The organism is Streptomyces sp. NPDC047061, assembly GCF_040643955.1.
Lineage (GTDB): Bacteria > Actinomycetota > Actinomycetes > Streptomycetales > Streptomycetaceae > Streptomyces.
In genome coordinates, this window is sequence record NZ_JBEYVI010000004.1 from 355358 (window position 1) to 413028 (window position 57671).

At 71.6% G+C, this 57671-nt stretch carries 47 protein-coding genes and 1 pseudogene (1 of these 48 cut by a window edge); 31 read left to right on the forward strand and 17 right to left on the reverse strand.

Annotated elements, in window-relative coordinates:
* The 4 genes from pepN to ABZ887_RS10140 all read left to right on the forward strand — a co-directional run.
* Positions 1-2055 carry the 3' portion of an aminopeptidase N gene (gene pepN / locus ABZ887_RS10125; protein WP_361285479.1) on the forward strand. 381 nt of this gene lie to the left of the window's left edge, so the window shows 2055 of its 2436 coding nt (coding positions 382-2436); the start codon falls outside the window, past its left edge; the stop codon is at positions 2053-2055.
* Between the two features lie 472 nt (positions 2056-2527).
* Positions 2528-3370: a DUF5819 family protein gene (locus ABZ887_RS10130; RefSeq protein WP_361285482.1), complete on the forward strand. Its 843-nt coding sequence runs from the start codon at positions 2528-2530 to the stop codon at positions 3368-3370.
* On the forward strand, positions 3367-4578 hold the full coding sequence (locus tag ABZ887_RS10135) for an HTTM domain-containing protein (RefSeq protein WP_361285485.1): 1212 nt from the start codon (positions 3367-3369) through the stop codon (positions 4576-4578). The genes ABZ887_RS10130 and ABZ887_RS10135 overlap by 4 nt, the downstream gene beginning before the upstream one ends.
* Positions 4575-5309: a TrmH family RNA methyltransferase gene (locus ABZ887_RS10140; protein ID WP_361285488.1), complete on the forward strand. Its 735-nt coding sequence runs from the start codon at positions 4575-4577 to the stop codon at positions 5307-5309. Before ABZ887_RS10135 ends, ABZ887_RS10140 begins: the two co-directional genes overlap by 4 nt.
* A gap of 245 nt (positions 5310-5554) precedes the next feature.
* Here ABZ887_RS10140 and paaN read toward each other — a convergent pair whose 3' ends face one another.
* On the reverse strand, positions 5555-7246 hold the full coding sequence (gene paaN, locus ABZ887_RS10145) for a phenylacetic acid degradation protein PaaN (protein ID WP_361285491.1): 1692 nt from the start codon (positions 7244-7246) through the stop codon (positions 5555-5557).
* A gap of 148 nt (positions 7247-7394) precedes the next feature.
* On the opposite strand from paaN, the gene ABZ887_RS10150 reads away from it, so the two are divergent.
* The gene (locus ABZ887_RS10150; RefSeq protein ID WP_361285494.1) at positions 7395-8909 is read left to right on the forward strand and encodes a 3-hydroxyacyl-CoA dehydrogenase; all 1515 of its coding nucleotides are present in this window, start codon (positions 7395-7397) and stop codon (positions 8907-8909) included.
* Positions 8906-9493 (forward strand): TetR/AcrR family transcriptional regulator, encoded by a 588-nt coding sequence (locus ABZ887_RS10155; protein WP_361285497.1) that lies wholly within the window; start codon positions 8906-8908, stop codon positions 9491-9493. Before ABZ887_RS10150 ends, ABZ887_RS10155 begins: the two co-directional genes overlap by 4 nt.
* Before the next feature lie 35 nt (positions 9494-9528).
* Here the strand turns inward: ABZ887_RS10155 and ABZ887_RS10160 are convergent, their stop codons facing one another.
* Positions 9529-10014 (reverse strand): Lrp/AsnC family transcriptional regulator, encoded by a 486-nt coding sequence (locus ABZ887_RS10160; protein ID WP_361285795.1) that lies wholly within the window; start codon positions 10012-10014, stop codon positions 9529-9531.
* 190 nt (positions 10015-10204) lie between these two features.
* Between ABZ887_RS10160 and pdhA (ABZ887_RS10165) the strand changes: the two genes are divergently transcribed.
* From pdhA (ABZ887_RS10165) to ABZ887_RS10195, 7 genes are all read left to right on the forward strand, one after another.
* Positions 10205-11365 (forward strand): pyruvate dehydrogenase (acetyl-transferring) E1 component subunit alpha, encoded by a 1161-nt coding sequence (gene pdhA / locus ABZ887_RS10165; protein WP_361285500.1) that lies wholly within the window; start codon positions 10205-10207, stop codon positions 11363-11365.
* Positions 11362-12366, forward strand: a complete 1005-nt coding sequence (locus ABZ887_RS10170) for an alpha-ketoacid dehydrogenase subunit beta (protein WP_361285503.1) — start codon at positions 11362-11364, stop codon at positions 12364-12366. Before pdhA (ABZ887_RS10165) ends, ABZ887_RS10170 begins: the two co-directional genes overlap by 4 nt.
* A complete protein-coding gene (locus ABZ887_RS10175) occupies positions 12366-13712 on the forward strand; it encodes a dihydrolipoamide acetyltransferase family protein (protein WP_361285506.1) in 1347 nt (448 codons plus the stop codon). Before ABZ887_RS10170 ends, ABZ887_RS10175 begins: the two co-directional genes overlap by 1 nt.
* A 188-nt stretch (positions 13713-13900) precedes the next feature.
* Positions 13901-14908: an NTP transferase domain-containing protein gene (locus tag ABZ887_RS10180; protein WP_361285509.1), complete on the forward strand. Its 1008-nt coding sequence runs from the start codon at positions 13901-13903 to the stop codon at positions 14906-14908.
* A gap of 56 nt (positions 14909-14964) precedes the next feature.
* Positions 14965-16356, forward strand: coding sequence for a molybdopterin molybdotransferase MoeA (locus tag ABZ887_RS10185; protein WP_361285798.1), 1392 nt, complete (start codon positions 14965-14967; stop codon positions 16354-16356).
* A complete protein-coding gene (locus ABZ887_RS10190; protein WP_361285512.1) occupies positions 16353-17450 on the forward strand; it encodes a potassium channel family protein in 1098 nt (365 codons plus the stop codon). Before ABZ887_RS10185 ends, ABZ887_RS10190 begins: the two co-directional genes overlap by 4 nt.
* 63 nt (positions 17451-17513) lie before the next feature.
* Positions 17514-18494 (forward strand): NAD(P)H-quinone oxidoreductase, encoded by a 981-nt coding sequence (locus ABZ887_RS10195; protein WP_361285515.1) that lies wholly within the window; start codon positions 17514-17516, stop codon positions 18492-18494.
* A gap of 63 nt (positions 18495-18557) precedes the next feature.
* On the opposite strand, the gene ABZ887_RS10200 is transcribed toward ABZ887_RS10195, so the two are convergent.
* Positions 18558-19139, reverse strand: a complete 582-nt coding sequence (locus ABZ887_RS10200; protein WP_361285518.1) for a hypothetical protein — start codon at positions 19137-19139, stop codon at positions 18558-18560.
* Between the two features lie 187 nt (positions 19140-19326).
* Between ABZ887_RS10200 and ABZ887_RS10205 the strand changes: the two genes are divergently transcribed.
* The gene (locus tag ABZ887_RS10205; RefSeq protein ID WP_181808180.1) at positions 19327-19866 is read left to right on the forward strand and encodes a bacterial proteasome activator family protein; all 540 of its coding nucleotides are present in this window, start codon (positions 19327-19329) and stop codon (positions 19864-19866) included.
* 110 nt (positions 19867-19976) lie between these two features.
* Here the strand turns inward: ABZ887_RS10205 and ABZ887_RS10210 are convergent, their stop codons facing one another.
* A complete protein-coding gene (locus ABZ887_RS10210) occupies positions 19977-21635 on the reverse strand; it encodes a protein kinase (RefSeq protein WP_361285522.1) in 1659 nt (552 codons plus the stop codon).
* A 318-nt stretch (positions 21636-21953) separates the two neighbouring features.
* On the opposite strand from ABZ887_RS10210, the gene ABZ887_RS10215 reads away from it, so the two are divergent.
* Positions 21954-23540, forward strand: coding sequence for a protein kinase (locus tag ABZ887_RS10215; protein WP_361285525.1), 1587 nt, complete (start codon positions 21954-21956; stop codon positions 23538-23540).
* Between the two features lie 87 nt (positions 23541-23627).
* Here ABZ887_RS10215 and ABZ887_RS10220 read toward each other — a convergent pair whose 3' ends face one another.
* On the reverse strand, positions 23628-24644 hold the full coding sequence (locus ABZ887_RS10220) for a phosphotransferase (protein ID WP_361285528.1): 1017 nt from the start codon (positions 24642-24644) through the stop codon (positions 23628-23630).
* 545 nt (positions 24645-25189) lie between these two features.
* On the opposite strand from ABZ887_RS10220, the gene pdhA (ABZ887_RS10225) reads away from it, so the two are divergent.
* The 3 genes from pdhA (ABZ887_RS10225) to ABZ887_RS10235 are packed head-to-tail and all read left to right on the forward strand — an operon-like array spanning position 25190 to position 28813.
* Positions 25190-26392: a pyruvate dehydrogenase (acetyl-transferring) E1 component subunit alpha gene (gene pdhA / locus ABZ887_RS10225; RefSeq protein ID WP_361285531.1), complete on the forward strand. Its 1203-nt coding sequence runs from the start codon at positions 25190-25192 to the stop codon at positions 26390-26392.
* A gap of 2 nt (positions 26393-26394) precedes the next feature.
* Positions 26395-27375: an alpha-ketoacid dehydrogenase subunit beta gene (locus tag ABZ887_RS10230; RefSeq protein WP_361285534.1), complete on the forward strand. Its 981-nt coding sequence runs from the start codon at positions 26395-26397 to the stop codon at positions 27373-27375.
* Between the two features lie 10 nt (positions 27376-27385).
* Positions 27386-28813: a dihydrolipoamide acetyltransferase family protein gene (locus ABZ887_RS10235; protein WP_361285537.1), complete on the forward strand. Its 1428-nt coding sequence runs from the start codon at positions 27386-27388 to the stop codon at positions 28811-28813.
* Positions 28814-28932: 119 nt separating this feature from the next.
* Here the strand turns inward: ABZ887_RS10235 and ABZ887_RS10240 are convergent, their stop codons facing one another.
* On the reverse strand, positions 28933-29832 hold the full coding sequence (locus ABZ887_RS10240) for a D-alanyl-D-alanine carboxypeptidase (RefSeq protein ID WP_361285540.1): 900 nt from the start codon (positions 29830-29832) through the stop codon (positions 28933-28935).
* 197 nt (positions 29833-30029) lie between these two features.
* Between ABZ887_RS10240 and ABZ887_RS10245 the strand changes: the two genes are divergently transcribed.
* Together ABZ887_RS10245 and ABZ887_RS10250 are read left to right on the forward strand one after the other, a co-directional pair.
* A complete protein-coding gene (locus ABZ887_RS10245; protein WP_361285543.1) occupies positions 30030-30680 on the forward strand; it encodes a GntR family transcriptional regulator in 651 nt (216 codons plus the stop codon).
* Positions 30677-31978, forward strand: coding sequence for an MFS transporter (locus tag ABZ887_RS10250; protein ID WP_361285546.1), 1302 nt, complete (start codon positions 30677-30679; stop codon positions 31976-31978). The genes ABZ887_RS10245 and ABZ887_RS10250 overlap by 4 nt, the downstream gene beginning before the upstream one ends.
* 338 nt (positions 31979-32316) lie before the next feature.
* Here the strand turns inward: ABZ887_RS10250 and ABZ887_RS10255 are convergent, their stop codons facing one another.
* Both ABZ887_RS10255 and ABZ887_RS10260 read right to left on the reverse strand, forming a co-directional pair.
* Entirely contained in the window at positions 32317-33081 is a 765-nt protein-coding gene (locus tag ABZ887_RS10255; RefSeq protein WP_361285549.1) for a class I SAM-dependent methyltransferase, read from the reverse strand.
* A 71-nt stretch (positions 33082-33152) separates the two neighbouring features.
* Positions 33153-33977: a maleylpyruvate isomerase family mycothiol-dependent enzyme gene (locus tag ABZ887_RS10260; protein WP_361285552.1), complete on the reverse strand. Its 825-nt coding sequence runs from the start codon at positions 33975-33977 to the stop codon at positions 33153-33155.
* Positions 33978-34159: 182 nt separating this feature from the next.
* On the opposite strand from ABZ887_RS10260, the gene ABZ887_RS10265 reads away from it, so the two are divergent.
* On the forward strand, positions 34160-34975 hold the full coding sequence (locus tag ABZ887_RS10265; protein ID WP_361285555.1) for a carbon-nitrogen family hydrolase: 816 nt from the start codon (positions 34160-34162) through the stop codon (positions 34973-34975).
* 28 nt (positions 34976-35003) lie between these two features.
* Here ABZ887_RS10265 and ABZ887_RS10270 read toward each other — a convergent pair.
* Positions 35004-35495 (reverse strand): annotated as a pseudogene (locus ABZ887_RS10270) (LURP-one-related family protein); the annotation flags it as partial.
* Entirely contained in the window at positions 35492-36490 is a 999-nt protein-coding gene (locus tag ABZ887_RS10275) for a helix-turn-helix domain-containing protein (protein WP_361285558.1), read from the reverse strand. The gene ABZ887_RS10275 and the pseudogene ABZ887_RS10270, both read right to left, overlap by 4 nt.
* A gap of 53 nt (positions 36491-36543) precedes the next feature.
* Here ABZ887_RS10275 and ABZ887_RS10280 point away from each other — a divergent pair, with 53 nt between their 5' ends.
* The 4 genes from ABZ887_RS10280 to ABZ887_RS10295 all read left to right on the forward strand — a co-directional run bounded on the left by ABZ887_RS10280 (position 36544) and on the right by ABZ887_RS10295 (position 40253).
* On the forward strand, positions 36544-36936 hold the full coding sequence (locus tag ABZ887_RS10280; RefSeq protein ID WP_361285561.1) for a cupin domain-containing protein: 393 nt from the start codon (positions 36544-36546) through the stop codon (positions 36934-36936).
* Positions 36937-37091: 155 nt separating this feature from the next.
* Positions 37092-37952 carry a calcium-binding protein gene (locus ABZ887_RS10285; RefSeq protein ID WP_361285563.1) on the forward strand — a complete coding sequence of 287 codons (861 nt, stop codon included), beginning with the start codon at positions 37092-37094 and terminating at the stop codon, positions 37950-37952.
* An 85-nt stretch (positions 37953-38037) separates the two neighbouring features.
* On the forward strand, positions 38038-38340 hold the full coding sequence (locus ABZ887_RS10290; RefSeq protein ID WP_361285801.1) for a recombinase family protein: 303 nt from the start codon (positions 38038-38040) through the stop codon (positions 38338-38340).
* 74 nt (positions 38341-38414) lie between these two features.
* Positions 38415-40253 (forward strand): NHL domain-containing thioredoxin family protein, encoded by a 1839-nt coding sequence (locus ABZ887_RS10295; RefSeq protein WP_361285566.1) that lies wholly within the window; start codon positions 38415-38417, stop codon positions 40251-40253.
* 85 nt (positions 40254-40338) lie between these two features.
* Here ABZ887_RS10295 and ABZ887_RS10300 read toward each other — a convergent pair whose 3' ends face one another.
* From ABZ887_RS10300 to ABZ887_RS10315, 4 genes are all read right to left on the reverse strand, one after another.
* The gene (locus ABZ887_RS10300) at positions 40339-40497 is read right to left on the reverse strand and encodes a hypothetical protein (RefSeq protein ID WP_294008171.1); all 159 of its coding nucleotides are present in this window, start codon (positions 40495-40497) and stop codon (positions 40339-40341) included.
* A gap of 64 nt (positions 40498-40561) precedes the next feature.
* A complete protein-coding gene (locus ABZ887_RS10305; protein ID WP_361285569.1) occupies positions 40562-41668 on the reverse strand; it encodes a glycosyltransferase family 2 protein in 1107 nt (368 codons plus the stop codon).
* Positions 41669-41886: 218 nt separating this feature from the next.
* Positions 41887-43209 carry a M18 family aminopeptidase gene (locus ABZ887_RS10310; protein ID WP_361285573.1) on the reverse strand — a complete coding sequence of 441 codons (1323 nt, stop codon included), beginning with the start codon at positions 43207-43209 and terminating at the stop codon, positions 41887-41889.
* A 75-nt stretch (positions 43210-43284) separates the two neighbouring features.
* Entirely contained in the window at positions 43285-45111 is a 1827-nt protein-coding gene (locus tag ABZ887_RS10315; protein WP_361285576.1) for an acyl-CoA dehydrogenase, read from the reverse strand.
* A 175-nt stretch (positions 45112-45286) separates the two neighbouring features.
* On the opposite strand from ABZ887_RS10315, the gene ABZ887_RS10320 reads away from it, so the two are divergent.
* The 4 genes from ABZ887_RS10320 to ABZ887_RS10335 all read left to right on the forward strand — a co-directional run bounded on the left by ABZ887_RS10320 (position 45287) and on the right by ABZ887_RS10335 (position 50540).
* Positions 45287-45769 (forward strand): SseB family protein, encoded by a 483-nt coding sequence (locus tag ABZ887_RS10320; RefSeq protein ID WP_217545867.1) that lies wholly within the window; start codon positions 45287-45289, stop codon positions 45767-45769.
* Positions 45770-45983: 214 nt separating this feature from the next.
* Positions 45984-47930 carry an Ig-like domain repeat protein gene (locus tag ABZ887_RS10325; protein WP_361285579.1) on the forward strand — a complete coding sequence of 649 codons (1947 nt, stop codon included), beginning with the start codon at positions 45984-45986 and terminating at the stop codon, positions 47928-47930.
* Between the two features lie 134 nt (positions 47931-48064).
* Positions 48065-49042: a pirin family protein gene (locus ABZ887_RS10330; RefSeq protein ID WP_361285582.1), complete on the forward strand. Its 978-nt coding sequence runs from the start codon at positions 48065-48067 to the stop codon at positions 49040-49042.
* 439 nt (positions 49043-49481) lie between these two features.
* Complete coding sequence (locus ABZ887_RS10335; protein WP_361285585.1) at positions 49482-50540, forward strand: AI-2E family transporter; 1059 nt, start codon at positions 49482-49484, stop codon at positions 50538-50540.
* Here the strand turns inward: ABZ887_RS10335 and ABZ887_RS10340 are convergent.
* Positions 50537-52645, reverse strand: coding sequence for a SpoIIE family protein phosphatase (locus ABZ887_RS10340; RefSeq protein ID WP_361285588.1), 2109 nt, complete (start codon positions 52643-52645; stop codon positions 50537-50539). The genes ABZ887_RS10335 and ABZ887_RS10340 overlap by 4 nt on opposite strands.
* A 169-nt stretch (positions 52646-52814) precedes the next feature.
* Here ABZ887_RS10340 and aspS point away from each other — a divergent pair, with 169 nt between their 5' ends.
* Both aspS and ABZ887_RS10350 read left to right on the forward strand, forming a co-directional pair.
* Entirely contained in the window at positions 52815-54578 is a 1764-nt protein-coding gene (gene aspS, locus ABZ887_RS10345) for an aspartate--tRNA ligase (RefSeq protein WP_361285591.1), read from the forward strand.
* A 161-nt stretch (positions 54579-54739) separates the two neighbouring features.
* Positions 54740-55663 (forward strand): intradiol ring-cleavage dioxygenase, encoded by a 924-nt coding sequence (locus ABZ887_RS10350; protein ID WP_361285594.1) that lies wholly within the window; start codon positions 54740-54742, stop codon positions 55661-55663.
* Between the two features lie 74 nt (positions 55664-55737).
* Here the strand turns inward: ABZ887_RS10350 and ABZ887_RS10355 are convergent, their stop codons facing one another.
* A complete protein-coding gene (locus ABZ887_RS10355; protein ID WP_361285597.1) occupies positions 55738-57144 on the reverse strand; it encodes a VCBS repeat-containing protein in 1407 nt (468 codons plus the stop codon).
* A 27-nt stretch (positions 57145-57171) separates the two neighbouring features.
* Positions 57172-57645 (reverse strand): hypothetical protein, encoded by a 474-nt coding sequence (locus tag ABZ887_RS10360; RefSeq protein WP_361285600.1) that lies wholly within the window; start codon positions 57643-57645, stop codon positions 57172-57174.
* Positions 57646-57671: the final 26 nt, after the last annotated feature.

The window sequence follows — 57671 nt, forward strand, 5'->3', positions numbered from 1 at the left end:
GAGGCCCGCTTCGTCTGGGCCTGCTTCGACCAGCCCGACCTCAAGGCCCCGCACGCCTTCACCGTGACGGCCCCGGCCGCCTGGACCGTCCTCAGCAACTCCGGTGACCCGCGGATCGAGGAGCAGGGCGCGGCCCGCCGCTGGAGCTTCCCGGACACCCCGCCGCTGTCCGTGTACAACACCGTCGTCAACGCCGGACCCTTCCACGAGATCCGCCGCCAGGCCGACGGCCACGACCTGGGCATCTACGCGCGTCGCTCGCTCGCCGAGGTCCTGGAGCGCGACGCCGACGACATCTTCACCCTCACCGCCCAGGGCCTCGCCTTCTTCGCCGAGGCCTTCGCGATGCCGTTCCCGCAGCGCAAGTACGACCAGGTCTTCATGCCCGAGTTCGGCGGCGCGATGGAGAACTACGGCTGCGTGACCTGGTCGGACGCCTTTCTGCGGCGGGCCACGCCGACGCCGGCCGAGAGCGAGCTGCTCGCGGTGGTGCTGCTGCACGAGATGGCGCACATGTGGTTCGGCAACATCGTCACCATGCGCTGGTGGGACGACCTCTGGCTGAACGAGGCCTTCGCCGAGTTCGCCTGCCACTGGGCCGCCGAGGGCGCCACCCGCTACACCGACGCCTGGGCGGGCCACCTCCTCGGCGGCAAGGTCAGGGCGTACCTCTCCGACCAGGGCCCGGTCTCGCACCCGATCCACCAGCCCATCCACGACGTCGCCCAGGCCGCGTCGATCTTCGACAACATCACCTACCCCAAGGGCGCCTCCGTCCTCCTCCAGCTGATGACCTACGTCGGCGAGGACCGCTTCCGTACCGGCATGGCCGCCTACTTCGCCCGGCACGCCTGGGGCACCACCACCCTCCAGGACCTGATCGACGCCCTCGCCGAGGCCAGCGGCCGCGACCTGGCCGCCTGGCGCAAGGCCTGGCTGGAGACCGCCGGCACCGACCGCTTCACCCTGGAGCACGACGGCGACACCGTCACCCTGGTCGCCGACGGCAACCCGCGCCCGCAGGTCCTGGCGGTCGGCGCGTACGACCGCATCGGCGATGCCCTGGAACGCACCGCGCTGGTCCGCGTCGAGGTGACCGAGGCCCGTACCCCCGTCACCGGCCTTCCTGCCACGTCCGACCTCCTCCTGATCAACGACGACGACCTCACCTTCGCCACCACCCGCCCGGATCCCACGACCCGGGACACCCTCTTCGGCGCGGCCGCCCAGCTGCCCACGGCCATCTCGCGGGGCGCGGCCGCCGCCACCGTCTGGGACATGCTCACGGCCGGGGAGGCCACGGCGGCCGAGGCCGGCCGCTGCCTCACCGCGCTGCTCGCCGCCGAGACGTCCGACGCCGTGATCGAGCCCTACCTCACGCTCGTCACGAACATCGCCGAACTCTGGGCCCCGCCCGCCGAGCGCCCCGCGCTGGCGGAGGCCGTGGCCGCGACCTGCCGGCGGCTCGCCGCCGACCCGGGCCGCCGCCAGGTCGCGCTGCGCGGTCTCGCCCGCACCGCGACCGGCGCCGAGGACCTGGCCTGGCTCCGTGAGCAGGCCGGCGACGACGTCGACCTGCGCTGGCGCGCCCTCGTCCGCGAGGCCGAACTCGGCGGCGACGTCACCGCCGAGTCCGCCGCCCTGCTGGAGCGCGACCCCGACCCCGACGCCTGGGTCCGCGCCCTCACCGTCCGGGCCGCGCTCCCCGACCCGGCCGCGAAGGCCGAGGTCTGGCGGCGGCTGGCCGTGGACCGCGAGGTGCCCGTCGCGGCGGTCTCCGCGGTGGCGGCCGCCTTCTGGCGCCCCGGCCAGGACGACCTGCTCGCCCCCTACGCCGAGCACTACCTGGCCGCGATCCCCGAGCTGCACCAGGGCGGCATGATCCCGGCGATGACCTACGCCTCCCACCTCTTCCCGCCGTACGTCGTCGATCCCGCCTACATCGAGAAGGCCCGCCAGGCCGCCCGGGAAGCGGCCCCCGTGGTCCGCAACACCCTCCTGGAGCGCGCGGACTCGGTCCGCCGCATGCTCCACGCCCGGGCCGCCAAAGCCTGACTCCCGGACACCGCCCTTCGGACTCTCGGACTCCGCCTGTGGGACACCACAGGCGGACACCGCGGGCGGACATCGCATGCGGACATCGCATGCCGACGTCGCAGATGGGCGCCGTCCCGGCCGATCGTTCGGTTTCGGCCATTCCCATGGTCGTCGGGCCCGTGCGAGCGATCAACCCCTGTGGAAAACCTCGGCCACGATCTGTGGAAAACTCGCGCGAGGGTGACCGGCGGGCGGGCCCGGACGCCGTATGACCTGGGGTGACATCAAGCGAAGAACCTCCGGTGCCCCGGTCCGGGAGGGCCGGTGGTGCCGACCGGAGTGGCGATGGCCACGCCGTCGGCCTTGTCCCCGGGGCTGCGCCCGGCGGCCGGTGCTGAGTACCGTTCCGTGCGAGTGCCGGGCAGCGGCACACCTGGCGGTCCCGGATCGGCCGCCCGGACGGCGTGGCGGGATCGGGGAACGGGGCGGCATGGACGACGCGTACGACGAGGGCGCGGACGCCCCGCTGGGGCCGGACGGCCCGAGCGGGACGCGTCCGGAGCCGGAGTCCGCCCCACCGGCCCCACCGGGCCGGCCGCCCCTGGATCCCCCGACCGCGGAATCCCCGGTCCCAGCAGTGTCCCCGGTTTCACCGGCCCCGCCCGCGGGACCCCTCGCCCTCCCCCGTACCGGCGTCGCCGCCCTCTCCCCCCGCTACCAGGTCGGCGCGGCCCTGGCCCTCGCCCTGGTCGCGGTCGCCGCCTGCGTGCACCTCGGGATGGTGTTCCTGAGCGTGGCGCCGGCGAACACGGTGACCAAGCAGCACGGCAAGGCGATCGAGGAGTGGGTGTACCCGGAGTTCGAACAGAACTGGAAGCTCTTCGCGCCGAACCCGCTGCAGCAGAACATCGCCGTGCAGGTGCGTGCCGACGTGCTGATGCAGGACGGCACCACGACCACCACCGGCTGGAACGACCTGTCCGCCCAGGACGGCAGGGCCATCGACGACAGCCTGCTGCCCAGTCACACCGTGCAGAACGAGCTGCGCCGGGCCTGGGACTTCTTCACCACGACGCACGGCGCGGACAACCGCCCGATCGGCCTGCGCGGCTCCCTGTCCGAGCAGTACCTGCGCCGGATCGTCGTGATGCGCATGTACGCGGGGGACGCCACGAGTCGGAAGGGCACCATCGAGCGCGTCCAGGTGCGCTCCAGCACCACCAACGTGCCGCCGCCGGACTGGAGCGGCGAGAAGGTCTCCGACACGCCCGTCTACCGGGTGCTGCCCTGGTGGACGGTCACCGCGGACGAGGCGAACGGCGGTGTCCGGTGAACCGTCTCGCCCTGTGCCTGTCCCGTGCCATCGCCCGGGTCACCGAGGCGGCCCTCGGCCCCTACCAGACGGCCGTCGTCCGCATCGGCTTCGCCGCCACCTGGCTGCTGTTCCTGCTGCGCGAGTACCCGCACCGCCAGGAGCTGTACGGTCCCGACGGCCCCTGGAGCTTCGACCTCGCCCAGCAGCTGACCGCCGACAACCACGCCTTCACGGCGCTGCTGGCCTCCGACAACCAGGCCTACTTCGAGGTCTTCTACTTCGTCGCCGTCCTGGCCGGTGCCCTGCTGCTGGTGGGCTGGCGCACCCGTGCCACGTCCCTGCTGTTCATGGTCGGGGTGCTGTCCCTGCAGAACCGCAGCGTCTTCGTGGGCGACGGCGGCGACAACGTGCTGCACCTGATGTCCTTCTACCTGGTGTTCACACGCTGCGGCCAGGTGTGGTCGCTGGACGCGCGCCGGGCGGCCCGCGCGAGCGCCGCACGCGCGCGTGGCGAGCGGGTGGCCCCCGACCGGGCGGGCCCCGCCCTGTGGGCGGTGTCGGGTCTCGTGCTGCTCGTGGCGGCCATCACCGGCCGCACCGGAGGCGGCTGGCTGGTCCCGGCCGTCCTGTGGGCCACCTGGGCGGGCGCCGCCCTGTGGTGGGCGGCCGGCCGCTGGGCGCGCACGCCCGAGCCCCGGATACTGCTCGACGTCGTCGCCAACATCCTGCACAACGGCGCCCTGTTCGTGATCATGGCCGAGGCCTGCCTGATCTACGCCACCGCCGGCTGGTACAAGATCCAGGGCTCCCGCTGGCAGGACGGCACCGCCGTCTACTACCCGCTCCACCTGGACTACTTCTCGCCCTGGCCGGCCCTGGCCGACCTGCTGTCCGCCAACGGCACGCTGGTGATGCTGGTGACCTACGGGACGGTCATCGTGCAGGTCGCCTTCCCGTTCACGCTGTTCAACCGGCGGGTCAAGAACGTGCTGCTGGCCGCGATGATGACCGAGCACGCGGTGATCGCCGTCGTCCTCGGCCTGCCCTTCTTCTCGCTGGCCATGATCGCGGCGGACTCCGTCTTCCTGCCGACGTCCTTCCTGCAGCGGCTCGGCGGCTGGGCGGCACGCGCGCGTGACCGGGTCTTCCGGCGGCCCGACCCCGAGCTGCCCGTGCAGCGCTTCCCGGAGGCCGACGAACGGCCCCGCGTAGGCTTCGGGGCATGACCGACCCCCTCGACCACTGGGCGCGGCTGGCCGGCTCCGCCGTCCTCCTCGACGGCTTCCACGCCCTCAAGCACGCGCTGCGCTTCGGCGCGGAGGTGCCGGTGGCGGTCACGACGGACCGGGCGGCGACGCTGGCCCTGGCGCAGGAACTGGCGCCCGACGTACGGGAGGCGCTGGCCGCGCTGCTGACGGAGGTGCCGTCCCGGACGTACGCCTCCCTCGTGCCGCGCCCGCACCCCACGGCGGTGGCCGCCCTGGCCGTACGGCCGTCCCGCGAGGCCAACCTGCGCGAGCTGGCCCGCGTCCCGCGCACGGCCCCGGTCGTGGTTCTCGACGAGCCGCGCAACCTGGGCAACGCGGGCGCGGTGATCCGCCTGGCGGCGGGCTTCGGAGCGACCGGAGTCATCACGACCGGCACCCTCGACCCCTGGCATCCGACGGTCGTCCGCGGCGGCGCGGGCCTCCACTTCGCCACGGCGGTGGAGCGGCTGACGGTGCCCGAGCTGCCGGAGGGCCCGCTGTACGCGCTCGACCCGGAGGGCGAGGACATCAGGGGGCTGAAACTCCCGGACGACGCGATCCTCGCCTTCGGCTCGGAGAGGACCGGGCTGTCGGCGGAGTTGCGCGCACGTGCCGACCATCTCCTACGCCTGCCGATGCGCCCCCAGGTGAGCAGCTACAACCTCGCGACGAGCGTGGCGATGACCTTGTACCACTGGAGTGCTGTGTAAGAGGCGGCGACTTGAGCGCCCCGACAGGGGCGCGGGGAACTGCGTGACCAGCCAGGACGGTGCCGCACCGGCCACACAGCCGTCCGCCACAACGGCGGCACCGCCCTGCTCGGCACCGCCGATCACCACCGTCGTGGCGGAGCGCCGTTGCGGCGGAAAAAAATCTTTGCCGCGACGGAGAGACCCTGCCCCGGCCCCCGCGTCCCGCCTGCTGCTGACGTCGGCCGACCGCGCGCCCCGCGCGCCTACGCCTCCCTGCGCACCTCGATCACCCGGAACCGGTTCGCCACGAACGCCCCGTCGCACAGCGCCGCGTTCGCCGCCGGGTTGCCGCCCGAGCCGTGGAAGTCGGAGAAGGCGGCCGTCTGGTTCACGTACACCCCGCCCACCAGGTTCAGCGACAGCTGGGCCGCCTCCTCCAGGCAGACCTCCTCCACCGCGCCCTCCACCTCGGCGTCGACCGTGTACGCCCCGACCGTCATCGCGCCCTTGTCGCGGACGGTCCGCCGCAGCAGTTCCACCGCGTCGGCGGCGGAGTCGACGGCGACGGCGAAGGACACCGGGCCGAAGCACTCGCTCATGTAGGCGGCCTCGTCGTCCGGCTTGGCCCCGTCCAGCTTCACGATCACCGGGGTCCGGACGACCGCGTCCGGGAACTCCGGGTTGGCGATCTCACGGGAGGCGAGGGCGACCTCGCCGAGCCCGGCGGCGGCCTCCAGGCGGGCCTTGACGTCGGGGTTGACGATGGCGCCGAGCAGCGCGTTCGCCCGGGCGTCGTCGCCGAGCAGGCCGTCCACCGCGCGGGCGATGTCGGCGACCACCTCGTCGTACGTCTTGGGGCCCCCGTCGGTGCGGATGCCGTCGCGGGGGATCAGCAGGTTCTGCGGGGTGGTGCACATCTGGCCGCTGTAGAGGGAGAGCGAGAAGGCCAGGTTGGAGAGCATGCCCTTGTAGTTGTCGGTCGACTCGACCAGGACCGTGTTGACGCCGGCCTTCTCCGTGTACACCTGAGCCTGGCGGGCGTTGGTCTCCAGCCAGTCGCCGAAGGCGGTCGAGCCGGTGTAGTCGATGATCTTGATTTCCGGGCGGGTCGCGAGCGTCTTGGCGATGCCCTCGCCGGGGTGTTCCGTCGTCAGCGCCACCAGGTTCGGGTCGAAGCCGGCCTCGGCGAGCACCTGGCGGGCGACCTGGACGGTGAGGGCCAGCGGCAGCACCGCGCGCGGGTGCGGCTTCACCAGGACCGCGTTGCCGGTGGCGAGGGAGGCGAACAGGCCCGGGTAGCCGTTCCACGTCGGGAACGTGTTGCAGCCGATGACCAGCGCGATGCCGCGCGGGACCGGCTTGAACGTCTTCGTCAGCGCGAGCGGGTCGCGCTTGCCCTGCGGCTTGCTCCACTCGGCCGCGTCGGGGGTGCGGACCTGCTCCGCGTAGGCGTAGGCCACCGCCTCCAGGCCGCGGTCCTGGGCGTGCGGGCCGCCCGCCTGGAACGCCATCATGAAGGCCTGGCCGCTGGTGTGCATGACCGCGTGCGCGAACTCGTGCGTCCGGTCGCTGATCCGCTTGAGGATCTCCAGACACACCACCGCGCGCGCCTCCGCGCCGGCGTCGCGCCACGCGCGCTGCCCGGCCTGCATCGCCGGCAGCAGTGTGTCGACGTCGGCATGCGGGTAGGTCACGCCCAGCTCGATGCCGTACGGGGAGACCTCGCCGCCGGTCCAGTCGTCGGTGCCGGGCTGGCCGAGGTCGACGCGGGTGCCGAGGAGGGCGTCGAAGGCGGCCTTGCCCGCGGCCGCGTCCAGGCTGCCGTGCTCGCCGTAGGCCTTGGGGTGCTCGGGATGGGGGGACCAGTACGCGCGTGTGCGGATCGCCTCCAGCGCCTGGTCAAGCGTGGGCCGGTGCTTGGCGATCAGCTCGTGCGCGGTGAGTTCGGCGGTCATGCGGGACCAACTCCTCGTCTGATGAGCTCCCCTCGAAGCTCATGACCTGGGCGGAAACGGCCGGACAGAGTTAGAGTAACCGAACGATCGGTCGGGACAAGGGGGCCTGCCGCATCTGTGGAAAACCCCGTGCGGGAGGATCGCGCACATGACAGCACTCGACCTCAGCAGCACCGTGGGAGTCGTCGGCACCGGCACCATGGGCCAGGGCATCGCCCAGGTCGCACTCGTCGCGGGCCATCCCGTCCGGCTGTACGACACCGTCCCCGGGCGGGCCGGGGAGGCGGCCGCGGCGATCGGCGCCCGCCTCGACCGGCTCGTCGAGAAGGACCGGATGACGGCCGCCGCCCGCGACGCCGCCCGCGCCCGGCTGGTGCCCGCCGGTGAACTCGCCGAGTTCGCCGACTGCACGCTGGTCGTGGAGGCCGTGCTGGAGCGGCTGGAGGCCAAGCAGGAGATCTTCCGGGCCCTGGAGGACATCGTCGGCGAGGACTGTCTGCTCGCCACCAACACCTCGTCCCTGTCGGTGACGGCCATCGGCGGCGCCCTGCGCAGCGCCTCCCGCCTGGTCGGCCTGCACTTCTTCAACCCGGCCCCGCTGCTGCCGCTGGTGGAGGTCGTCTCCGGCTTCGCCACCGACGTCACGTCCGCCACGCGCGCGTACGAGACCGCCCGCTCCTGGGGCAAGACGCCGGTCGCCTGCGCGGACACCCCCGGCTTCATCGTCAACCGCATCGCGCGGCCCTTCTACGCCGAGGCCTTCGCGGTCCACGAGGCGCAGGCCGCCGACCCGGCCACCATCGACGCGGTGCTGCGCGAGTGCGGCGGTTTCCGGATGGGCGCCTTCGAACTGACCGACCTGATCGGCCAGGACGTCAACGAGTCCGTCACGCACTCCGTGTGGCAGGCCTTCTTCCAGGACGTCCGCTTCGCGCCCTCCCTGGCCCAGCGCCGGCTGGTCGAGTCCGGCAGGCTCGGCCGCAAGACCGGGCACGGCTGGTACGACTACGCGGACGACGCCGAGCCCGTCGAGCCGCACACCGCCGAGCCGGCCGACCGGCCCGCCTACGTCGTCGCCGAGGGCGGCCTGGGCCCCGCGGCCGACGTGCTCGCGATGATCCGCGAGGCGGGCATCCAGGTCCGCGAGGAGGACGAGGACCACGGCACCCGCCTGGTCCTGCCCAGCGGCGGCCAGCTGGTCCTCGCCGACGGCCAGACCTCGGTGGAGTTCCGGGACGTCGTCTACTTCGACCTCGCCCTGGACTACCGCCGCGCCACCCGGATCGCCCTCTCCGCGGGCCACGAGACCCTGCCCCGGACCCTCAGCGAGGCCATCGGCCTCTTCCAGGCGCTCGGCAAGCAGGTCAGTGTCATCGGCGACGTGCCCGGCATGATCGTCGCCCGCACGGTGGCCCGGGTCATCGACCTCGCGCACGACGCCGTCGCCAAGGGCGTCGCCACCGAGGAGGACATCGACACCGCGATGCGGCTGGGCGTCAACTACCCGCTCGGCCCCTTCGAGTGGAGCCGCCGCCTCGGCCGCGACTTCGCCTACGACCTCCTCGACGACCTGCACCTGCGCGATCCGTGCGGCCGCTACGCGCCCTCCCTCGCGCTCTACCGCCACGCCTACGCCACCGAGAAGCGGGAGGGCGCCTCATGACCACCGCCAAGCGCGACACCTACACCCCCGAGACCCTGCTCTCGGTGGCCGTCCAGGTCTTCAACGAGCGCGGCTACGACGGCACCTCCATGGAGCACCTCTCCAAGGCGGCCGGCATCTCCAAGTCGTCGATCTACCACCACGTCTCCGGCAAGGAGGAGCTGCTGCGCCGCGCGGTCAGCCGGGCCCTGGACGGCCTGTTCGGGATCCTCGAGGAGGAGCACGCGCGCGTGGGCCCCGCCGCCGACCGCCTGGAGTACGTCGTACGGCGCATGGTCGAGGTGCTGGTCACCGAACTGCCGTACGTGACGCTGCTGCTGCGGGTGCGCGGCAACACCGACACCGAGCGCTGGGCGCTGGAGCGGCGCCGGGACTTCGACCACCGGGTGGCCGACCTGCTCAAGGCGGCCGCCGCCGAGGGGGACATACGCGGCGACGTCGAGGTGCGCCTCGCCACCCGGCTGGTCTTCGGCATGGTCAACTCGATCGTGGAGTGGTACCGCCCGAACGGACACGGCGTGAGCGAGCGCGAGGTCTCCGACGCGGTCGTGCGACTCGCCTTCTCCGGCCTGCGCGCGCACTGACCCCGGCGGCCGTCCCGGGCCGGCCCGGACCGGCCTCAGCCCTCCGGCTCCAGGTCCTCCTCCTCGAACACCAGCAGCGTGCGGGTGCTGAGCACCTCGGGGATGGCCTGGAGCCGGGTCAGCACCAGCTCGCGCAGCGCCCGGTTGTCCGGCGTGTGCACCAGGAGCAGGACATCGAAGTCGCCGCCCACCAGGGCGATGTGGGAGGCACCGGGCAGCTGCCGCAGCTGCTCGCGGACCGTGCGCCAGCTGTTCTGGACGATCTTCAGCGTGATGTAGGCCGAGGTGCCCTGGCCGGCCCGCTCATGGTCCACGCGAGCGCCGAAACCGCGGATCACGCCGTCCTCGATGAGCCGGTTGATACGCGCGTAGGCGTTGGCGCGCGAGACATGGACGTGTTCGGCGACCGACCGTATCGACGCCCGGCCGTCCGCCTGGAGGATCTGCAGGATGTCCTGATCGATGGCGTCCAGCGGGCGCGCGGGCGGCAGCGCGGCGCGATCCTGCGGCCCCTCGGCCATTTGTTCAGGTGCCATGTCCCCCCGCCTCCCTACCATGGACGTACTGCGTTCATTCCAGGCTGTGGAGAACCGTTTGTCCACAGCCTGCAGCCGCCTGTAGCCAAAATGTGCCGACGACCGAACAATCGGTAGGTGGGACGGGTCACAGGCGATCCGTCTCCCGTAGCCACCCCCATGAGGAGGTGCCGTCATGACGGTCATGGAGCAGCGCGGCGCATACCGCCCGTCGCCGCCGCCCGCCTGGCAGCCCCGGACGGACCCCGCGCCGCTGCTGCCCGACGAGCGCCCGTACCGCGTCCTCGGAACGGAGTCGGCCGCCAAGGCCGACCCGGAGCTGCTGCGACGGCTGTACACCCAGCTCGTGCGCGGCCGCAGGTACAACGCCCAGGCGACCGCCCTCACCAAACAGGGCCGTCTCGCCGTCTACCCCTCCAGCACCGGCCAGGAGGCCTGCGAGGTCGCCGCCGCGCTCGCCCTCGAAGAGCGCGACTGGCTCTTCCCCAGCTACCGGGACACCCTCGCGGTGATCGCCCGGGGCGTGGACCCCGTCGAGGCACTCACCCTGCTGCGCGGCGACTGGCACACCGGCTACGACCCCTACGCCCACCGCGTGGCCCCCCTCTCCACCCCCCTCGCCACCCAGCTCCCGCACGCCGTCGGCCTCGCCCACGCGGCCCGCCTCAAGGGGGACGACGTGGTCGCGCTCGCCATGGTCGGCGACGGCGGCACCAGCGAGGGCGACTTCCACGAGGCCCTGAACTTCGCCGCCGTCTGGCAGGCCCCGGTCGTCTTCCTGGTCCAGAACAACGGCTTCGCCATCTCCGTCCCGCTCGCCAAGCAGACCGCCGCCCCCTCCCTGGCCCACAAGGCCGTCGGATACGGCATGCCGGGCCGCCTGGTCGACGGCAACGACGCGGCCGCCGTGCACGAGGTACTCGCCGACGCCGTACGCCACGCGCGCGAGGGCGGCGGCCCGACCCTGGTCGAGGCGGTCACCTACCGGATCGAGGCCCACACCAACGCCGACGACGCCACCCGCTACCGCGGCGACACCGAGGTCGACGCCTGGCGCGACCACGACCCGATCCTGCTCCTTGAGCGCGAGTTGACCGACCGCGGCCTGCTCGACGAGGACACCGTCCGGCGCGCCCGCGAGGACGCCGAGACCATGGCCGCCGACCTGCGCGAACGCATGAACCGCGACCCCGAACTCGACCCCATGCACCTCTTCGACCAGGTGTACGCCGAGACCACCACGCAACTGCGCGAACAGCGCGCCCTGCTCCGCGCCGAACTGGAGGCCGAGCAGCAGGACGCCGAGCAGCAGGACCAGGAAGGCGGCCACCGATGACGACCGTCGCCGTCAAGCCGGCCACCATGGCGCAGGCGCTCACGCGCGCGCTGCGGGACGCCATGGCCGCCGACCCCGCCGTGCATGTCATGGGCGAGGACGTCGGCACCCTCGGCGGGGTCTTCCGGGTCACCGACGGCCTCGCCAAGGAGTTCGGCGAGACCCGTTGCACCGACACCCCCCTCGCCGAGGCCGGCATCCTCGGCACCGCCGTCGGCATGGCCATGTACGGGCTGCGCCCGGTCGTGGAGATGCAGTTCGACGCCTTCGCCTACCCCGCCTTCGAGCAACTCATCAGCCATGTGTCGCGGATGCGCAACCGCACCCGCGGCCGGATGCCCCTCCCGATCACCGTCCGGGTCCCCTACGGCGGCGGCATCGGCGGCGTCGAGCACCACAGCGACTCCTCCGAGGCCTACTACATGGCCACCCCCGGCCTGTACGTCGTCACCCCCGCCACGGTCGCCGACGCCTACGGCCTGCTGCGCCGGGCCATCGCCTCCGACGACCCGGTCGTCTTCCTCGAACCCAAGCGCCTGTACTGGTCCAAGGACACCTGGAACCCCGAGCACCCGACGGACGTTGAACCCATCGGCCGCGCGGTGGTGCGCCGCACAGGACGCAGCGCCACGCTCATCACCTACGGCCCGTCCGTACCGGTCTGCCTCGAAGCCGCCGAGGCCGCCCAGGCGGAGGGCTGGGACCTCGAAGTCGTCGACCTGCGCTCCCTGGTGCCGCTCGACGACGAGACGGTCTGCGCCTCGGTTCGGCGCACCGGGCGCGCGGTCGTCGTACACGAGTCGGGCGGGTTCGGCGGACCGGGAGGGGAGATCGCGGCACGCGTGACCGAGCGCTGCTTCCACCACCTGGAGGCACCGGTGCTGCGCGTGGCCGGGTTCGACATCCCCTACCCGCCGCCGATGCTGGAGCGCCACCACCTGCCCGGCGTCGACCGCATCCTGGACGCGGTGGCGCGTCTGCAGTGGGAGGCCGAGGGCTGATGGCACAGGTGCTGGAGTTCAAACTGCCCGACCTCGGGGAGGGGCTCACCGAGGCGGTGATCGTCACCTGGCTGGTCCAGGTCGGCGAGGTCGTCGCGATCGACCAGCCGGTCGTCGAGGTCGAGACGGCCAAGGCGATGGTCGAGGTCCCCTGCCCCTACGGCGGTGTGGTCACCGCCCGCTTCGGCGAGGAGGGCACCGAACTGCCCGTCGGCGCCCCGCTCCTGACGGTCGCCGTCGGCGAGGCCACCGCGGTCCCCGAGCCGGAGGGCTCCGGCAACGTCCTGGTGGGATACGGCACGGGGACGCCCCCGGCGCGCCGCCGACGGATCCGCAACACCGCCCCGGAGCGGGCCAACGGCACGGCCGACCGGGGCGGCGACCCGCGACCCGCGCCGCACACCGCCGTCGCGGAAGCGGCCCGGGCCCCCCACGCGCACGTGCCCGCACCGCCCGCTTCGCTCACCGAGGGCCCCGTTCCGGTGATCTCCCCCCTGGTCCGCCGCCTCGCCCGGGACAACGACCTGGACCTGCGCCGGCTGTCCGGTTCGGGCCCCGACGGCCTGATCTTGCGCGCCGACGTCGAGGACGCCCTGCGGGTCAGCGCGGCCCGCGCCGCCGCCCCGAAGACCCCGGCCCCGCCTGTGACCGCCCCGTCCGGTACCCGCATCCCCCTCAAGGGCATCCGCGGCGCGGTCGCCGACAAGCTCTCCCGGAGCCGCCGGGAGATCCCCGACGCGACCTGCTGGGTGGACGCCGACGCGACCGAGCTGATGCGTGCGCGCACCGCGATGAACACGGCGGCGGGCCCGAGGATCTCCCTCCTCGCGCTCCTCGCCCGGATCTGCACGGCCGCCCTGGCCCGCCACCCCGAGCTGAACTCCTACGTCGACGTCGAGGCCCGCGAGATCGTCCAGCTCGACCACGTCCACCTGGGCTTCGCCGCCCAGACCGACCGGGGCCTGGTCGTCCCCGTCGTCCGCGACGCCCAGGCCCGCGACGCCGAGTCCCTGACGGCGGAGTTCGCCCGCCTGACCGAGTCGGCCCACGCCGGCACGCTCACCCCCACGGACCTCACGGGCGGCACCTTCACCCTGAACAACTACGGCGTCTTCGGCGTCGACGGCTCCACCCCGATCATCAACCACCCCGAGGCGGCGATGCTCGGCGTGGGCCGCATCGTCGCCAAGCCGTGGGTCCACGAGGGAGAGTTGGCGGTCCGCCAGGTCGTCCAGCTGTCGCTCACCTTCGACCACCGCGTCTGCGACGGCGGCACGGCGGGAGGGTTCCTGAGGTACGTCGCCGACTGCGTGGAACAGCCGACGGTACTGCTCAGGACGCTCTGACTGCAGCGCGCCCCTCAGGGGCGCGGGGCTGTATCAATATGCGGCTCCGCCGCGCGGGCCACGACGCACCCGCACCCGCACTCGTGCCCACGGCCCCACCCCCTTGGGCGCACATCCGCAACCACACCCTGCGGATCCCACGCCCCCCATCGGTTCCCCGTGATCAGAACGCCCCCCATACTCGAAAGGTGACCGCCACCGACCCCCCGCCCTACGACGCGATCGTGCTGGCCGGTGGCGCCGCAAGGCGCCTCGGCGGGGCCGACAAGCCCTCCGTCCGGGTGGGCGGCCGCCCCCTCCTCGACCGCGTCCTCGCGGCCTGCGCCGGCGCCCGGCGGACCGTCGTCGTGGCGGCCCCCCGCCCCACCTCCCGCCCGGTCCACTGGACCCGCGAGAACCCCCCGGGCGGCGGCCCGGTCGCCGCCCTCGGCGCCGGCCTGCGTCACACCACCGCCGCCTGCGCGGTCGTACTCTCCGCGGACCTCCCGTTCCTCGAAGAGGCAACGGTGGGGCGCCTGTTGTCGGCCCTGTGCGCCTCCGGCGCGGACGCCGCGCTGCTCACCGACGCCGACGGCAGGGACCAACCCCTCGTGGCGGCCTACCGGACAGCGGTGCTGCGCCACGCCCTCTCGGCCCTCGCCGAAGGCAACGGCACCGGTGGCGACAACGGCCTCACCGGCCTCCCCCTGCGGCGCCTGACCGCCGCACTGAGCCTCACCCGCGTCCCGGACCCCCTCGCGTCCTTCGACTGCGACACCTGGGACGACATCGCCGACGCCAGGGCACACATCAGGGAGCATGGACACGTGTTGGATGAATGGATCTCCGCAGTCAAGGACGAGCTGGGCATCGACCTGGACGTCGACACGCGCGTCCTGCTCGACCTGGCCCGGGACGCCGCGCACGGCGTGGCCCGTCCCGCCGCCCCGCTCACCACCTTCCTCGTCGGCTACGCGGCCGCACAGGGCAAGGGCGGCCCCGAAGCGGTCGCCGAGGCGGCCCAGAAGGCTGTCGCGCTGGCCCTGCGCTGGGCGGAAGAGGCGAACACCGCCACCGACAAGCCCACCGAGAAGCCCACCGACAGGCTCACCGAGAACCCCGCCACCGAGCAGCCCGCCACCGAGCAGCCCGCCACCGACGGGCCGGGCTCCGGCAAGGTGGTCCCTGACAACCCAGCCCCCGGGCCCGGCCGATGACCGCCCCCAGCCCCCGGGCCCGGCCGATGACCGCCCCCAGCCCCCGGGCCCGGCCGATGACCGCCCCCGGCGCCCGGGCCGGCACATCCGCCGCCGCGGACACCGACGACGATCTCGACGTCGAGGAGGCGCTCGCCCTCGTGAGAGAGCCCAGGGAGCCCCGGCAGGACGCGACCGCCGCGCCCACCCACCACGGCGCATCCGCCCAGCGCGGGCACACCCACGGCGGACCGTCGGCGCACCGCCACCGCGCCACCCCCTGGCCCCGGGCCCGCGAGACCGCCGCCCGCGCCGCCCGGTCCGGCGCCCGTCGCGCCCCCGTCTCCGTACCCCTGGCCGATGCCCTCGGCCTGACCCTCGCCGCCCCGCTGGACGCACTCACCGACCTGCCCTCCTTCGACACCTCCGCGATGGACGGCTGGGCGGTCGCCGGCCCCGGCCCCTGGCACGTACGTGCGGAGGGCGTGCTGGCGGGGCACGCGCAGCCCGAGCCGCTCACGGACGGCGAGGCGGTCCGTATCGCCACCGGGGCCCGGATCCCGGCGGACACCACCGCGGTGCTCCGCAGCGAGCACGGCCGTCTCGACGCCCAGGGCCGGCTGCACCCCACCCGTGAGGTGATCCACGGCCAGGACATCCGGCCGCGCGGTCAGGAGTGCCGCAGCGGCGACCAGCTGCTGCCCGTCGGCACCCTCGCCACCCCGGCCGTCCTCGGTCTCGCCGCGGCCGCCGGGTACGACACCGTCACCGCGGTCCCCCGCCCCCGCGTCGAAGTCCTGATCCTGGGCGACGAGCTGCTGACCGAGGGACTGCCACACGACGGGCTCATCCGGGACGCGCTCGGCCCGATGCTGCCGCCCTGGCTGCGTGCGCTCGGCGCCGAGGTCACCGCCGTACGCCGGCTCGGCGACGACGCCAAGGCCCTGTACAAGGCGATCACCGCCTCGACGGCCGATCTCGTCATCACCACGGGCGGCACCGCCTCCGGCCCGGTCGACCACATCCACCCCACCCTGCAGCGCATCGGCGCCGAGCTTCTCGTCGACGGCGTCAAGGTGCGCCCCGGCCACCCCATGCTGCTGGCCCGCACCAAGCAGGACCAGCACCTCGTCGGCCTCCCCGGCAACCCCCTTGCAGCCGTCTCCGGCCTGCTCACCCTCGCCGAACCTCTGCTGCGTACCCTCGCCGCCCACCCGGCCCCCGAGCCGTATGCGCTGCCGCTGGCAGAAGCGGCCCACGGACACCCCTACGACACCCGGCTCGTCCCGGTCGTCCTGCGGGGCGACACCGCGATCCCGCTGCACTACAACGGCCCGGCCATGCTCCGGGGCATCGCCGCCGCCGACGCCCTTGCGGTCGTGCCGCCGGGCGGAGCACAGCAGGGCGAGGAGACGGAACTCCTCGACCTGCCGTGGGCGGCCGCGGGCATCGGGGTGTGTTTCACGTGAAACTTCCGGGCCATGACGCCATCGCCCGCCAGGCGGACGAACATCTCGTGACCCATCGGGTGAAACTCCCGAAGAAAGTGGTGGAGCGCCCGATCCGCCAGGTCGCCAAACGGCTGCTCATGGCCCTGCTGGTGCTGGTCGCCACCGCGCTGATCGTCTATGCCGACCGCGACGGCTACACCGACAACTCCGACGGCTCCGTCGACCTCCTCGACGCCTTCTACTACGCGACCGTCACCCTCTCCACCACCGGCTACGGAGACATCACCCCCGTCAGCGACGGTGCACGGCTCACCAACATCTTCGTCATCACGCCCCTGCGCGTGCTGTTCCTGATCATCCTGGTCGGCACCACACTCGAAGTCCTCACCGAACGCACCCGGGAGGAATGGCGCCTGAACCGCTGGAGGTCCGCCTTGCGGGATCACACCGTCGTCATCGGGTTCGGGACGAAGGGGCGGTCGGCGATCCAGACCGTCTGTGCGACCGGGCTGAAGGCGGAGCAGGTGGTCGTGGTCGACCCGAGCTCCAAGGTGATCGAGGCGGCCACCGCCGAGGGATACGCGGGAGTCATGGGCGACGCGACCCGCAGCGATGTGCTGAAGCGGGCCGAGGTGCAGCGGGCGCGGCAGATCATCATCGCGACCCAGCGTGATGACACGGCCGTGCTGGTGACCCTGACGGCCCGGCAGCTCAACAAGGCCGCGAAGATCGTGGCCGCGGTCCGCGAGGAGGAGAACGCGCCGCTGCTCAAGCAGTCCGGCGCCGACGCCGTCATCACCAGCGCCAGCGCCGCCGGACGGCTGCTCGGGCTGTCCGTGCTCAGCCCGGCCGCCGGCATGGTCATGGAGGACCTCATCCAGCAGGGCAGCGGCCTGGACCTCGTGGAACGCCCGGCGGTCAAGGCCGAGGTCGGCAGGACCCCCCGCGAGACGGCCGACCTGGTGGTGAGCGTCGTACGCGGACACCGGGTGCTCGGGTACGACGATCCGGCCGTCGGCACGATCGAGCCGACGGACCGGCTGATCACGATCGTGCGGGCCTCGCCGGGCAACCGGATCGCGCCGGACGTACGACCGCTGCCCCGCGCCTGACCGGGCGAGCGGCCGGTGACGTCACCGGCGGGGCCCGGACATGCGGGGAGTAGCGTCGGCCGCATGTATGCGATCACGATTCCCGAACCTGGTGGGCCCGAGGCGCTGGTGTGGGACGAGGTGCCCGATCCGGTGCCCGGTGAGGGCGAAGTGCTGGTCGAGGTGGTGGCCAGCGCCGTCAACCGCGCCGACATCATGCAGCGGCAGGGCTACTACGACCCGCCGCCGGGTGCCTCCCCGTACCCCGGTCTGGAGTGCTCCGGGCGGATCGTCGAGCTCGGCTCCGGCGTTTCCGGCTGGTCGGTCGGCGACGAGGTGTGCGCGCTGCTCGCGGGCGGTGGCTACGCCGAGAAGGTTGCCGTGCCGGCCGGGCAGCTGCTGCCGGTGCCCGAGGGCGTGGACCTGAAGCAGGCCGCCGCGCTGCCCGAGGTGGCCTGCACGGTCTGGTCGAACGTCTTCATGATCGCTCACCTGCGCCCCGGCGAGAACCTTCTCGTGCACGGTGGCTCCAGCGGCATCGGCACCATGGCGGTCCAGCTGGGCAAGGCGGTCGGTGCCCGGGTCGCGGTCACCGCGGGCACGAAGGAGAAGCTGGACTTCTGCGCCGAGCTGGGCGCGGACATCCTCGTCAACTACCGCGAGCAGGACTTCGTGGCCGAGGTGAAGCAGGCCACCGACGGCGTGGGGTCCGACGTCATCCTCGACAACATGGGTGCCAAGTACCTGGACCGGAACGTGCAGGCGCTCGCGGTCAACGGACGGCTCGCGATCATCGGTCTGCAGGGCGGTGTCAAGGGCGAGCTGAACATCGGTGCGCTGCTCGGCAAGCGGGCCGCGATCAGTGCGACCTCGCTGCGTGCCCGGCCGCTGGGCGAGAAGGCGGCCATCGTCGCGGCGGTGCGGGAGCACGTGTGGCCGTTGATCGCCCAGGGCCATGTCCGCCCGGTCGTCGACCGGGAACTGCCGATGGCGGACGCGGCACAGGCCCAGCGGGTGGTCGAGGCCAGCGAGCACATCGGCAAGGTCCTGCTGGTCACCCGGTAACGCCACCGCCGCCGCGGACACCGACGTGCCGGCGCGGCCCGTACCCGCGGTCCCGTACCCGCGCTATCCCCGTCGTAGCCGCAAGCCGACGAAGGCGAGGCCGAGCCCGAGGCCGATCAGGACCAGGCCGCTGCCGAGCGGAAGGATGTGCAGCATGGGCTCGGTGCCGTCGTCCTGACCCGTGCCCATGGCCTGGCCCGCGGGCTGGGGCTGGGGCGAGGTCGGGGCCAGGAAGGCCTCCCGGGGCGGCGGTGCGGAGGTGGTGCCCGCCGGGCTTTCGGCCCCGCTCGATGCAGGCTCCGTGGCCGTCCCCTCGCCGTCGGGCTCGTCGGGCCTGTCGGGCCTGTCGGGGTCGTCAGGCTCGTCCGGGTCGTCGGCGTCCTGGCTCTCGACCTTCGTCGCCGGTCCCTGGGGCCGCCCCGGCCGCATCCGGCCCTCACCGGCCAGCGTGCCGGCCAGCGACGGCTCGGGGGTGGCCGAGGCGCTGGCGGAGTCCGAGGGCAGCGGCTCGGGGTCGTACGCGACGGCGGTGCCGCACGGCAGCAACGGCAGCAGGGCCGCCGCCAGGGCGAGCAGCAGACGGCCGAGCGGGCGTGCCGCGGGCGGCCGGGTGGCGGCGCGGGGGAGTCGCAGCCTTGGAGCCACGTCGGTGACCTCCTGGAACACAGTCGTCGTCAGGCAGACGCACACCAGCCTCACATTCGCCGACAAACACGGCATTTCTTGTTGGGCCGATGGGTCTACGACCGGTCCGGGGCGGTTCCGAAAGGTGGATCAGCCCCCATGGGGGGCACCACGGTGGTGAGGTGTACGGGTGCGAGAGAATGGCGGCATGGAGATGCCGAGGAACGAACGGTCGCCCGAGAATCCCCAGATCCTGGTCGTGGGCCAGGACGGGATGGCACTCGGCGGCGGCAACGGGGACGAGGACTCCCGCGAGATCCCGGTGACGGAGATGGTGGAGCAGCCTGCCAAGGTCATGCGCATCGGCAGCATGATCAAGCAGCTCCTGGAGGAGGTGCGCGCGGCTCCCCTCGACGAGGCCAGCCGGGTCCGGCTCAAGGAGATCCACGCCAGCTCCGTGAAGGAGCTGGAGGACGGTCTGGCGCCGGAGCTGGTGGAGGAGCTGGAGCGGCTCTCGCTTCCGTTCACCGAGAACTCGACCCCTTCCGACGCGGAACTGCGTATCGCGCAGGCCCAGTTGGTGGGCTGGCTGGAGGGGCTGTTCCACGGGATCCAGACCACCCTGTTCGCCCAGCAGATGGCCGCCCGTGCCCAGCTGGAGCAGATGCGGCGCGCGCTGCCGCCGGGCGTCGGCCACGAGGGCGAGGAGCACGGCCCGGCCGGCCGCTCAGGCGGGCCCTACCTCTAGAGACTCTGCAACTTCCGAGACGGCGAAGGGCCCGGCGTACGACCGCCGGGCCCTTTTCCTGCCGCGCCTCGCGTGCCGCTGCGCCTCGCGTGCTCCTGCCGCGCCTCGCGTCAGCCGGTCGCCGGGTTGCCGGTCGACACCTTGAGCTCGATGGTCGGCATGTCCTGCGGGTCGACGTCGGTGCCGGAGGACGGGAACTGCTCCATGACCGTGCCGTCGCCGTACGTGTTCTCGTCCACGGAGAGGATCTTCATCTGCCATCCGGCGGCCTGGAAGCACTCCTTGACCGACTTGATGTACTTGAACTTGAAGTCCGGGACCTGGATCTTGTCCGGGTCGTCGTAGGACTCCTGGGGTTCGGTGCACTCGGTCTTCTCGACGGTCTTCGCGGTGTCCGGACCGCGGTAGCCCGACGCGTGCGAGGCCGAGGCACTGGCGGTGCTGCCACTGCTGCCACCGCTGCCGCCGGTGCTGTCGTCGCCGGTGTTCATCGCCAGTGCGACGAGCAGGCCGATCACCGCGACCAGCGACACCGCGACCGACCCGATGACCACCGGCCGGTTGCTCTTCCCGCCGCCGGACGGCGCCTGGGGCGTGATGTTGTACGGGGGCGGCGTCGACGGCGCAGGCTGGGCGTACCCGGCCGGAGTCCGGTACCCCGCCTGCTGCGGATAGCCGTACGCCTGAGCGGGGCCGGGACCAGGGGGCGGGGGCGGAGTGCCGTACGGGTGCGGGGCCGGGGCCTGGGCCGGTGTCGGCTGGTACGGCGTCTGCACGGGCCCGGGAGGTGCCGGCGTGGCCTGCCCGACCGGCGGGAACACGGCGGAGCCGACCCCGGCGCCGCTCTGCGTCGGCGGGATGCCCGGGACGATGCTCGGCGCGGCCGGCTGGAGCGAGGCGGCGACCCGCAGGCACTCGTCGCGCATGGACTCGGCGGTCGGGAAGCGCTCGTTCGGGTTCTTCTTCAGCGCGCGGGCGACCAGCGCGTCCACGGCCGGCGGAAGGGCGCGGTTGATCGAGGAGGGCGCGACCGGCTCCTCCTGGACGTGCGCGTAGGCGATGGCCAGCGGCGAGTCCGCGTCGAACGGCAGCCGCCCGGTGACCAGCTGGAACAGCATGATGCCGACCGAGTAGAGGTCGGAGCGGGCGTCCACGGCCCGGCCCAGGGCCTGCTCCGGGGAGAGGTACTGCGGGGTGCCGACGACCATGCCGGTCTGGGTCATCGAGGTGACCCCGGACTGCATGGCGCGGGCGATGCCGAAGTCCATCACCTTGACGACCCCGCGCTTGGTCATCATCACGTTGCCGGGCTTGATGTCGCGGTGGACCAGCCCCATCTCGTGGCTGATCTCCAGCGCGGCCAGCACGTCGGCGGTGATCCTCAGCGCCTTGTCGGCGGGCATCGCGCCGTACTGCCGTACGTCTTCCTCCAGCACCGAGCCGAGCGGGCGGCCCTCGACGTACTCCATGACGATGTACGGCATCGTCGAGCCGTCCACCTCGTCCTCGCCGGTGTCGAAGACGGAGACGATGTTGGTGTGCGTGAGCTTGGCCACTGCCTGGGCCTCGCGGCGGAAGCGCTCGCGGAAGGCCTGTTCCCGGCCGAGTTCGGTGTGCAGGGTCTTGATCGCGACCTGGCGGTCCAGGACCGCGTCGTAGGCCAGGTGCACGGAGGCCATGCCGCCCTCGCCGAGCAGGTCGCGCAGCTGGTAGCGGCCACCGGCCAGAGCCCACCCCGTATAGCGGCCGTGTGTGCCGTCCTGGCTCATTTTTCCCGTCCCCCGCCCGGCACTCAGGCACCTTTGTTGATCGCATGTCTCATTCCCGGCCAAGTCTGCCGGAGGGCACTGACACGTCAAGCGCGGTGCCCGTTCCGTGACCGTACGCGAAGGAAGAGTCGTGGAAGCGTTACAGCGGCCGTACGTCCGGTACACAGAATTTGCACGAGAGTGCGTGGTACGGGTTTGATGGCCGGTCCGTCCACGGGCCGGAACCCGGACCGACGGGTTGCGCGGAGGCTGTAGCGTGGCCGACGGAGACCGTGACAACACCGCGCGCACCGCGGGCAGAAACGACGGCGAGGACCGATGGCACAGACGCACAGCGCCCAGGGCCCGTCCGACCCCGAGGCGACTGGCGGCGGCATGTCAGACGCGCCGGAGATGTGGGGCAACCAGGGCCTGGTCGGCGACGGCCGGTACCGGCTGACCCACCGCCTCGGCCGGGGCGGCATGGCCGAGGTGTTCGCCGCCGAGGACGTACGGCTCGGCCGCACCGTGGCCGTGAAGCTGCTCCGCGCCGACCTCGCCGAGGACCCGGTCTCCAAGGCCCGCTTCACGCGCGAGGCCCAGTCGGTCGCCGGGCTCAACCACCACGCGATCGTGGCGGTCTACGACTCCGGCGAGGACGTGGTCGGCGGCCAGTCCGTGCCGTACATCGTGATGGAGCTGGTCGAGGGCCGCACCATCCGCGAGCTGCTGATCGACGCCCAGGCGCCGGGCCCCGAGCAGGCCCTGATCATCGTCTCCGGTGTCCTCGAGGCGCTGGCCTACTCGCACCAGCACGGCATCGTGCACCGTGACATCAAGCCGGCCAACGTGATCATCACCCACAACGGCGCCGTCAAGGTGATGGACTTCGGCATCGCCCGCGCCCTGCACGGCGCGTCCACGACGATGACGCAGACCGGCATGGTCATGGGCACGCCCCAGTACCTCTCCCCGGAGCAGGCGCTCGGCAAGGCCGTCGACCACCGCTCCGACCTGTACGCCACCGGCTGCCTGCTCTACGAACTCCTCGCCCTCAGGCCCCCGTTCATCGGCGAGACCCCGCTGGCCGTGGTCTACCAGCACGTCCAGGACATCCCGATGCCGCCGTCCCAGACCTCCGAGGGCGCCGCCCCGCCGGAGCTGGACGGCCTGGTCATGCGCTCGCTCGCCAAGGAGCCCGACGACCGCTTCCAGACCGCCGAGGAGATGCGCGGCCTGGTCCAGTACGGCCTGCAGATGCTGTACGACCAGGGCAGCCACACCGGCACCTGGAACACCGGGCCGGTCACCGTGCACGACGGCCGCAACACCCAGGCGGCCGGTTTCGCCGGGACGACCGTGATGCCGCACCCGGCGGCCGCCGCCGGGACCACGCAGATCCCGCAGCCGATCCTGCCGGGCGGCTACGGAGGCGGCGACGACGGCGGTTTCGAGGGGCACGGCAACCGGGGCAGCGGCCGCGGCAAGCTGTGGATCCTGGCCGTCCTCGCGGTGATCGCCATCGCGACGGGCGTCGCCCTGGCGCTGAACAACGGCGGTGGCGGCGGGGACGGCGGCACGGGTACGACGCAGTCGCCGACCACCTCGCAGACCACCAAGGACGAGACGGCCAGCGCGAGCCCGTCCGACGAGGCCAGCGACACGGCCACGGACACGGAGACCGACACCAGCGGCACCGGCAGCGACGACAACTCGGACTACACGCCGTCGCAGACCCCGTCGTACACCCCGTCCGAGACGCAGAGCAGCGAGCCGAGCGACGAGCCGAGCGACACGGCGAGCGCCTCGCAGCCGACCGACACCGAGAGCTCTCCGGCGACGGACCCCTCGGACACGACCGGCACGGACGGCGGCAGCGGCGACGGCGGCAACACCATTGAGGGCACCGGCCTGGGCGGCGGTTGAAGGACAGCGACGCCCTTCGGCTGACCGGCCGCCACCGGCTGCCGACCACCAGTCGCTGGGTGTCGGCCACCAGCTGCCGGTCACCGGCTACTGGACGAAGGCGTCGCACACCGCGTCGTACTCCCTGGTCCACCACACGGCGAGTGCCGAGGCGGCCGGGAACTGGGGGTCCGCGCGGGTGTCGCCGCGCTCGTAGTGCCAGCGCAGCATCCAGAAGTCGTTGAGCCGCTCCCACCACACGCGGTGCACGGCCGCCGCGAGCTCCGAGGGCGTGGCCCCGGCCGCGCGCCGGTACGCGCGCGCGTACGCCCGCACCTTCCGCAGGTCGAGCGCCCCCGCCGGGCGGACGAAGAAGATCACGGCGGCGCGTACGGCCTCCTCCGCGCGGGGCTGCACGCCGAGCCGGTCCCAGTCGACGATCGCGGCGGGTGCGTCGTCCTTGTAGAGCAGGTTGAACGGGTGGAAGTCGCCGTGTACCCAGCCCACCGAGGCGCCGCGCGGCGGGCGCCGGGCGCTGTGCTGCTCCAGCAGCGCACGGCGTTCGAGCAGCCGGTGCCGGGCGAGTTCGTCGAAGGCGTCGGCGGGGCGGTGCCGGCTGACCTGGGCGAGCAGGTCGTCGATGAGCGCGAAGGTGTCGGCGGGGTCGGCGCTCTCGACCGGATGGGGGCTGGTGGCCGGGCGGGTGCGCCCCTTGGGCGGCATCACCCGCTCCAGGCAGGCGTGCACGGCACCGAGGAGCGCGCCGAGCCGGGCGCACTCCCCGCGCGTGAGCTGTCCGCCGTGCCGGTGCCGGCCGTCGATCCAGGGGTGCAGGGCGTAGGCGTGGCCGCCCACGACGGCGACCGTACGGCCGTCGCGGTGGGCGAGGGGCGGGGCGACCGGGACACCCAGGGCGGCCAGCCGCAGGGTGGCCAGATGACGTCGTTCGATGGCGGCCGGGTCCGCGGTGTCGGGGTCGAAGTGGTGTTTCAGGAAGTAGCGGCCGCGGGTGGTGCGGAGGCGGTAGCCGCGGTTGAGCAGGCCCTGTTCGACCGGCTCGCAGGCGAGCGCGGAACCGGCGGCGTACAGCCGGAGCAGGGCGCCCAGAGGGGGCGCGTGAGGCACGGGGGGTGGTAAACAAGAGCGCGGCACGCGGCAGATGTTAGAGCAAGCTCCAGCCCTGTGAGCTGGGCGTTGTCGCAGGCAGTCATCGGTGGTCGCTTTTGGTCACATGGTGCACCGTGGCGAATGCCGGTGCGAAAGACGCGCCCCGGGGGCGCGCCGTGCGGCGTAGGGTCGCGGCGCCGCGCTCGGTGCCCGGCGAGCGGATCGGGCCCCTCGATGTCTTCCCGTGGCCCTGGGCGGCGGGATAACGTGCCGTTGCTCCGGCCTCCTGCAAGGCTCTGACCAGCGACCTTCCGGCCCGCGTCGATTTACTAGGAAACCCAAGCAAAAAGTACTTGGATTTCCAAGCAAAAACGCAGGTCAGAAGGGGTTTCACAGAAATGTGGAGCACTGGGTAACGTGCATGTTGCAGGGCGCTCGCCGGGGCACCTGTCACGCCTGTTCCCGGCCGAGTGGCACACACCCCGTGCCACGGGTGTCGGAAGCAGGTGAGCCGCACTGGTTCACCCGGCAACCCCGGGGGCCGGACCGACGGAGGAGCACACGTGACCGTGGACAGCAGTGCCGCGAGCGAACCGCGACGCAGCGCCGCAGGCAAAGCCGGTACCACCGGCAGCAAGACCGGCACCAAGCGCACCACCAGCCGCACCACCTCGAAGAAGAGCACCGATCCCGAGCTCGTCCAGCTGCTGACCCCCGAGGGCAAGCGGGTCAAGAACGCCGAGTACGACGCGTACGTCGCCGGGATCACCCCCGAGGAGCTGCGCGGCCTGTACCGCGACATGGTGCTCACCCGCCGCTTCGACGCCGAGGCCACCGCCCTGCAGCGCCAGGGCGAGCTGGGCCTGTGGGCGTCCCTGCTCGGCCAGGAGGCCGCCCAGATCGGCTCCGGCCGGGCCACCCGCGAGGACGACTACGTCTTCCCGACCTACCGCGAGCACGGCGTCGCCTGGTGCCGCGGGGTCGACCCGACCAACCTGCTGGGCATGTTCCGCGGCGTCAACCACGGCGGCTGGGACCCCAACACCAACAACTTCCACCTCTACACGATCGTCATCGGCTCCCAGACGCTGCACGCCACCGGCTACGCGATGGGCGTCGCCAAGGACGGCGCGGACAGCGCGGTGATCGCCTACTTCGGCGACGGCGCCTCCAGCCAGGGCGATGTCGCCGAATCGTTCACCTTCTCCGCGGTCTACAACGCCCCGGTCGTGTTCTTCTGCCAGAACAACCAGTGGGCGATCTCCGAGCCGACCGAGAAGCAGACCCGTGTCCCGCTCTACCAGCGCGCCCAGGGCTTCGGCTTCCCCGGCGTCCGGGTCGACGGCAACGACGTGCTGGCCTGCCTCGCGGTCACCAAGTGGGCGCTGGAGCGCGCCCGCAGCGGCGAGGGCCCGACGCTCGTCGAGGCGTACACCTACCGGATGGGCGCCCACACCACCTCCGACGACCCGACCAAGTACCGGGCCGACGAGGAGCGCGAGGCCTGGGAGGCCAAGGACCCGATCCTGCGCCTTCGCCGGTACCTGGAGGCCTCAAACCACGCGGACGAGGGATTCTTCGCGGAACTGGAGACCGAGTCCGAGGCGTTGGGCAGGCGAGTGCGCGAAGCGGTACGGGCCATGCCGGACCCGGACAAATTCGCCGTCTTCGAGAACGTGTACGCGGACGGGCATGCGCTCGTCGACGAGGAACGAGCCCAGTTCGCCGCCTACCAGGCGTCGTTCGCGGACGTAGAGGGGGCCTGATCATGGCAGCGGAGAAGATGGCTCTGGCCAAGGCGATCAACGAGTCGCTGCGCCGCGCGCTGGAATCGGACCCCAAGGTCCTCGTCATGGGCGAGGACGTCGGCAAGCTCGGCGGTGTCTTCCGGGTCACCGACGGCCTGCAGAAGGACTTCGGCGAGAGCCGCGTCATCGACACCCCCCTCGCGGAGTCCGGCATCGTCGGCACCGCGATCGGCCTCGCGCTGCGCGGCTACCGGCCGGTGGTGGAGATCCAGTTCGACGGCTTCGTCTTCCCGGCGTACGACCAGATCGTCACCCAGCTCGCGAAGATGCACGCCCGCTCGCTGGGCAAGGTCAAGATGCCGGTCGTCGTCCGCATCCCCTACGGCGGCGGCATCGGCGCGGTCGAGCACCACTCCGAGTCCCCGGAGTCCCTGTTCGCGCACGTGGCGGGTCTGAAGATCGTCTCCCCCTCCAACTCCTCCGACGCGTACTGGATGATGCAGCAGGCCATCCAGAGCGACGACCCGGTGATCTTCTTCGAGCCCAAGCGCCGCTACTGGGACAAGGGCGAGGTCAACACGGAGGCCATCCCGGGCCCGCTGCACAAGGCGCGCGTGGTCCGCGAGGGCACCGACCTGACACTCGTCGCCTACGGCCCGATGGTGAAGCTCTGCCAGGAGGTCGCCGACGCGGCCGCCGAGGAGGGCAAGTCCCTGGAGGTGCTGGACCTGCGGTCCGTCTCCCCGATGGACTTCGACTCGATCCAGGCCTCGGTGGAGAAGACCCGCCGGCTGGTCGTGGTCCACGAGGCGCCGGTCTTCTTCGGTTCGGGCGCGGAGATCGCCGCCCGCATCACCGAGCGCTGCTTCTACCACCTGGAGGCCCCGGTCCTCAGGGTCGGCGGCTACCACGCCCCCTACCCGCCGGCCCGCCTGGAGGAGGAGTACCTTCCGGGCCTTGACCGGGTGCTCGACGCCGTCGACCGTGCCCTGGCGTACTGAGGAGAGGGTCGTGACGACGATGACGGAAGCGTCCGTACGCGAGTTCAAGATGCCGGACGTGGGCGAGGGGCTCACCGAGGCCGAGATCCTCAAGTGGTACGTCCAGCCCGGCGACACGGTCACCGACGGCCAGGTGGTGTGCGAGGTGGAGACGGCGAAGGCGGCCGTCGAACTCCCCATCCCCTACGACGGCGTGGTCCGCGAGCTGCGCTTTGCCGAGGGCACCACGGTGGATGTGGGCACGGCGATCATCGCGGTGGACGTCGCGGGCGGCGTGGCCGCCCCCGCTCCCGTGCAGGAGTCCGCTCCGGCCCCGGAGCCGGAGGAGAAGCCGCAGGGCCGCCAGCCGGTCCTGGTCGGCTACGGCGTGGCGGCCTCCTCCACCAAGCGCCGCCCGCGCAAGGGCCCCGAGGTCACGGTCGCCGAGGCGGCGGCCCAGGCCGCGGTCCACAAGGAGCTGAACGGCCACGGCCCTGCTCCGGTCCCCGCCCCCGTTCCCGCCCCCGCCCCGGCCGTGGAGGAGCGTTCCCGCCCGCTGGCGAAGCCGCCGGTGCGCAAGCTGGCGAAGGACCTGGGCGTCGACCTGGCCACGGTGACCCCGTCCGGCCCGGACGGCGTCATCACCCGCGAGGACGTGCACGCGGCGGTGACGCCGGCGACGGCCGTACCGACGGCGGTGCCGCAGCCGACGGCCCCCGAGATCGCCGTGACCCCTGCCGTGGTCTCTCACGACACCGCACGCGAGACCCGCGTCCCCGTCAAGGGTGTCCGCAAGGCGACGGCGGCGGCGATGGTCGGCTCGGCGTTCACGGCACCCCACGTCACGGAGTTCGTGACGGTGGACGTGACCCGCACGATGAAGCTGGTCGAGGAGCTGAAGCAGGACAAGGACCTGCAGGGCCTCCGGGTCAACCCGCTCCTCCTCATCGCCAAGGCCCTGCTGGTCGCGATCCGGCGCAACCCGGACATCAACGCGTCCTGGGACGAGGCGAACCAGGAGATCGTGCTCAAGCACTACGTCAACCTGGGCATCGCCGCGGCCACCCCGCGCGGCCTGATCGTGCCGAACATCAAGGACGCCCACGCGAAGACGCTGCCGCAGCTGGCGGAGGCGCTCGGTGAGCTGGTCTCCACGGCCAGGGACGGCAGGACGTCACCCGCCGCGATGCAGGGCGGCACGGTGACCATCACCAACGTCGGCGTCTTCGGCATCGACACAGGCACGCCGATCCTCAACCCGGGCGAGGCGGCGATCCTCGCGGTCGGCGCGATCAAGCTCCAGCCCTGGGTCCACAAGGGCAAGGTGAAGCCCCGCCAGGTCACCACCCTGGCCCTGTCCTTCGACCACCGTCTGGTCGACGGCGAGCTGGGCTCCAAGGTCCTGGCGGACATCGCGGCGGTCCTGGAGCAGCCGAAGCGGCTGATCACCTGGGCCTGAGGGCCACAGGGGCCGTACCGCGCGAAAGGCCCGCCGCATGGGATGCGGCGGGCCTTTCGCCGGCTCGACTCGGCTCGACTCGGTTCGAGTCGAGCCAGGTCGCGTCGGGTCGCGTCGGATCAGATCGTCGAGAAGCCGTAGTTGAGGAGCTTCGTGGCGTCCGTCGCGCGCTGGGTGATCGAGGAGGAGGCGAGGACGGTGCCGATGACCGTCTTGCCGTTCCGGGTCGCGGCGAAGACCAGGCAGTACTTGGCCTCGGGGCCGGAGCCGGTCTTGATGCCGATGGCGCCGCTGTAGCTGCTGAGCAGCGTGTTGGTGTTGGTCCAGGCACCCATGGTGCGGGTGGAACCGGTCTTGGTGATCGTCTTCGCCGTGTACTTCTTCGTCTTGACGACCGTGCGGAACGTGGAGCTCTTCATCGCGCTGCTGGCGATCTTCGTCAGGTCGCGCGGCGTCGAGTAGTTGTTGCCGTTGCCGATGCCGTCGAAGGAGTCGAAGTGGGTGTGGGTCAGGCCCAGGTTCTTCGCGGCGGTGTTCATCTTGGAGATGAAGTTGGCGACGCGCTTGGCGCGGGTGGTGCCCGAGCCGTAGGTGTCCGCGAGCGCGTAGGCGGCGTCGCAGCCGGAGGGCAGCATCAGCCCGTACAGCAGCTGGCGGACGGTGACCTTGTCGCCGACGATCAGGTGCGCCTGGGAGGCGTTGTTGGCGACGACGTAGTCGCTGTACGCCTTCTGGATCGTCACCTTCTTGTCGAGGTTCAGGTTCGACTGGGCGAGCACGACCTTCGCGGTCATGATCTTCGTGGTGGAGCCGGTGGACAGTTCGGTGTCCGCCTTCTTCGTGTACAGCGTCTTCGCGTTCGCGTTGTTCATGACGTAGCCACCCTTGGCCACGATCGTGGGCGCGGTGACGGCCTGCGCGGGAGCCGCGGTGAGGGCGCCGGTGGCGAGCATCGCGCCGGACGTGACGGCGACGGCGACGGCCCTGCGGAAGCTGGTGCCCTTAATACCGGTAATCAACTGAAATACCCCGAGTCGAGTCGAGTCGTAATGCCCCTGGAGTGCGGCCGAGTTGGGGGTGCCAAAGCGGGTGGGGCCGCACGTGTGTGACACGTAAGTAGCACAGATGGTTGTGCGGTTGCTGAGGGCGATCTACATCACGTCCGGATGCTGGACGAGCGGGCTACTTGCGTACGTGTTGTATCTAAGCTGTGGGCATGAGCCTGGCCGTCAAGCAGCCCCCCGCCGCCGACCGTGTCTACTCCCATGTCAAGCAAGGCGTCCTGGACCGCCGTTACGAAGGCGGCACGCTCCTCACCGAGGGCGAGCTGGCCGAGGCCGTCGGGGTCTCCCGCACCCCCGTCCGCGAGGCGCTGCTGCGCCTGGAGGCCGAGGGCCTGATCAAGCTCTACCCGAAGAAGGGCGCCATGGTGCTGCCCGTCTCCGCGCAGGAGATCGCGGACGTGGTGGAGACCCGGATGCTGGTCGAGGAACACGCGGTGCGCAAGGCCGTACCGGCGTCCGCGGGGCTCGTGACCCGGCTTCAGGAACTGCTCGACCGGCAGAAGGCCGAGGCCGCCGCCGGTGACCTGGCCGCCGCGGCCGTCACCGACCGCTGCTTCCACGCGGCGATCGTCCGCGACGGCGGCAACGAGATCCTCTCCCGCCTCTACGACCAGCTGCGCGACCGCCAGCTGCGGATGGGCGTCGCGATCATGCACGCGCACCCCGACCGCATCGCCAAGTCGCTCACCGAGCACGAGGAGATCCTGGACGCGCTGCGCGCCGGGGACGCCGACCGCGCGGTCGAGCTTGTGCACCGGCACGTCGACTGGTTCGCGCACCTGGCGCGGGGTGAGGTCCGATGAGCCGCGGCAGCGCGTCGCTCCCCGGTGACCCGCCGGGCGGCCGCCGGGCCGTCGCCGTCTGGTGCATCGGCGTCTCGGTCTACTTCGTCGCCGTCATCTTCCGTACGTCCCTCGGGGTCGCCGGCCTCGACGCCGCCGACCGCTTCCACGTGGGCGCCTCGGCGCTGTCCACGTTCTCGATCCTCCAGCTGCTGGTCTACGCCGGCATGCAGATACCCGTCGGTCTGCTGGTCGACCGCCTCGGCACGAAGAAGATGCTGACCATCGGCGCGGTGCTGTTCACCGCCGGGCAGCTGGGCTTCGCCTTCTCCCCGTCGTACGGCACCGCGCTCGCCTCGCGCGCGCTGCTCGGCTGCGGTGACGCGATGACGTTCATCAGCGTGCTGCGGCTGGGCACCCGCTGGTTCCCGGCCCGGCGCGGGCCGCTCGTCGCCCAGCTCGCCGGTCTGGCCGGCATGGCCGGCAACCTCGTCTCCACGCTGCTCCTGGCCCGGCTGCTGCACGGCATCGGCTGGACCCCGGCGTTCGCGGGCAGCGCGCTGGCCGGGGCGGTCGTCCTGGTCCTCGTGTTCCTGTTCCTGAAGGACCACCCCGAGGGGTACGAGCCCGAGCCCTTCCCGCACCAGGGGGCGGCGTACGTACGGAAGCAGATCGCCGCGTCCTGGCGGGAGCCGGGGACCCGGCTGGGTCTGTGGGTGCACTTCACCACCCAGTTCCCGGCGATGGTGTTCCTGCTGCTGTGGGGGCTGCCGTTCCTGGTCCAGGCGCAGGGGCTGTCCCGCGCCACGGCCGGTGAGCTGCTGACCCTGGTCGTCCTCTGCAACATGGTGGTCGGCCTCGTCTACGGTCAGATCGTCGCCCGGCATCACGCGGCGCGGCTGCCGCTGGTGCTGGGTACGGTCGGGGCGACGGCCGTGGTGTGGGCGGCGACGCTGGTGTATCCGGCCGACCATGCGCCGATGTGGCTGCTGGTGGTGCTGTGCGCGGTGCTGGGGGCGTGCGGGCCGGCGTCGATGATCGGCTTCGACTTCGCGCGTCCCGCGAATCCGCCGGAGCGGCAGGGGACCGCGTCCGGGATCACCAACATGGGTGGTTTCACGGCCTCGATGACGACGTTGTTCGCGGTGGGGGTGCTGCTGGATGCCACCGGCGACAACTACGCGGTGGCCTTCTCGTGCGTGTTCGTGCTGCAGGCGCTGGGGGTGAGCCAGATTCTGCGGTTGCGGGGGCGGGCGGTTCGGCGGGAGCGGGAGCGGTTGGTGGCGAGCCGGGTGGAGACGGTGCACGTGCCTGCATGAGTTTCCCCACCCGCGCACCGCCCGTTCACCGTCGGCAGAGAGGCCGGGCGACCTGCGGGGGCGATCGCCGTCGGCGGCTTTCCGAGCGCGCGATGCGATCAGCCGACGGGCGGCGCGAGCGGGTCTCCAGCCACCCGGGCGGGTCGGTTGGCCGGCTGGTGGCGCGGGCGAGTTGGCCGGACGGTGGTGGTGCGAGTCGGTCGGCCGGCCGGTGGCGCGAGCTGGTCAGCCAGCTGGTGGTGCGGGCGGGGTGGGTCGGCCGGCTGGTGGTGCGGGCGGGTCGGCCTGCCGGTGGTGTGTGTTGGTGAGTCAGGTGGCCGCCTGTGCGGGTGCGGCGGTCAGCGTGTTGTCGGTACGAGGGTGAGGTAGGCGTAGCCGAGGATGCCTCGGTACGTCAGCCAGGCTGCGCGGTGGCTGTCCAGGGTCTCGCGGGTCGTCGGCGCCAGGGGGTGCCGTGGGTTGGCGGCCAGCCAGACCTCCTTGTCCGCCTGGTAGCCCGACTCGAACTCCTCCCACTCCTCCAGGCTCGTCGTCTCGGTCCACTCCGGGCGGAAGCCCGCCTCCACCGCCCGGTCGACCAGGCCCGCCAGGTCGTGGTGGTCGGCGGCCGACGCGCCCGGCCACATCCCGGCGAGTTCGGTGTCCGTCGGGATGCGCTGCCAGTAGCCCTCGCCCAGCAGCACCCGGCCGCCGTCGGACACCAGCCGGCGCAGCTCCCGCAGGGCCGTCGCGAAGTCGTCGCTCAGCGCGTGACCGGCGCCGAGGCACAGCACCACGTCGGCCGGGCCGCGGGCGGTCCCGGCCGCGGACTCCTCGGCGAACTCCACCCGGCCGGCCAGCCCCCGCGCCTCGGCGGCGCGCCGCCCCCGCTCCAGATCCTCCGCGTTCAGGTCCACTCCGACCCCACGCGCCTGCGGCACGGCATCCAGCAGCCGGAGCATCAACTCGCCCCAGCCGCAGCCGATGTCGAGCACGCTGCCGGGGTCCGTGGCGGCGAGGCGGCGGACCAGCCGGGCCGCGCGCGCCTCGGAGAGGGGACCGTGGAAGGCGAGCCGGGTGAGGCGGGGCGGGAGGCCGTCATGCGCTGCGGTGTCGGTCGTCATGCCGGGCACCGTAGGCGTCGACGGCCTGCGCAGGACACCGAATTACCGGTGCCCGTGCCGCTTGCCGCCGCCTACTGCGTGACCGCGAAGTTGCGCAGGATCGCCGCCGTCAGTTCCTGGTCGCCCTCCGCCTTCACCCGGTCCGCGACCGCCTCCGGGGTGGTGCGGCCGCAGGCCAGGCGGACGTAGGTCTCCCAGTCGAGGGTGAAGATGGCGGCGGGGCCGAGGGCGGGGGTGGTCTCCAGGGTGCCGCGGCCCTGGATGTCGATACGGATCGTGCGCAGGAACTCGATCGGCCCGTGCACGTCGAAGATGACGGCCGAGCTGCGCGGCGCGTCGGAGTCGTTGGCGACCACCCGGGGCAGCTCGCCGAGCAGTACGTCCCGGGCGACGTGCGCGCCGGGCGAGTCGAGGCTGCCCGGCCGGCCCAGCGCCGCCCGCAGGTCCTGCTCGTGCACCCACACGTTGAACGCGTGGTTGCGCATGGCCTCTTCGAGGGGGATCTCCCTGCCCATCGGCCCGCGCACGAGGTGGCCCGGCTCCCGCGACTCGTTGCGCAGCTGGCGGTTGCGGCGGATGACCGTGTACTCCAGCTCCGAGGTCATCTCCGGCGCCGTGTGGTGGCGTCGTACGTCGACCTGCATCTCCGTGTAGCGCTGGTTCTCGTTGGTGACGTGGTAGAGGTCGCGCGGCAGGGTGTGGATGGGGCGCGGGTCGCCGAGCATCTCGTTGTCCATGCCGATGACATGGGAGACCACGTCCCGCACCGACCAGCCCGGGCACGGTGTCCGCCGGTTCCACTCGCCCTCGACAAGCGGCGTCACCAGCTCGGATATCGCTTCGATGGAGTGGGTCCACGCGTCGGCGTAGGGCTGGAGGGTGGGATGCAGACTCACGGAACGGGACCCCTCGGCGGTCGGTACTCGGGCAGGTGGTGGCGGCGCTGCCAGTGGGAGATGGCTGCTGTCGGCGGGTGTCTTGAGACGCTAAGTTACGCTGCTGTGAGGCACCCCGGCAGTGCTTTCGTGTGACGATCGTAGGCCCGTGTGGACGACTCGAATGCCAGGACGGTGGTAGTGTGCGTGCCTCGCTCATCCAGATCGACGTAAACGAGGGCGAATCGGTCGATTCTCGTCGGCGGCGCGTGACCGCACTGGTGCGTGAGCAGGCCGATGCCGATCTCGTCGTACTGCCCGAGCTGTGGACGACCGGCGCGTTCGCCTACGAGGAGTTCGCGACGGAGGCCGAGCCGCTCGAAGGGCCGACGTACGAGGCGATGGCGAAGGCGGCGAGCGACGCGGGCGTCTGGCTGCACGCCGGCTCGATCCCCGAGCGGGACCCCGAGGGCCCCCTCTACAACACGGCTCTCGTCTTCTCCCCCTCCGGTGAGCTGGCCGCGGCCTACCGCAAGATCCACCGCTTCGGCTTCGACAAGGGCGAGGCGGTGCTGATGGGCGCGGGACGGGAACTGGTGACCGTCCGGCTGCCCGAGACCACACTGGGCGTGGCCACCTGCTACGACCTCCGTTTCCCCGAACTCTTCCGCGGACTCGTCGACGCCGGCGCCGAGACGCTGGTGCTCTCGGCGGGCTGGCCCGAGCGGCGACGCGCGCACTGGACGCTGCTGGCCCAGGCGCGGGCGGTCGAGAACCAGGCGTTCGTGCTCGCGTGTGGAACGGCCGGGACGCACGCCGGGGTTCCCCAGGCGGGTCACTCGATCGTGGTCGATCCGTGGGGCGAGGTGCTGGCCGAGGCGGGCGCCGGCGAGGAGATCCTCACCGTCGACCTCGACCCGGCCAAGGTCGCCGCGACCCGCGAACAGTTCCCGGCCCTCAAGGACCGCCTGCTGGGCCTCGAACCTCCCCGGCGCCAGCGGCGGCCGGACAGCCACTAGTCCCCGCCAGTCCCCCCAGCCCCCTCCAGTCCGCCTCCCGCTCCTTGTCGGCGAGGTGGATCACGCACACCGCCACCGCGATCAGCAGCGCCGGGTCCGCGTCGTCGCGTACGACGTCGACGCCGTAGGTCTCCCGTACGTGCAGCCACCGCCGGGAGACCACCGCCAGCAGCTCGCCGTCGTACTCGACGGCGAACTCCCGGTCGAGGATCCTGCCGCTGACGTCGAGTTCGGTGCCGTCGACCAGGTGGACCCGGTAGTGGTTGCGCAGGAGCGAGAGCCGCTTGCGTCTGATGGTCGCTAGAGGTTCGCCCTCGCGTTCGATCACCATGGTGTCGCGCAGGGCGAACATCTTCTGGTGGATGTCGACGAGCACGCGCCCGTGCCGGTCCTTCAGCTCGAACGTGTCCCGCACCCGCATGGCCTTGCCGTCGACGAGGAACACCTTGTCGCCGTGCTCGTCCTCGATCCAGTAGTCCTCGCCGAAGCCGAGGAGCCGGTCGCGTACCAGGAATCTCATGTCCGTACCCCTTCCCGCGCCACCGGCCCGAAACGCCGCCGGTAGTCCGACGGGCTGAGCCCGGTCTCCCGCCGCAGCCGTGCGCGCAGGTTGGCCGCGGTACCGAGTCCGCTGCGCGCCGCGACGACGTCGAGCCGCTCCTCCCCGCGCTCGATCAGCCGGCAGGCGAGAGCGACCCGCTCCCCGGTCAGCCAGGCCAGCGGGGTGGTGCCCAGCTGGGCGCGGAACCGGCGGTGCAGGGTCGCGGGGGAGACGGCCGCCCGCGCGGCCAGGTCCGCCACCGTCAGCGGCCGGCCCAGCCGCTCCTGGGCCCAGGCCAGGAGCGGTCCCAGGGACTCGTCCGGCACCTCGGGCACCGGCCGCTCCACGAACTGCCGCTGCCCGCCGTCCCGGTGCGAGGCGAACACCAGCCGCCGGGAGACCGCGTTGGCGATCTCGGCACCGTGGTCCTGCCGCCAGATGTGCAGCCCCAGGTCCAGCGCGGCCGCGCTGCCGGAGGCGGTGAGCAGGTCGCCGTCGTCGACGAAGAGCACGTCGGGCCGGAGCAGCACCCGGGGATGCAGTTCCCGGAACGCGTCCGCCCAGCGCCAGTGCGTGGTGGCGGGCCGACCGTCCAGCAGCCCGGCCTCGGCGAGCGCGAAGGTCCCGGTGCAGAAGCTCACCACCCGCACCCCGCGCGCGTGGGCGCGCCGGATCGCGCCGATGACGTCGGCACCGCGCGGTACGACGTTGTCCGGCCGCCCCGGTACGACGACCGTGTCGGCCTCGTCCACGGCCGCCAGCCCCGCCACCCCGCTCAGGGTGAAGAAGCCGTGGTTCATGCGCACCTCGCGCGTGGGCGCGCACACCGTCACCTCGTACGGCGGCACGCGCAGCCCCAGTTCGGGCCGGGGCAGCCCGAACAGCTCGGTGGCGACCCCGACCTCGAACGGATTGGTGCCCGCGTCGACGATCACGGCCACCCGGTGGGTCGACTGAGAGGATCCTTGCGCCATATGCGATTTCTAGCACTCACGCCGAGGCCGGGCCACGGCCGAGGATGACCGCCATGACCAGTGAACCCGTCTCCCTCGCCGACGCCCTCGCCTCCTTCGAGGACCGGTGGAGCCCGCGCATCGTCACCGCCGTCAACGACTACGACGTCCGCGTCGCCAAGGTCGAGGGCGAGCACCTCTGGCACGTCCACGACCACACCGACGAGTTCTTCCTGGTCCTGGAGGGCGAGCTGCACATCGCCCTGAGGGAACCGGCCGGCGAGCGGACGGTCGTTCTCCCCAAGGGCTCCGTCTTCACGGTGCCCCGCGGTACCGAACACAAGCCGTACGCGCGCGTGCCCACCGAGATCCTGCTCCTCGAGCCCACCGGAACCCTCACGGTGGGCGATCGGCACGACGAGGTTCCCGGACACGTGGACGCGACGACCGGTCACGTCCTCGCCTGACCGGGCCCTGGATTCCATCGGCCCCATGGGTGTCCGGGAGTTGAACTCCCCGTGTTTGTGCAGAAGTCGCCCGACCAAACCCAACCAAAGAGGGGGGCTCCGAGTCCGACGATGCGTAGTTCGCGTAGTCGCGCACGTTCCTCTCGGAGGTTTCCATGCACGCTCGTCCCGTCCGCCGCCGGGCCATACGCGCCCTCCCGGCGATGACGCTGGCTCTCGGTGCGGCCATGGCCGCGTCACTCACCACGGTCGGCACCGCCGACGCCGCCACGGCGCCGGCCACCGCCTCGGTCAACCAGTACGACTGGCAGCTCACCTACCGGGCAGCCGCCGGGCAGACCAACAAAGCCGTCGTCACCGCGTCGCTCACCGCGGACCGCACGGGCATCACCTACGTGATCGAGGACGTCGTGTCCATCACCGCGGGCCATGACTGCGTCTACCCCGACAGTTCGGACCACACGACGGTCTCCTGCACGGTCACCAACGTCGACAGCCAGGACCCGTACGCCGCCCTCGTCGTGAACCTCGGCGACGGCAACGACGCGATCATGTACGAGAACTCCACCGATCAGATCTACTACTACGCCCAGATCTCCCTGGGCCCCGGCAACGACCGGGCGGCCGACTACGGCCGCCTCGACGGCGCCTACGTCTCCGGTGACACGGGCAACGACACCGTCACCGTGGGCAAGGAGGGTTTCGCCTGGGGCGGCGACGGCAAGGACACGATCAACGCGAGCGGCGGCGACAACATCGTGCAGGGCGGCAAGGGCGACGACGTGCTGCACGGCGGAGCCGGAGCCCAGTACCTGTCCGGCGACGACGGCAAGGACACCATCACCGGCGGCACCGGCGCCGACACGCTCTACGGCGGCAAGGGCAACGACGTCCTGTACGGCAACAGCGGGAACGACAAGCTGTACGGCAACAGCGGCAACGACAGGCTGTACGGCGGCCCCGGCCGGGACACGCTCTCCGGCGGCCCCGGCACGGACGTGATCCGCCAGGGCTGACGACGGGACCGACGGGTCCGGGGCCCGCCTTCGGGCTCCGGACCACAGGGAGGTCCTGAGCTCATTACCCCGGACCTGGGCAGGTCTGCATGGCCTGGTGGTTCGCCGGGTGCACGTCGACTGCGGCAGGTCCGGGTACAAGGACGTTCTCCGTAAGGGCTTTGACGCGGCCACGGAAGCGGTCACGTCGGGTGCGGTGCGGACACTGATCGTGTGGAAACTGGATCGGCTCAGCCGAAAGGGGACTGCCGAGGTCGGCCCTCCCCAGCCCTGGCAGCCCGTTGGCAGAGCAGCGACATCAGGCAGAGGCGGGCCCTCCTGCATGCGGCCGTGGAGCGAGTCCGGGTTGCCAGGGCTCCTGGCCGAGGGTGTCGGTTCGATCCCGTAAAGCGACTCCGGACCGTCTGGGCGGTCGACATCGGTGAGGAATAGCGCCAGGCGCACGTGTGGTTGGCTTGAACCATGGCAAAACGCGTACGTGTCCGCGCCCCCGAGCTGATCGGCAAGGGCGGCTGGATCAACACAGGTGACAAGCAGCTCGGTCTCGCGGAGCTCCGCGGGCGTATCGTAATTGTTGATTTCTGGACATTTTGTTGCGTGAACTGCCTGCACGTCCTGGACGAGCTGCGTGAGCTGGAGGAGCGGCACCGGGACACGGTGGTGATCATCGGGGTGCACTCGCCGAAGTTCGTGCACGAGGCGGAGCACCAGGCGGTCGTCGACGCCGTGGAGCGCTACGGCGTGGAGCACCCGGTGCTCGACGACCCGGAGCTCGCCACCTGGAAGCAGTACGCGGTCCGGGCCTGGCCGACGCTGGTCGTCATCGACCCCGAGGGGTACGTCGTCGCCCAGCACGCCGGCGAGGGCCACGCGCACGCGATCGCGCGGCTGGTCGAAGAGCTGGAGGCGGAGCACGAGGCGAAAGGCACCCTGCGGCGCGGCGACGGCCCGTACGTGGCGCCGGAGCCCGAGCCGACCGCCCTGCGCTTCCCCGGCAAGGCCCTGCTGCTGCCCGCGGGGAACTTCCTGGTCAGCGACACCACCCGGCACCAGCTGGTGGAGCTGGCCGCGGACGCGGAGACGGTCGTGCGGCGGCTCGGCTCCGGCACCCGCGGTTTCGCCGACGGTACGGCGGACACCGCCGCCTTCAACGAACCGCAGGGCCTCGCCCTCCTCGGCGACGGCTCGGTGGCCGTCGCCGACACCGTCAACCACGCCCTGCGCCGCCTCGACCCGGCCACCGGCGAGGTCACCACCCTCGCCGGCACGGGCCGCCAGTGGTGGCAGGGTTCCCCGACCTCCGGCCCGGCCCACGAGATCGACCTCTCCTCCCCCTGGGACGTGGCCGTCTTCGGCGGCAAGGTGTGGATCGCCATGGCCGGCGTGCACCAGCTGTGGGCGTACGACCCGGAGACCGGGACGGTCGCCGTGGCCGCCGGCACCACCAACGAGGGACTGGTCGACGGGCCGGCGGCCGAGGCCTGGTTCGCGCAGCCGTCCGGCCTCGCGGCCACCGCGGAGCGCCTCTGGCTCGCCGACTCGGAGACGAGCGCCCTGCGCTGGGTCGACCTGGACGGAGAGGTCCACACGGCCGTCGGCACCGGCCTCTTCGACTTCGGCCACCGGGACGGCGCGGCCGGCCAGGCCCTGCTCCAGCACCCGCTGGGCGTGACGGCCCTGCCCGACGGCTCGGTCGCGGTGTCGGACACCTACAACCACGCGCTGCGCCGCTACGACCCGGCGACCGGCGAGGTCACCACGCTGGCGACGGACCTGCGGGAGCCGAGCGACGCGGTGCTGGCCGGCGACGACATCGTCGTGGTCGAGTCGGCCCGGCACCGGCTGACCCGGCTGCGGCTCCCCGAGGAGGCGGTCCGGGTGGAGTCGGTCGCCCACCGCACCCGGCGGGCGGCGACCGAGGTGGCTCCGGGGCGTCTCCGGCTGGACGTGATCTTCCAGGCCCCGCAGGGCCAGAAACTGGACACCCGCTACGGCCCGTCCACCCGCCTGCTGGTGTCGTCGACCCCGCCGGAGCTGCTGCTCAAGGGCGAGGGCGCCGACACCGACCTGTCGAGAGAGCTGGACCTGAACCCGGCGGTCCAGGAGGGCGTCCTGCACGTCTCGGCGATGGCCGCGTCCTGCGACGACGACGAGGCTGGGGGCACCTCCCGGTCGAAGACTGGGGGAGAATACCCGGCCTGCCATGTGCACCAGCAGGACTGGGGGGTGCCGGTGCGGATCACGGAGGGTGGGGCGAACCGGCTTCCGCTGATTCTCGCCGGGATGGACCAGCGCCCCTGAAAGGGGCGCGGGGCTGTGTCGATGTGCGGCTGCCGCCGCGTGGGCGCGACCAGCCCCCACGCACCCGCAGACGAACGACGACCGGCTACCGCCTACGCGGAACCAGCTTGAACACCGCGACCCCGGCCGCCACCAGCGTCGTGGCCGCCACCACCATCGCCATGCTGTTGATCCACAGCCCGGTGGCGGCCAGGGTCGCACCGCCCGCGCCCGCCGTGCCCGCGCCGATCACTCGTCCGTACATCGTGCTTCTCCTATGAGGGTTGCCATGTGGGGGGCGGGGTCGGTGAGGGTGCCCGGGAACGGGCTCATGTCGCCACCCACTTCTCCTCGCTGCGGCGTACCAGCCCCCACAGCGAGGTGAAGTAGACGGCGTGCTGGAAGAGGTCGTAGAGCATCTCCGGGATCATCACGGCGGCGACCAGGACGGCCTTCGGTCCCGCGCGCCGTACGGAGACGGTCTTCTCGACGATGAAGACGAGGCCGATCGCCGTCCAGAACGGCGACAGACCGGGCCAGCCGTACAGCGAGGTGTACGCGGCCATGTAGGTCAGGTAGATCAGGAAGGACAGCGCGCCGAACCCCATCAGGAACTGCTGCATGAAGTAGCGGGCGGTGACCTTGGTCCAGCCGTAGTCGCGGAGGTTCTCCAACGCGCCGCGCTGCCACCGCAGCCGCTGGTGCCACAGCTTGGGCAGGGTGGGCATGACCTCGGTGGTGACCGCGCAGCCCGCCGGGGACATGGCCCGGTAGCCGAGGGTCTTGACAGCCTTGGTCATCTCGTCGTCCTCGGTGAGCGAGGCGAGGCTGTAGTAGCCGGTGCCGCCGCCGAGTTCGCCGGCGCGGCGGGCGGCGCGGACCTCGCGCAGCACCCGGGCGCGGAACATCGTGCCGGTGCCGGTGAGGACCTGGGCCCGGCCGCCGGTGCGCTCCAGCTCCCAGGCGTAGCGGTGGAACTCCATGCGCTGCAGCAGGCCGAGGAAGCCGCCGCCGTCCTCGCCGTAGAAGACTCCGCCGACCGCGCCGACCTTGCGGTTGAAGGTGGCGAGGGCGGTCTCGACGAACCAGGGGTTGAGGACGGTGTCGGCGTCCTGCACGAGGAGCAGGTCGCGGTCGTCCAGGTGCGGCAGCACCCAGGCGATGGCCTGGTTGAGGGCGCCGGCCTTCTTGTGGGTGTTGCCCTGGGTGGGGAAGACCTGGGCGCCGTGGGCGGCGGCGACGGCGGCCGTGTCGTCGGTGCAGTTGTCGGCGACGACGACGATCAGGTCGGGGCGCCGGGTCTGTTCCCAGAGTCCGTCGATCGCGTCGGAGATACGTTCCTGCTCATTGTGGGCCGGGATCAGCACGGCGAGTCTGGGTCTGTCGCCCGGCTCCTCGCGGGCGGCGTGGGCACGGCGCGTGGCGTGACGGCGCACGGCTCGTACCCCCTGTCGTGAAGACCGCGGTGGATCCGGAATTCGATGTTCCGGACCCGTCAGTGATCCACAGTCTTCACGAAATCCGTACAACTCCGGTAGTTGAACGCTGTAACGGATTGCTCACGGTTGCCTGTGATGACCCTGTGGGTACGGCTGTGTCCGTTACGCGCCGTACCCGCCGCCGGGGGCGAGCACCCCCCGACCAGCCTCCGGAACTAGCCTTCCAGGAACGCCACCAGGGCGTTCGCCAGCAGGAACGGGTCGTCGGCGCCGCACAGTTCGCGGGCGCTGTGCATGGAGAGGATGGCCGCGCCGATGTCGACGGTCCGGATGCCGTGGCGGGCCGCGGTGATCGGGCCGATCGTGGTGCCGCAGGGCATGGAGTTGTTGGAGACGAAGGTCTGGAAGGGCACCCCGGCCTTCTCGCAGGCGGCGGCGAACACCGCGCGGCCCGAACCGTCCGTCGCGTAGCGGTTGTTGACGTTGACCTTGAGGATCGGGCCGCCGTTGGCGCGGGGGTGGTGCGTCGGGTCGTGGCGCTCGGCGTAGTTGGGGTGGACGGCGTGGCCCATGTCGGAGGAGAGACAGACGGTGCCCGCGAAGGCTCTCGCCCGGTCCTCGTACGACCCGCCGCGCGCCAGCACCGAGCGCTCCAGCACGCTCCCGAGCAGCGGCCCGTCCGCGCCGGTGTCCGACTGGGAGCCGGTCTCCTCGTGGTCGAAGGCGGCGAGGACGGGGATGTACGGCAGCTCCGCGCCGCCCGCCGCCACGGCCGCCAGGGCCGCGGTACCGGCGTGCACGGACAGCAGGTTGTCCATCCGGGGCCCGGCCAGCAGCTCCTGGTCGCGACCCAGGTAGGCGGGCGGTTCGACGGCGTAGGTCATCAGGTCCCAGCCGGTCACCGAGCCGGCCGGCAGGCCCGACTCCTGCTCCAGGAAGGCGATCAGGTCGCCGTCGCGGACATCGTCGCCGAGGCCCCAGATCGGCTGCAGATGGCGCTGCTTGTCGAGCTTGAGGCCCTCGCTGCTGACCGAACGGTCCAGGTGGATGGCGAGCTGCGGCACCCGCAGCAGCGGCCGGTTCACGTCGACGAGGCGGGTGGAGCCGTCGCGCAGGCTGAGCCGGCCCGCCAGACCCAGGTCCCGGTCGAGCCAGGAGTTCATGAGCGGTCCGCCGTAGATCTCCACGGCGACCTGGCGGAAGCCGTGCCCCCCGGTGTCCGGGCGGGGCTTCACCCGCAGGTTCGGGGAGTCGGTGTGGGCGCCGACGATCCGGAACGGCGTGTGGGGTGCGGCGCCCTCCGGGACGTACCAGGCGATGATGGCGCCGCCGCGCAGCAGGTACCTGCCGCCGGTACCCGCGGCGGAAGCCCCTGAGGTCTCGGTGTCCCAGGCGTCCGTCTCGTTGACCTGCCGGAAACCGGCCTTCTCCAGCCGCTCGCCGGCGTTCGCCACGGCGTGGTAGGGCGTGGGGCCGGCGGAGAGGAAGGCCATCAGGTCGTCGGTGTGGCCGCGATCGAAGCGGGAGGGTGCGCTCATGTACTTCACCTTAACGACGTACGGTGGCCCGCTCCCCGGAGAGGGAGCGGGCCACCGTGGCGGAACCCGGGTCGGTCAGAAGGCCGCTTCGTCCAGCTCCATCAGGTCGAGGTCGACGTCGGCCGCGACCTTGCGGGCCAGGGTGACGCCCGGCAGCACGTTGGCCGCGAAGAACTTCGCCGCCGCGATCTTGCCGGTGTAGAACGCCTTGTCCTTGTTCGAGGCGGTCTCCAGCTTCTCGGCGGCGATCGCGGCACCCTTGAGCAGCAGGTAGCCGACGATCACGTCACCGGAGGCGAGCAGCAGGCGGGTGGTGTTCAGGCCCACCTTGTAGATGTTCTTGACGTCCTGCTCGGTGGCCGCGAGGTCGGTCAGCATCAGGCCGACGATCGCCTCCAGCTCGACGGCCGCCTTCGCGAGGTGCTCGCGGGCGCCCGCCAGCTCCTCGCCGCCGGTGCCGAGCGCCAGGAACTTCTTGATGTCCTCGGCGAGGGAGTTCAGCGCCGCGCCCTGGTTGCGGACGATCTTCCGGAAGAAGAAGTCCTGGCCCTGGATCGCGGTGGTGCCCTCGTAGAGGGTGTCGATCTTGGCGTCGCGGATGTACTGCTCGATCGGGTACTCCTGCAGGAAGCCGGAGCCGCCGAAGGTCTGCAGCGACTGGGCGAGCTGCTCGTAGCCCTTCTCGGAGCCGTAGCCCTTGACGATCGGCAGGAGCAGGTCGTTCAGCGCGTGCTCGGTCTTCGGGTCCTCGCCGTTCGCCTCCTTGACCGCGATCGCGTCCTGAACGGAGGCGGTGTAGAGGACGAGGGCGCGCATGCCCTCGGCGTACGCCTTCTGCGTGATCAGCGAGCGGCGGACGTCGGGGTGGTGGGTGATGGTGACCTTGGGCGCGGTCTTGTCCAGGAAGTTCGCCAGGTCCGGACCCTGGACGCGCTCCTTGGCGTACTCCAGGGCGTTCAGGTAGCCGGTGGACAGCGTCGAGATGGCCTTCGTGCCGACCATCATCCGGGCGAACTCGATGATCCGGAACATCTGGCGGATGCCCTCGTGCTTGTCGCCGATCAGCCAGCCCTTGGCCGGGTGGCGGTCGCCGAAGGTCATCTCGCAGGTGTTGGAGGCCTTGAGGCCCATCTTGTGCTCGACGTTCGTCGCGTAGACGCCGTTGCGCTCGCCAAGCTCGCCGGTCTCGAAGTCGAACAGGTACTTGGGCACGAGGAAGAGGGAGAGGCCCTTGGTGCCGGGACCGGCACCCTCCGGGCGCGCCAGCACGTAGTGAAGGATGTTCTCCTCCATGTCGTGCTCACCGGAGGTGATGAAGCGTTTCACGCCCTCGATGTGCCAGGAGCCGTCCTCCTGCTGGACCGCCTTGGTACGGCCGGCGCCGACGTCCGAACCCGCGTCGGGCTCGGTGAGCACCATGGTCGAACCCCAGGTCCGGTCCACGGCGAGCTGCGCCCACTTCTTCTGCTCCTCGGTGCCCTCCTCGAAGAGGATGCGGGCGAACGCCGGGCCGGAGGAGTACATCCACACGGCCGGGTTGGCGCCGAGGACCAGCTCCGCGTACGACCAGATCAGCGACGGCGGGGCGGTGGTGCCGCCGATCTCCTCGGGCAGGCCCAGGCGCCAGTACTCGGAGTCCATGAAGGCCTTGTAGCTCTTCTTGAAGGACGCCGGGACCGGGGCGGTGTTGGTCTCCGGGTCGAAGACCGGCGGGTTGCGGTCGGCGTCGGTGAAGGACTCCGCCAGCTCGTTCTCGGCGAGCCGGGTCAGCTCCTCCAGGACGCTCTTCGCGGTGTCGGTGTCCATCTCGGCGAACGGGCCGGTGCCGTACAGCTTGTCGCGCCCGAGCACTTCGAACAGGTTGAATTCGATGTCGCGGAGGTTGGACTTGTAGTGCCCCATGGTGACGCTCCGTATCCGGATCGGCGAGGCACTGAATCCTCGCGCAAGCTTTCACATACCAACGAGTAGCTCCGATGATGCTACCCGTCGGTAATAAGACGCAACCCCCATCGGGTGAAGTGTGAGAAGGGTCTACCTTCCCGCAGACACCGCGTGTCTCGGTAGGCTTGCGCGCATGTATGGATACGGCCAGCCCATGGACGGTGGGGCCGCTCAGCAGCAGTACGCCTCGTCGCAGCAGCAGATGGCCGGCGGGCTCGGCGGGTACGGCCAGCAGCCGCCGCTCTACCCCGAGCCGTCCCCGCCCTCGCTCGCGGACGCGGTGCGCGCCTTCACCACGGGCCAGGTGACCGCCGAGGACTTCCAGCAGGTCTTCGCCACGTCCAAGGTGTACTGCCCGCGCGGTGACAACCCCGGGTTCCTGGCCCTGCACAACACCCAGCAGCCGGTGATCCCCATGTTCACCTCGCTGAAGGAGCTGCGCCGGTACGCCGGCAAGGAGTCCAAGTACTTCGTGATCACCGGCGCGGAGGTCATCGACCTCCTCCCGACCGGCTACGGCTTCGTCCTGGACATGGAGGGCGAGCACCGGATGGTGTTCGACGCCAAGGCGGTCGAGCAGATGGTGGAATTCGCGATGCGCCGGATGTACGGCTAGACACCGCCCCCACGTTCACTGCCCCCGCAGTCACTGGGGCCGCGTCGCTGCGCCGAAAACTCCGCCCCGATTGTCACAGCCATGCCATAGGCTTCCCCCGGCAGCCGCGCCCCGTGTGCCGTCGGTCTCCCGACGGCCGGGTACGGGCGTCGCGCGGCGCTCTCGTTCTCCCGGTGCCACCGGGATTCCTGTGGGGGGTTTCAGCACTGTGCGTATGCGCAGCACTTCGGCCGCGACGGCGCTCGCGGTCCTTTTCAGCTCTGTCGCGCTGAGTGTCGCGGCGGCCGGTTCGGCGTCGGCGGTCCCCGTCAGCGTCGGTTCCCCCGCGGGCATCGTCGTGGACGCCGCCCTGGGGCGGGTGTTCGTCGGCAACGACACGGACGACAGCATCGTGGCCGCCGACTACAACGGCAACCGCGTCGACTCGGTGAGCGGTATCGACGGCATCTTCGACCTGGCGCTGTCCGACGACGGCGCCACCCTGTACGCGACCGCACGGGTCAGCCACGAGATCGTCGCCCTCGACGCGGCCACTCTGGACGTCAAGGCCCGCTACCCCGTGGCCACGGGCATCGGGCCGCTGTATGTCGCGGTCTCCGCCGGGAAGGTCTGGTTCACCTACGAGGACGACCAGGCGAAGGGGAACCTGGGCTCGATCGACCCGGCGGTGGACCCGGCGACCGGCGCCGATCCGATGACGCTCGGCCTCTTCCCGCAGGACCAGGACCATCAGGTGGTCGGCAGTGCGGCCCATCTCGACACCGACCCGACCGCGCCCGGGCTGCTGGCCGTCGCCACGACCGACTTCAACGACTCGTCCAAGGACCTGATGGCCGTCCTCGACGTCTCCGGTGCCGCACCGCGGCTGACCGCGTGGCACGACGGCAGCTACTCCCTGAACTACGTCAACGACGTCGACCTCGTCCCGGGAGCCGCACAGGTCCTGGTGGACGGCACCGAACGGCACTCCTACGCGGACGGCAGGTTCAGCCCCGCCGGCGCCTACCCCTCCGGGCGGGGCGCCGACATCGCCCCGAACGGCCTGGTCGCCCAGTTCGGGGAGGAGCAGCTGGCGGTCTACCGGCCGAACACGACCGTTGCGGTGCGCACCTACGCCGGGTACACGGCCGACGCCGCCTGGGCCCCGGACTCCTCCCGGCTCTTCGCCCTGGTGTCCTCGTCCGCCGGCTACCAGCTCAGGGTGCTCACCGACCCCACGCACAGCGTCCCGACCCTCACCGTCAACGCGCCGGCGTCCGCGCCCCGCGCCAAGAAGCTCACGGTGACCGGAAGGATCACGGCCACTGTCCCGTTCGCGGCGGGCACCCGGCTGGCCGTCACCCGTACCGACCTGGAGAGCCCGAACGGCAAGCAGCTCGCCGCCGTCACGGTCAAGACGGACGGCACGTACTCCTTCACCGACACCCCGCCGGCCGGCGGCACGGTCACCTACAAGGTGGCCTTCGCGGGCGACGCCGACCACACCACGGCCACCGCCTCCGACAAGGTCACGGTCTCCCGCGCGGGGACGAGCCTGAGCCTGAACAACAACGGCAAGCTGTACAACTACGGCGCCGACGTGAAGTTCACCGCGCACCTGGGGACGACGTACAAGAACCGCTCGGTCAGGATCTACGCGGACCCCTTCGGCGGTGACAAGGGCAAGAAGCTGATCAAGACCGGCAAGGTGGACTCCCACGGGAACATCGCCGCCTGGGTGGACATGACCCGCGACACGGCCGTCTCCGCGGTCTTCGACGGCGACGCCCGCTACGCGCCGAAGACCGTGAAGGCCACGGCGTACGCGCGGGTCAAGATCTCCACCGCGGTCTCCAAGCACTACCGGACGGCGAAGATCGGTTCGACGTCGTACTACTGGTTCCACAAGAACACCGACCCGGTCATCACCACGACGATGACCTACTACCCGGGCCGCGCGCAGCGCTTCGACCTGCAGGTCTACTACCAGGGCTCGTGGCACTCGGCGGACTCCGAGTACTTCCCGGTCGCCTCGAACGGAAAGTCGGCCGTGCAGCTCGGGGCGCCGGGCGAGTCCGGGATCCGGGCGCGGGTGCGGTCGGTGTACGTCAACGGCTCGTCCGGCGACACCGTGAACTCCACGACGTACGGCGCGTGGAAGTACCTCTACTTCAGCAACTGACCCACGACTGATCCACGACTGATCCACCGATCGGGGGATGACGGGCCCGGAGGGAATGTCCTCCGGGCCTTCTCCGTTAGGGGTGGCAGAAAGTTCAACGCTCAACTAAACTGGGCGCACAAGGAGGAGCCAACATGCCTGCAGTGACCGTCGAGAACCCGCTGACCCTGCCCCGGGTGACCGCATCGGCCGACGCCGTGTCCCGTCCCGTGCTCGCCGTCACGACCGCGCCGAGCGGTTTCGAGGGTGAGGGTTTCCCGGTGCGCCGGGCGTTCGCGGGGATCAACTACCGCCACCTCGACCCGTTCATCATGATGGACCAGATGGGTGAGGTGGAGTACGCGCCGGGCGAGCCCAAGGGCACCCCCTGGCACCCGCACCGCGGCTTCGAGACCGTCACCTACATCATCGACGGCATCTTCGACCACCAGGACAGCAACGGCGGCGGTGGCACCATCACCAACGGCGACACCCAGTGGATGACGGCCGGCTCCGGTCTCCTCCACATCGAGGCCCCGCCGGAGTCCCTCGTCGTGTCCGGCGGTCTCTTCCACGGCCTCCAGCTGTGGGTGAACCTCCCGGCCAAGGACAAGATGATGGCGCCGAGGTACCAGGACATCCGCGGCGGCCAGGTGCAGCTGCTGACGACCGCCGACGGCGGTGCGCTGCTGCGCGTCATCGCGGGCGAGCTGGACGGCCACGCCGGCCCCGGCATCACGCACACCCCGATCACGATGATCCACGCGACCGTCGCCCCGGGCGCCGAGGTCACGCTGCCCTGGCGCGAGGACTTCAACGGCCTCGCCTACGTGCTGGCCGGCAAGGGCTCGGTGGGCGCCGAGCGCCGCCCGATCCACCTCGGCCAGACCGCCGTCTTCGGCAGCGGCTCCTCCCTCACCGTCCGCGCGGACGAGAAGCAGGACTCGCACACGCCGGACCTGGAGGTCGTGCTGCTCGGCGGACAGCCGATCCGTGAGCCGATGGCCCACTACGGCCCGTTCGTCATGAACACCAAGGACGAGCTCATGCAGGCCTTCGAGGACTTCCAGAAGGGCCGCCTGGGCACGGTCCCGGCGGTACACGGCATGACGGAATCCGGCCCGGAGGCGTAACCGGCAGCCCCACCCAGGAGGCCTGGCGCAACCAAGCGCCAGGCCTCTCCGCCGCCCGGGCCACGTCCCGGCCGGAGACCTCGCTTCTTCACCGCACGAGCCACTTCCCTTCCCTCTCGACCTCGCTTCTCCACCGCCCAAGCCGCTTCCCTTCCCTCCCGCCCTCGCCGCTCCCTCGCCCGAGTCGCCCCCTCCCCCTCGCCCTCGCCTCTTCATCGCCCGAGTCGTCGTTGCCTTCCCTTCGCCCTCGCTTCTCCACCGACCGAGTCGTCCCCTTCCCTTCGACCTCACCTCCCTATCGACCGAGACGGGTGGTGGGTGGGCGGAGGTTTTGGGGGTTCAGGGGGCGGAGCCCCCTGGTACGGCGGTGGCGGGGGCGTTCACTCGGGAGGGGGTGTGCGGCAGGGCGTTCGTCGGCCTCGCATGGTCCGCTGGACCCGTGCAGCTGTTGCCCGAGCCCGTGCGCCGTTTCGCCGCGTGGTGTGCGGTGCTGCTGCTGGCCGCCGGGGTGGGGTATGTGGGTGTGCGGCTCTGCTCGGAGTTCCGCACCGCGGTGACCCCGGTGCTCCTCGCCCTGCTCGGCACCGCCCTGCTCGGCCCGCTGTACCGACGGCTCGTCCAGGTCGGCGTGCACCGCTCCCTCGCCGCCGGCCTCACCTGCGTCGCCGTCGTCGCCGTCGTCGGCGGTGCCGTCTACATCGTCGTCGCCGCCCTCATCGACACCGGCGACGAGATCGTCTCCTCGCTGAAGGCCGCGGCGAAGTCGCTCGCCCAGCACTTCGGGGCCGCCGGGACCTCCCTCGACGACCTGGCCGGCAACGCGAAGGAGCTGCTCGCCAAGTTCGGCGGGACCGCCGCCTCCAACGTCATCAGCGGGGTGAGCGTGGTGGGAGAGGCTCTCGCCATGGCCGTCCTCGCGCTGCTGCTCGTCTTCTTCTTCCTGCGCGACTCGGACCGGGTCGTCGGCGCCATCCGGGCCGTCGCGCCCGGCTCCAGCGCCGACATGGTCGAGGCCATGGCCCGCCGTGCCTTCCAGGGCATCGAGGGGTTCATGCGCGGCACCACCGTCATCGCGTTCATCGACGCCGTCTGCATCACCGTCGGCCTGCTCGTCCTCCGCGTACCGGGGGCCGTCGGACTCGGCGCGCTCGTCCTGGTCGGCGCCTACATCCCCTACCTCGGCGCCTTCATCTCCGGTGCCGTCGCCGTCCTGGTCGCCCTCGCCGACCGCGGCGTCGTCATCGCGCTCTGGGCGCTGGGCGTCGTGCTCGCCGTGCAGGTGCTGGAGGGGCACGTACTGCAGCCCATGATCCAGAGCCGGACCATGCAGATGCACCCGGCGGTGGTGATGCTGGCGATCACCGGCGGCGCCTCCGTCGCCGGGATCCTCGGCATGCTGCTGGCCGTACCCCTCACCGCGGCCGCCTTCGGGGTCGTACACGAACTGCGCGCCCGCTACGGCACCGGCGAGGCGCCACCGGCCGACCCCGCCGGCTAGGACTTGTCGTTCTCGTACAGCTCGAACCAGATGCTCTTGCCCTGCCCGCGCGGATCGACGCCCCAGGCGTCCGCCAGGACCTCGATCAGGACCAGGCCGCGGCCGGAGGAAGCCAGCTCGCCGGGGCGGCGCTTGTGCGGGAGGTCGTCGCCGGCGTCCGTGACCTCGACCCGCAGGCGGCGCTCGGGAGCCTGGCCGGAGACCTCGGCGAGCAGCAGCGCGTCCGCGTCGGTGTGCACGAGGACGTTCGTGAGCATCTCGGAGACCAGGAGCACGGCCGAGTCGACCTGGTCGGGCGGGCCCCAGTCGTGCAGCAGCTCCCGCAGGTGCTGGCGGGCCTCGGAGATCCGCTCGGGCTCGTCCTGGGCCACCGACAGCAGGGTGCGGCGGATCCGCGGCCGTACGGCCAGCGGCTCGTCGCCGCGGCCGGCGCCCGGCCGGGACAGCAGCAGCACCGCTATGTCGTCCTCGCGGCGGTCGGCCAGCGGCCCGGTGGTGTGGTGGGAGGACGGACCGTGCACGGCCTGGACCAGGCCGTCGGCCAGTTTCTCCAGGTCGTCGTCGTGCTCCTCCATGATCGCCCGGATCCGCTGCCAGCCGCTCTCGATGTCGTGCCCGCCGGTCTCGATCAGGCCGTCGGTGCAGATCATCATGGTCTCGCCGGGTTCGAGGGCGAACCGCGTCGTCGGGTAGTCGGCGTCCGGGTCGATGCCGAGCGGCAGCCCGCCCGCCGTGGGCCGCCGCAGCACCGTGCCGTCGGCCATGCGGATCGTCGGGTCGAGATGTCCCGCCCGGGCGATCTCCAGCACCCCGGTCGCCGGATCAGCCTCGACGTACAGGCAGGTCGCGAAGCGCAGGTCGGCGTCGTCCTCGTCGTAGGTGATCCCGTGCAGGAAACGGGAGGCCCGGGAGAGCACCGCGTCCGGGCGGTGGCCCTCGGAGGCGTAGGCGCGCAGCGCGATCCGGAGCTGGCCCATCAGGCCCGCGGCCCGTACGTCATGCCCCTGGACGTCGCCGATGACCAGGGCGTGCCGGCCGGACGGCAGCGGGATCATGTCGTACCAGTCGCCGCCCACCTGGAGCCCGCCGCCGGTCGGTATGTAGCGGGCGGCCGTGTCCATCCCGGGTATGTCGGGGCCCAGCGTCGGCAGCATGGAGCGCTGGAGGCCGTCCGTCAGCTCCCGCTCCGAGTCGGCGATCCCGGCCCGGGACAGGGCCTGCGCCAGCATCCGGGCCACCGTGGTGAGCACGGACCGCTCGTCCGGGGTGAACGACACCGGGTAGGTGAAGCCCGCCATCCAGGCGCCCATGGTCCGTCCGGCCACCGTCAGTGGCAGGAAGGCCCAGGACTGCCGGCCGAAGCGCTCGGCGAGCGGCCAGGTCACCGGGTAGCGGGACTTGTACTGCTCGGCGGAGGAGAGGTAGACGGCCCGGCCGGTCCGGGCCACCTCGGCCGCCGGGTAGTCGGTGTCCAGCGGCATGCTGCTGAAGGGGCTGTCCTCGCCGATCTGCTGGCCGTGGTGGCCGATCATCATCAGCCGGTCGCCCTTGATCCCGAAGACGACCAGCCCGTCCGGGGAGAACCCCGGCATCGACAGGCCCGCGGCGACCCGCAGCACCTCCTCCGTGGACCGTGCCTCGGCCAGCGCCCGGCCCGCGTCCAGCAGGAACGCCTCCCGGGAACGCCGCCAGTCACCGGTGACCGGATGCTGGACGGCGCTGCCGGGGGTCGGCTCCGTGACCTCCTGGAGGGTGCCGGTCACCCGGTACACGCGCTCCGCGGAGTCGTACACCGGCCGGAAACGGCTGCGCACGGTACGGATCAGCCGGCCCCGCTCGTCCATGACCCGCAGCCGTACCTCCGCGAGGGTGCCCTCGACCGCGGCCAGCCGGGTGATGCTGGTGTTCTCGTTCCAGTCCACGGGATGGAAACGGGACCGGACCAGGGACTCCGACAGGACGGACGCCTCGGGCGGCAGCCCGATCAGCCGGGCCGCCTCCGCGTCCGCGGTGACCAGCCCGGTGGCGGTGTCCCAGTGCCACAGCCCGGTCGCGAGGGCGGCGAGGACGTCCTCCACGGCGGGCAGGGGCTCGCCAGTTCGCATTGCCCCACTTTAAGAAGATGAGATCGGAGAGTGCCACTGTTTCAGGACCGGATTAATGGGTGGGAGGCGATCTTTGCGTGCCCGGTACCCTTGATGGGTCCGGGCCCCATGGCCCGTCCCGGTCGAGGAGAGCACCTCGGCAGACCCCGAAGAAGAGGAACACCCGACGATGCATCGGTACAGGTCCCACACCTGCGGCCAGCTCCGCGCCTCTGACGTCGGTACCGACGTCCGGCTGAGCGGCTGGCTGCACAATCGGCGCGACCTGGGCGGCATCCTCTTCATCGATCTGCGCGACCACTACGGCATCACGCAGCTCGTCGCCCGCCCCGGCACCCCGGCGTACGAGGCCCTGGACAAGCTCTCCAAGGAGTCCACGGTCCGGGTCGACGGCCGCGTTGTTTCACGTGGAACCGAGAACATCAACGCCGACCTGCCCACCGGCGAGGTCGAGGTCGAGGTGAGCGAGGTCGAGCTGCTCGGCGCGGCCGCCCCGCTGCCGTTCACGATCAACACCGAGGACGGGGTCAACGAGGAGCGGCGCCTGGAGTACCGCTTCCTGGACCTGCGCCGCGAGCGCATGCACCGCAACATCATGCTGCGTACGGCGGTCATCTCGGCCATCCGCCACAAGATGGTCGCCCTCGGCTTCAACGAGATGGCGACGCCGATCCTCACCGCCACCTCCCCCGAGGGCGCGCGTGACTTCGTCGTTCCCTCCCGCCTGAACCCGGGCAAGTTCTACGCCCTGCCGCAGGCCCCGCAGCAGTTCAAGCAGCTGCTGATGATCTCCGGCTTCGACCGCTACTTCCAGATCGCGCCCTGCTTCCGCGACGAGGACGCCCGCGCCGACCGCTCGCCCGGCGAGTTCTACCAGCTCGACGTCGAGATGAGCTTCGTCGAGCAGGAGGACGTCTTCCGCCCGATCGAGCAGCTGATGACCGAGCTCTTCGAGGAGTTCGGCAACGGCCGTCACGTGACGTCCCCCTTCCCGCGGATCCCGTTCCGCGAGGCGATGCTGAAGTACGGCTCCGACAAGCCGGACCTCCGCGCCCAGCTGGAGCTCGTCGACATCACCGACATCTTCGAGGGCTCGGAGTTCAAGGCCTTCGCCGGCAAGCACGTGCGCGCGCTGCCGGTGCCGGACGTCTCCGCGCAGCCCCGCAAGTTCTTCGACCAGCTCGGCGACTACGCGGTCTCGCAGGGTGCCAAGGGTCTGGCCTGGGTCCGCGTCGCCGAGGACGGCTCCCTCTCCGGCCCGATCGCCAAGTTCCTCACCGAGGAGAACGTCGCCGAGCTCACCAAGCGGCTCCAGCTGGCCGCCGGGCACGCCGTGTTCTTCGGCGCGGGCGAGTTCGACGAGGTCTCCAAGATCATGGGCGCGGTGCGGGTCGAGGCCGCCAAGCGCGCCGGGCACTTCGAGGAGAACGTCTTCCGGTTCTGCTGGATCGTCGACTTCCCGATGTTCGAGAAGGACGAGGACACCGGCAAGATCGACTTCTCGCACAACCCGTTCTCCATGCCCCAGGGCGGCATGGAGGCCCTGGAGACCCAGGACCCGCTGGACATCCTCGCCTGGCAGTACGACATCGTCTGCAACGGCGTCGAGCTCTCCTCCGGTGCCATCCGGAACCACGAGCCCGACATCATGCTCAAGGCGTTCGGCATCGCGGGCTACGACGAGGAGACCGTCGAGCGCGAGTTCGCCGGCATGCTCCGCGCGTTCCGCTTCGGCGCCCCGCCGCACGGCGGCATCGCCCCGGGCGTGGACCGCATCGTGATGCTCCTCGCCGACGAGCCGAACATCCGCGAGACCATCGCCTTCCCGCTCAACGGCAACGCCCAGGACCTGATGATGGGCGCGCCGACCGAGCTGGAGGAGACCCGCCTGCGCGAGCTGAACATCTCCATCCGGAAGCCGCAGCCGAAGTAAGGCGCACACGCACACAGGCACGCAGAAACAGCACAGCTGACAGCACAGCTGAAGGAAAGGCTCGAAACCGGCGTCGGTTTCGAGCCTTTCGCCTGCGCACCGCGCATTCACAGCTCGCTCCGATGTTCGCACCGGCCCGGCCTTGTCTACGGTCCCTGACCATGACAGACACCCACACCCCCACAGATGCTCAATCCCCTGAAGAGAGAAGGAAGTTGGCCCGCCGTACCGTCCTGGCGGCGAGCAGCGTGGCCGTGACCGCGGTGGGCGTCGGCAGCGCCTTCGCGGCGACCGACGGCACCACCGACGCGGCGACCGGCACCAGAACCGAGGCCTCGCCCTCGGCCTCGGAGGGCGCCTGCTACACGCTCACCTCCGAACTGGTCGAAGGCCCTTACTACATCGACGCCGACAAGCTCCGCCAGGACGTCACCGAGGACCAGGCGGGCATCCCCCTGCACCTCACCCTCAAGGTGATCGACGCGGAGACCTGCAAGCCGCTCCGGAACGCGGCCGTGGACATCTGGCACTGCAACGCGTCGGGCGTCTACTCGGGGTACGAGTCGTCGGGCAGCGGCGGCGGTGGCGGCGGCACCCCGCCGACCGGCGAACCACCCACCGACGCGCCGACCGGCACGCCCAGCGGGCCCCCGCCCGGCGGTGGCGGCGGCCACCAGGAGCCGACCGACGACACCCGCTACCTGCGCGGCACCTGGCACACGGACCGGCACGGCCACGTCACCTTCAAGACCGTCTTCCCCGGCTGGTACCAGGGCCGGTGCGTCCACATCCACGTCAAGGTGCACGTGGACGGCGAGTGGACGGACGCCGGTTACGAGGGCGGCCACACCTGCCACACGGGCCAGCTGTTCTTCGACGAGAAGTCGGTCCTGCTGTCGGCCGAGGTGGAGCCGTACGCGAGCAACACCACCACCCGCACCACCCTCGACGAGGACACCATCTACCCGGACAACGGGCACGAGGGCGGCCTGCTCTACCTCAGGTACGACCGCCACCACATCGCCCGCGGCGTCCGCGGCCATCTGACGCTGGGCGTCGAACCGGACGAGACGAACAACGGCTGACGCCGACAGCGGTGAGGCCGGCGCCCGGGGTTCGGGAAGAGAGGTCCCGGGCGCCTTCCGCGTGTGCGGAGTGTTCAGATCACCGAGAGCAGTCCGTCGCCGCCCAGCAGGGTGAGGGCCGCCTGCGTGAGTCCGACCCCGTGCGCGGTGATGACGCGGCTGCCGGAAGCCGTCGGCCGTGCGGAGCCGCCGGGGAAGACCCAGACGGCGCCGGTGGCGGCGTTCTCGTAGGCCGCACTGACGAACAGCTCCGGCCTGCCGTCCTTGTCGATGTCCCCGACCGAGACCGTCGTACCGAAGAGGTCGTCGGTCTCGGAGGCACCGGGGACGCCCGCGGTGTCCTGGGAGAAGGAGTACGAGCCGGTGCCGAGGGCGCCACTGCGGCGGCCGGGGACCACGGTCACCTGCCCCGCCCGGCTCTTGGCCAGGCTCTCGAACGGCGAACCGATCACGATGTCCGCGAGGCCGTCTCGATTGAGGTCGGCCACCGCCAGCGACCCGCCGAAGTCGTCGCCCTTCTCGCTCGCGCCGGGAACACCCGTGGTGTTCTGCGTGATCTGGACGGGCGTCGTGGTCGTCGTGACACCCGCGGCGGAGCCGTACCAGACGAGGACGCGGCCGCCCAGCGCCCCGTCCACGCCCGCCTTCTCCGGCTCGTCCGGGTCGCCGGCCACGAGGTCGGCGTATCCGTCGCCGTCGATGTCGCCGGAGGCCAGGATCAGGCCGTTGCCCTTGAGCGCGTAGCCGTAGGCGGGGTTCGTGTAGACCTCGCCGCCGCTCAGGCCGCTCAGCCGGTCCGTGGCCGAGGCCACGTCGGGTACGTCGTCGCCGTTGAGGTCGCCGAGCGCGACGGACATGGGGGACGCCGTGTCGTCGTTGTACACGACGGATCCGAACGAGCCCGTCCGGGTGAACGGTCCGCCGAAGTTCACGGTCGCGTCCCCTCCGGCGACCACCACCCGTGTCTTCGCCCCGGCGCCGAGGCCGAGCGCGGCGACGTCCTTGCCGTAGTGCTCCGGGGAGGACGACGGCGACGGCAGGTCCGTACCGCTCGCCAGCCCGCTCCTGCTGCCCCAGAGCACGGTCACCGCACCGGAGTCGGTGCCCTTCGAGGTGTCCTCGTCCGGGGTTCCGACCACCAGGTCCGCATAGCCGTCCCGGTTCAGGTCGGCGGTGGCGGTGGCGGCGCCGAAGGCGTCGTAGGTCTCGCTCGCGCCCGGCACGCCGGCGGTGTTCTGGGTGATGGTCTTGCGGCGGCTCGTCGACAGCCCCGAGGCGGAGCCGTACAGCACGACGACCGCGCCCGCGCCCTCCTTGCCGGACACGTTCGCGCCCGGCGCGGGCAGGACCGCGTCACGGTAGCCGTCGCCGTTGAAGTCGCCGGGCACGGCGCCGTGTACGGCGGCCGCCGGGACGGCCGGCAGCAGGACGCCGCCGACCAGAGACGCGGCCACGAACGCGGCCGCACCCCATCTGTGCATGAGTAACCCCCCTGGATTCCCCGACTGTCAGGTGTCGTACCGGCCGTCCCAGGGCTCACCGAAGCCCAGGTGGTCCGGGTAGAGCTCGGCCCACCCGCCGTCCTCGTCGTCCTTCGCGACCAGCCCGAAGAACACACCGTCGACGGTGAGCTGGAACGGGCGTATCGCGATGTCCGTGTACGTCCGCCGCGGCAGGCTGCGCAGCATGCCCGCCAGGTGCGCGCGGGCCCGCGCCAGCACCGACCCGGTGCCGTCCGGATCGAGCTGCTGCTCGGCCCAGCTGCCCGCGCACCAGATCTCCGAGTCGCGGTAGTGCCCCTCGGCGTCGAAGAGATGCAGCACCGCGTACAGCCGCTTCTGCTCCTCCCAGCCCTCGTCGAGCCGGAACCCCTCGGGGAACGCGTAGGTGACCGACGCCAGGAACTGCCCGCCGGTGAAGTGACCGATGGCCTCGGTACGGCCGTGGGGCTCGTAGGCGATCGGGATGAGCTCAGGTGCCATGGCGAAACCATACGGAGGTGTTGTGG

Excerpts from the sequence above, each read along its gene's own strand:
- ABZ887_RS10130 (WP_361285482.1), top strand. The coding sequence starts at position 2,528 with ATGGACGACGCGTACGACGAGGGCGCGGACGCCCCGCTGGGGCCGGAC.
- ABZ887_RS10140 (WP_361285488.1), top strand. The coding sequence starts at position 4,575 with ATGACCGACCCCCTCGACCACTGGGCGCGGCTGGCCGGCTCCGCCGTC.
- paaN (WP_361285491.1), bottom strand. The coding sequence starts at position 7,246 with ATGACCGCCGAACTCACCGCGCACGAGCTGATCGCCAAGCACCGGCCC.
- ABZ887_RS10150 (WP_361285494.1), top strand. The coding sequence starts at position 7,395 with ATGACAGCACTCGACCTCAGCAGCACCGTGGGAGTCGTCGGCACCGGC.
- ABZ887_RS10155 (WP_361285497.1), top strand. The coding sequence starts at position 8,906 with ATGACCACCGCCAAGCGCGACACCTACACCCCCGAGACCCTGCTCTCG.
- ABZ887_RS10160 (WP_361285795.1), bottom strand. The coding sequence starts at position 10,014 with ATGGCCGAGGGGCCGCAGGATCGCGCCGCGCTGCCGCCCGCGCGCCCG.
- pdhA (WP_361285500.1), top strand. The coding sequence starts at position 10,205 with ATGACGGTCATGGAGCAGCGCGGCGCATACCGCCCGTCGCCGCCGCCC.
- ABZ887_RS10170 (WP_361285503.1), top strand. The coding sequence starts at position 11,362 with ATGACGACCGTCGCCGTCAAGCCGGCCACCATGGCGCAGGCGCTCACG.
- ABZ887_RS10175 (WP_361285506.1), top strand. The coding sequence starts at position 12,366 with ATGGCACAGGTGCTGGAGTTCAAACTGCCCGACCTCGGGGAGGGGCTC.
- ABZ887_RS10185 (WP_361285798.1), top strand. The coding sequence starts at position 14,965 with ATGACCGCCCCCGGCGCCCGGGCCGGCACATCCGCCGCCGCGGACACC.
- ABZ887_RS10195 (WP_361285515.1), top strand. The coding sequence starts at position 17,514 with ATGTATGCGATCACGATTCCCGAACCTGGTGGGCCCGAGGCGCTGGTG.
- ABZ887_RS10205 (WP_181808180.1), top strand. The coding sequence starts at position 19,327 with ATGGAGATGCCGAGGAACGAACGGTCGCCCGAGAATCCCCAGATCCTG.
- ABZ887_RS10210 (WP_361285522.1), bottom strand. The coding sequence starts at position 21,635 with ATGAGCCAGGACGGCACACACGGCCGCTATACGGGGTGGGCTCTGGCC.
- ABZ887_RS10215 (WP_361285525.1), top strand. The coding sequence starts at position 21,954 with ATGGCACAGACGCACAGCGCCCAGGGCCCGTCCGACCCCGAGGCGACT.
- ABZ887_RS10230 (WP_361285534.1), top strand. The coding sequence starts at position 26,395 with ATGGCAGCGGAGAAGATGGCTCTGGCCAAGGCGATCAACGAGTCGCTG.
- ABZ887_RS10245 (WP_361285543.1), top strand. The coding sequence starts at position 30,030 with ATGAGCCTGGCCGTCAAGCAGCCCCCCGCCGCCGACCGTGTCTACTCC.
- ABZ887_RS10250 (WP_361285546.1), top strand. The coding sequence starts at position 30,677 with ATGAGCCGCGGCAGCGCGTCGCTCCCCGGTGACCCGCCGGGCGGCCGC.
- ABZ887_RS10255 (WP_361285549.1), bottom strand. The coding sequence starts at position 33,081 with ATGACGACCGACACCGCAGCGCATGACGGCCTCCCGCCCCGCCTCACC.
- ABZ887_RS10275 (WP_361285558.1), bottom strand. The coding sequence starts at position 36,490 with ATGGCGCAAGGATCCTCTCAGTCGACCCACCGGGTGGCCGTGATCGTC.
- ABZ887_RS10280 (WP_361285561.1), top strand. The coding sequence starts at position 36,544 with ATGACCAGTGAACCCGTCTCCCTCGCCGACGCCCTCGCCTCCTTCGAG.
- ABZ887_RS10285 (WP_361285563.1), top strand. The coding sequence starts at position 37,092 with ATGCACGCTCGTCCCGTCCGCCGCCGGGCCATACGCGCCCTCCCGGCG.
- ABZ887_RS10295 (WP_361285566.1), top strand. The coding sequence starts at position 38,415 with ATGGCAAAACGCGTACGTGTCCGCGCCCCCGAGCTGATCGGCAAGGGC.
- ABZ887_RS10300 (WP_294008171.1), bottom strand. The coding sequence starts at position 40,497 with ATGTACGGACGAGTGATCGGCGCGGGCACGGCGGGCGCGGGCGGTGCG.
- ABZ887_RS10310 (WP_361285573.1), bottom strand. The coding sequence starts at position 43,209 with ATGAGCGCACCCTCCCGCTTCGATCGCGGCCACACCGACGACCTGATG.
- ABZ887_RS10315 (WP_361285576.1), bottom strand. The coding sequence starts at position 45,111 with ATGGGGCACTACAAGTCCAACCTCCGCGACATCGAATTCAACCTGTTC.
- ABZ887_RS10320 (WP_217545867.1), top strand. The coding sequence starts at position 45,287 with ATGTATGGATACGGCCAGCCCATGGACGGTGGGGCCGCTCAGCAGCAG.
- ABZ887_RS10325 (WP_361285579.1), top strand. The coding sequence starts at position 45,984 with ATGCGCAGCACTTCGGCCGCGACGGCGCTCGCGGTCCTTTTCAGCTCT.
- ABZ887_RS10330 (WP_361285582.1), top strand. The coding sequence starts at position 48,065 with ATGCCTGCAGTGACCGTCGAGAACCCGCTGACCCTGCCCCGGGTGACC.
- ABZ887_RS10340 (WP_361285588.1), bottom strand. The coding sequence starts at position 52,645 with ATGCGAACTGGCGAGCCCCTGCCCGCCGTGGAGGACGTCCTCGCCGCC.
- aspS (WP_361285591.1), top strand. The coding sequence starts at position 52,815 with ATGCATCGGTACAGGTCCCACACCTGCGGCCAGCTCCGCGCCTCTGAC.
- ABZ887_RS10350 (WP_361285594.1), top strand. The coding sequence starts at position 54,740 with ATGACAGACACCCACACCCCCACAGATGCTCAATCCCCTGAAGAGAGA.
- ABZ887_RS10355 (WP_361285597.1), bottom strand. The coding sequence starts at position 57,144 with ATGCACAGATGGGGTGCGGCCGCGTTCGTGGCCGCGTCTCTGGTCGGC.
- ABZ887_RS10360 (WP_361285600.1), bottom strand. The coding sequence starts at position 57,645 with ATGGCACCTGAGCTCATCCCGATCGCCTACGAGCCCCACGGCCGTACC.